This is a genomic window from Dyadobacter sp. BE31 (assembly GCF_031457695.1).
Classification (GTDB): domain Bacteria; phylum Bacteroidota; class Bacteroidia; order Cytophagales; family Spirosomataceae; genus Dyadobacter.
This window is the reverse complement of record NZ_JAVDXA010000002.1, coordinates 1-57671: the sequence shown is the minus strand read 5'-3', so window position 1 is coordinate 57671 and position 57671 is coordinate 1. Positions and strand designations below refer to the sequence as shown.

59 protein-coding genes (1 of these 59 running past the window's edge) are annotated in these 57671 nt (G+C 46.9%); 29 read left to right on the top strand and 30 right to left on the bottom strand.

Going from position 1 to position 57671, the window contains the following annotated elements:
- Window positions 1-451, top strand: partial view of a GntR family transcriptional regulator gene (locus tag J2Y43_RS09310; protein ID WP_309981914.1) — the 3' portion only. Its footprint begins 176 nt before the window's first position; only the last 451 of its 627 coding nucleotides appear in the window; its start codon lies off the left edge, out of view; the stop codon is at window positions 449-451.
- A 27-nt stretch (window positions 452-478) separates the two neighbouring features.
- Here J2Y43_RS09310 and J2Y43_RS09305 read toward each other — a convergent pair whose 3' ends face one another.
- From J2Y43_RS09305 to J2Y43_RS09260, 10 genes are all read right to left on the bottom strand, one after another.
- Window positions 479-1669 (bottom strand): glycosyl hydrolase family 28-related protein, encoded by a 1191-nt coding sequence (locus tag J2Y43_RS09305; RefSeq protein WP_309981913.1) that lies wholly within the window; start codon window positions 1667-1669, stop codon window positions 479-481.
- Between the two features lie 101 nt (window positions 1670-1770).
- Entirely contained in the window at window positions 1771-3231 is a 1461-nt protein-coding gene (locus tag J2Y43_RS09300; protein ID WP_309981912.1) for a RagB/SusD family nutrient uptake outer membrane protein, read from the bottom strand.
- Window positions 3232-3248: 17 nt separating this feature from the next.
- Window positions 3249-6332: a TonB-dependent receptor gene (locus tag J2Y43_RS09295; RefSeq protein WP_309981911.1), complete on the bottom strand. Its 3084-nt coding sequence runs from the start codon at window positions 6330-6332 to the stop codon at window positions 3249-3251.
- A gap of 63 nt (window positions 6333-6395) precedes the next feature.
- Window positions 6396-7916: a PQQ-dependent sugar dehydrogenase gene (locus J2Y43_RS09290; RefSeq protein ID WP_309981910.1), complete on the bottom strand. Its 1521-nt coding sequence runs from the start codon at window positions 7914-7916 to the stop codon at window positions 6396-6398.
- Window positions 7916-8977: a dihydrodipicolinate synthase family protein gene (locus J2Y43_RS09285; RefSeq protein WP_309981909.1), complete on the bottom strand. Its 1062-nt coding sequence runs from the start codon at window positions 8975-8977 to the stop codon at window positions 7916-7918. Before J2Y43_RS09285 ends, J2Y43_RS09290 begins: the two co-directional genes overlap by 1 nt.
- Before the next feature lie 146 nt (window positions 8978-9123).
- Entirely contained in the window at window positions 9124-10140 is a 1017-nt protein-coding gene (locus tag J2Y43_RS09280; RefSeq protein WP_309981908.1) for an NAD(P)-dependent oxidoreductase, read from the bottom strand.
- 1 nt (window position 10141) lies between these two features.
- Window positions 10142-11374: an Nramp family divalent metal transporter gene (locus J2Y43_RS09275; RefSeq protein ID WP_309981907.1), complete on the bottom strand. Its 1233-nt coding sequence runs from the start codon at window positions 11372-11374 to the stop codon at window positions 10142-10144.
- A 348-nt stretch (window positions 11375-11722) separates the two neighbouring features.
- The gene (locus J2Y43_RS09270) at window positions 11723-13138 is read right to left on the bottom strand and encodes a TolC family protein (RefSeq protein ID WP_309981906.1); all 1416 of its coding nucleotides are present in this window, start codon (window positions 13136-13138) and stop codon (window positions 11723-11725) included.
- An 11-nt stretch (window positions 13139-13149) separates the two neighbouring features.
- Window positions 13150-14478, bottom strand: a complete 1329-nt coding sequence (locus tag J2Y43_RS09265) for an HlyD family efflux transporter periplasmic adaptor subunit (protein WP_309981905.1) — start codon at window positions 14476-14478, stop codon at window positions 13150-13152.
- Complete coding sequence (locus tag J2Y43_RS09260) at window positions 14459-16144, bottom strand: ATP-binding cassette domain-containing protein (RefSeq protein WP_309981904.1); 1686 nt, start codon at window positions 16142-16144, stop codon at window positions 14459-14461. The genes J2Y43_RS09265 and J2Y43_RS09260 overlap by 20 nt, the downstream gene beginning before the upstream one ends.
- A 147-nt stretch (window positions 16145-16291) precedes the next feature.
- On the opposite strand from J2Y43_RS09260, the gene J2Y43_RS09255 reads away from it, so the two are divergent.
- Window positions 16292-16981 carry a TetR/AcrR family transcriptional regulator gene (locus J2Y43_RS09255; RefSeq protein WP_309981903.1) on the top strand — a complete coding sequence of 230 codons (690 nt, stop codon included), beginning with the start codon at window positions 16292-16294 and terminating at the stop codon, window positions 16979-16981.
- 71 nt (window positions 16982-17052) lie between these two features.
- A complete protein-coding gene (locus J2Y43_RS09250; protein ID WP_309981902.1) occupies window positions 17053-17181 on the top strand; it encodes a hypothetical protein in 129 nt (42 codons plus the stop codon).
- A gap of 1491 nt (window positions 17182-18672) precedes the next feature.
- On the opposite strand, the gene J2Y43_RS09245 is transcribed toward J2Y43_RS09250, so the two are convergent.
- On the bottom strand, window positions 18673-19119 hold the full coding sequence (locus tag J2Y43_RS09245; protein ID WP_309981901.1) for a hypothetical protein: 447 nt from the start codon (window positions 19117-19119) through the stop codon (window positions 18673-18675).
- Window positions 19120-19227: 108 nt separating this feature from the next.
- On the opposite strand from J2Y43_RS09245, the gene J2Y43_RS09240 reads away from it, so the two are divergent.
- The 3 genes from J2Y43_RS09240 (at window position 19228) to J2Y43_RS09230 (ending at window position 21216) form a co-directional block, all read left to right on the top strand.
- Window positions 19228-20097: a hypothetical protein gene (locus J2Y43_RS09240; RefSeq protein WP_309981900.1), complete on the top strand. Its 870-nt coding sequence runs from the start codon at window positions 19228-19230 to the stop codon at window positions 20095-20097.
- Window positions 20098-20198: 101 nt separating this feature from the next.
- Window positions 20199-20780 (top strand): hypothetical protein, encoded by a 582-nt coding sequence (locus J2Y43_RS09235; RefSeq protein WP_309981899.1) that lies wholly within the window; start codon window positions 20199-20201, stop codon window positions 20778-20780.
- Between the two features lie 4 nt (window positions 20781-20784).
- Window positions 20785-21216: a hypothetical protein gene (locus J2Y43_RS09230; RefSeq protein ID WP_309981898.1), complete on the top strand. Its 432-nt coding sequence runs from the start codon at window positions 20785-20787 to the stop codon at window positions 21214-21216.
- Between the two features lie 497 nt (window positions 21217-21713).
- On the opposite strand, the gene J2Y43_RS09225 is transcribed toward J2Y43_RS09230, so the two are convergent.
- The gene (locus J2Y43_RS09225) at window positions 21714-21941 is read right to left on the bottom strand and encodes a hypothetical protein (protein WP_309981897.1); all 228 of its coding nucleotides are present in this window, start codon (window positions 21939-21941) and stop codon (window positions 21714-21716) included.
- Window positions 21942-22000: 59 nt separating this feature from the next.
- Here J2Y43_RS09225 and J2Y43_RS09220 point away from each other — a divergent pair, with 59 nt between their 5' ends.
- Together J2Y43_RS09220 and J2Y43_RS09215 are read left to right on the top strand one after the other, a co-directional pair.
- On the top strand, window positions 22001-22915 hold the full coding sequence (locus tag J2Y43_RS09220; protein WP_309981896.1) for an IS1595 family transposase: 915 nt from the start codon (window positions 22001-22003) through the stop codon (window positions 22913-22915).
- The gene (locus J2Y43_RS09215) at window positions 22912-23061 is read left to right on the top strand and encodes a hypothetical protein (RefSeq protein WP_309981895.1); all 150 of its coding nucleotides are present in this window, start codon (window positions 22912-22914) and stop codon (window positions 23059-23061) included. Before J2Y43_RS09220 ends, J2Y43_RS09215 begins: the two co-directional genes overlap by 4 nt.
- Here the strand turns inward: J2Y43_RS09215 and J2Y43_RS09210 are convergent.
- Complete coding sequence (locus tag J2Y43_RS09210) at window positions 23058-23609, bottom strand: hypothetical protein (protein ID WP_309981894.1); 552 nt, start codon at window positions 23607-23609, stop codon at window positions 23058-23060. The two genes, J2Y43_RS09215 and J2Y43_RS09210, sit on opposite strands and share 4 nt — an antisense overlap.
- 115 nt (window positions 23610-23724) lie before the next feature.
- Here J2Y43_RS09210 and J2Y43_RS09205 point away from each other — a divergent pair, with 115 nt between their 5' ends.
- Together J2Y43_RS09205 and J2Y43_RS09200 are read left to right on the top strand one after the other, a co-directional pair.
- Window positions 23725-24084, top strand: a complete 360-nt coding sequence (locus tag J2Y43_RS09205; RefSeq protein WP_309981893.1) for a helix-turn-helix transcriptional regulator — start codon at window positions 23725-23727, stop codon at window positions 24082-24084.
- A gap of 1 nt (window position 24085) precedes the next feature.
- On the top strand, window positions 24086-24343 hold the full coding sequence (locus tag J2Y43_RS09200) for a hypothetical protein (RefSeq protein WP_309981892.1): 258 nt from the start codon (window positions 24086-24088) through the stop codon (window positions 24341-24343).
- Here the strand turns inward: J2Y43_RS09200 and J2Y43_RS09195 are convergent.
- From J2Y43_RS09195 to J2Y43_RS09185, 3 genes are all read right to left on the bottom strand, one after another.
- A complete protein-coding gene (locus J2Y43_RS09195; protein ID WP_309981891.1) occupies window positions 24306-24629 on the bottom strand; it encodes a hypothetical protein in 324 nt (107 codons plus the stop codon). The two genes, J2Y43_RS09200 and J2Y43_RS09195, sit on opposite strands and share 38 nt — an antisense overlap.
- Window positions 24630-24640: 11 nt before the next feature.
- Window positions 24641-24829 (bottom strand): hypothetical protein, encoded by a 189-nt coding sequence (locus tag J2Y43_RS09190; RefSeq protein WP_309981890.1) that lies wholly within the window; start codon window positions 24827-24829, stop codon window positions 24641-24643.
- A gap of 353 nt (window positions 24830-25182) precedes the next feature.
- Window positions 25183-25764: a hypothetical protein gene (locus J2Y43_RS09185; protein WP_309981889.1), complete on the bottom strand. Its 582-nt coding sequence runs from the start codon at window positions 25762-25764 to the stop codon at window positions 25183-25185.
- 737 nt (window positions 25765-26501) lie between these two features.
- On the opposite strand from J2Y43_RS09185, the gene J2Y43_RS09180 reads away from it, so the two are divergent.
- Window positions 26502-26738 (top strand): hypothetical protein, encoded by a 237-nt coding sequence (locus J2Y43_RS09180; protein WP_309981888.1) that lies wholly within the window; start codon window positions 26502-26504, stop codon window positions 26736-26738.
- 237 nt (window positions 26739-26975) lie between these two features.
- On the top strand, window positions 26976-27461 hold the full coding sequence (locus J2Y43_RS09175) for a hypothetical protein (RefSeq protein ID WP_309981887.1): 486 nt from the start codon (window positions 26976-26978) through the stop codon (window positions 27459-27461).
- A 99-nt stretch (window positions 27462-27560) separates the two neighbouring features.
- Here J2Y43_RS09175 and J2Y43_RS09170 read toward each other — a convergent pair whose 3' ends face one another.
- Window positions 27561-28019, bottom strand: a complete 459-nt coding sequence (locus J2Y43_RS09170; protein ID WP_309981886.1) for a DUF5958 family protein — start codon at window positions 28017-28019, stop codon at window positions 27561-27563.
- Window positions 28020-29031: 1012 nt separating this feature from the next.
- Between J2Y43_RS09170 and J2Y43_RS09165 the strand changes: the two genes are divergently transcribed.
- From J2Y43_RS09165 to J2Y43_RS09135, 7 genes are all read left to right on the top strand, one after another.
- Window positions 29032-29847: an oxidoreductase gene (locus J2Y43_RS09165; protein WP_309981885.1), complete on the top strand. Its 816-nt coding sequence runs from the start codon at window positions 29032-29034 to the stop codon at window positions 29845-29847.
- 59 nt (window positions 29848-29906) lie between these two features.
- Entirely contained in the window at window positions 29907-30776 is an 870-nt protein-coding gene (locus J2Y43_RS09160) for an oxidoreductase (RefSeq protein ID WP_309981884.1), read from the top strand.
- 46 nt (window positions 30777-30822) lie between these two features.
- Complete coding sequence (locus J2Y43_RS09155) at window positions 30823-31257, top strand: DUF2147 domain-containing protein (RefSeq protein ID WP_309981883.1); 435 nt, start codon at window positions 30823-30825, stop codon at window positions 31255-31257.
- Between the two features lie 96 nt (window positions 31258-31353).
- Window positions 31354-31851, top strand: coding sequence for a hypothetical protein (locus tag J2Y43_RS09150; RefSeq protein ID WP_309981882.1), 498 nt, complete (start codon window positions 31354-31356; stop codon window positions 31849-31851).
- A 189-nt stretch (window positions 31852-32040) separates the two neighbouring features.
- Window positions 32041-32883: an L-dopachrome tautomerase-related protein gene (locus J2Y43_RS09145; RefSeq protein WP_309981881.1), complete on the top strand. Its 843-nt coding sequence runs from the start codon at window positions 32041-32043 to the stop codon at window positions 32881-32883.
- Window positions 32880-33131, top strand: a complete 252-nt coding sequence (locus tag J2Y43_RS09140) for a hypothetical protein (RefSeq protein ID WP_309981880.1) — start codon at window positions 32880-32882, stop codon at window positions 33129-33131. The genes J2Y43_RS09145 and J2Y43_RS09140 overlap by 4 nt, the downstream gene beginning before the upstream one ends.
- A 5-nt stretch (window positions 33132-33136) precedes the next feature.
- Entirely contained in the window at window positions 33137-34042 is a 906-nt protein-coding gene (locus J2Y43_RS09135) for a helix-turn-helix transcriptional regulator (RefSeq protein ID WP_309981879.1), read from the top strand.
- Window positions 34043-34262: 220 nt separating this feature from the next.
- On the opposite strand, the gene J2Y43_RS09130 is transcribed toward J2Y43_RS09135, so the two are convergent.
- The gene (locus J2Y43_RS09130; RefSeq protein WP_309981878.1) at window positions 34263-34466 is read right to left on the bottom strand and encodes a PepSY-associated TM helix domain-containing protein; all 204 of its coding nucleotides are present in this window, start codon (window positions 34464-34466) and stop codon (window positions 34263-34265) included.
- 19 nt (window positions 34467-34485) lie between these two features.
- Window positions 34486-36834: a TonB-dependent receptor domain-containing protein gene (locus tag J2Y43_RS09125; RefSeq protein WP_309981877.1), complete on the bottom strand. Its 2349-nt coding sequence runs from the start codon at window positions 36832-36834 to the stop codon at window positions 34486-34488.
- Window positions 36835-37377: 543 nt separating this feature from the next.
- On the opposite strand from J2Y43_RS09125, the gene J2Y43_RS09120 reads away from it, so the two are divergent.
- The 3 genes from J2Y43_RS09120 to J2Y43_RS09115 all read left to right on the top strand — a co-directional run bounded on the left by J2Y43_RS09120 (window position 37378) and on the right by J2Y43_RS09115 (window position 38312).
- Entirely contained in the window at window positions 37378-37599 is a 222-nt protein-coding gene (locus J2Y43_RS09120) for a VOC family protein (protein ID WP_309981876.1), read from the top strand.
- A complete protein-coding gene (locus tag J2Y43_RS33555; protein WP_409014412.1) occupies window positions 37547-37774 on the top strand; it encodes a VOC family protein in 228 nt (75 codons plus the stop codon). The genes J2Y43_RS09120 and J2Y43_RS33555 overlap by 53 nt, the downstream gene beginning before the upstream one ends.
- Before the next feature lie 91 nt (window positions 37775-37865).
- Window positions 37866-38312, top strand: coding sequence for a DUF1801 domain-containing protein (locus tag J2Y43_RS09115; protein ID WP_309981875.1), 447 nt, complete (start codon window positions 37866-37868; stop codon window positions 38310-38312).
- Window positions 38313-38374: 62 nt separating this feature from the next.
- Here the strand turns inward: J2Y43_RS09115 and J2Y43_RS09110 are convergent, their stop codons facing one another.
- The gene (locus J2Y43_RS09110; protein WP_309981874.1) at window positions 38375-39448 is read right to left on the bottom strand and encodes a hypothetical protein; all 1074 of its coding nucleotides are present in this window, start codon (window positions 39446-39448) and stop codon (window positions 38375-38377) included.
- 605 nt (window positions 39449-40053) lie between these two features.
- Between J2Y43_RS09110 and J2Y43_RS09105 the strand changes: the two genes are divergently transcribed.
- The 3 genes from J2Y43_RS09105 to J2Y43_RS09095 all read left to right on the top strand — a co-directional run bounded on the left by J2Y43_RS09105 (window position 40054) and on the right by J2Y43_RS09095 (window position 43475).
- Window positions 40054-40449 carry a hypothetical protein gene (locus tag J2Y43_RS09105; RefSeq protein WP_309981873.1) on the top strand — a complete coding sequence of 132 codons (396 nt, stop codon included), beginning with the start codon at window positions 40054-40056 and terminating at the stop codon, window positions 40447-40449.
- Entirely contained in the window at window positions 40446-40649 is a 204-nt protein-coding gene (locus J2Y43_RS09100; protein WP_309981872.1) for a helix-turn-helix transcriptional regulator, read from the top strand. The genes J2Y43_RS09105 and J2Y43_RS09100 overlap by 4 nt, the downstream gene beginning before the upstream one ends.
- 360 nt (window positions 40650-41009) lie before the next feature.
- Window positions 41010-43475 (top strand): TonB-dependent receptor domain-containing protein, encoded by a 2466-nt coding sequence (locus J2Y43_RS09095; RefSeq protein ID WP_309981871.1) that lies wholly within the window; start codon window positions 41010-41012, stop codon window positions 43473-43475.
- Window positions 43476-44030: 555 nt separating this feature from the next.
- Here J2Y43_RS09095 and J2Y43_RS09090 read toward each other — a convergent pair.
- Window positions 44031-44636 carry an HD domain-containing protein gene (locus tag J2Y43_RS09090; RefSeq protein ID WP_309981870.1) on the bottom strand — a complete coding sequence of 202 codons (606 nt, stop codon included), beginning with the start codon at window positions 44634-44636 and terminating at the stop codon, window positions 44031-44033.
- Between the two features lie 360 nt (window positions 44637-44996).
- Between J2Y43_RS09090 and J2Y43_RS09085 the strand changes: the two genes are divergently transcribed.
- The gene (locus tag J2Y43_RS09085) at window positions 44997-45131 is read left to right on the top strand and encodes a hypothetical protein (protein WP_309981869.1); all 135 of its coding nucleotides are present in this window, start codon (window positions 44997-44999) and stop codon (window positions 45129-45131) included.
- Between the two features lie 331 nt (window positions 45132-45462).
- Here J2Y43_RS09085 and J2Y43_RS09080 read toward each other — a convergent pair whose 3' ends face one another.
- The 6 genes from J2Y43_RS09080 to J2Y43_RS09055 all read right to left on the bottom strand — a co-directional run bounded on the left by J2Y43_RS09080 (window position 45463) and on the right by J2Y43_RS09055 (window position 48858).
- The gene (locus tag J2Y43_RS09080) at window positions 45463-45747 is read right to left on the bottom strand and encodes a GNAT family N-acetyltransferase (protein ID WP_309984255.1); all 285 of its coding nucleotides are present in this window, start codon (window positions 45745-45747) and stop codon (window positions 45463-45465) included.
- 12 nt (window positions 45748-45759) lie between these two features.
- Window positions 45760-45912, bottom strand: a complete 153-nt coding sequence (locus J2Y43_RS09075; RefSeq protein WP_309981868.1) for a hypothetical protein — start codon at window positions 45910-45912, stop codon at window positions 45760-45762.
- A gap of 300 nt (window positions 45913-46212) precedes the next feature.
- Entirely contained in the window at window positions 46213-46419 is a 207-nt protein-coding gene (locus tag J2Y43_RS09070; RefSeq protein ID WP_309981867.1) for a hypothetical protein, read from the bottom strand.
- Between the two features lie 66 nt (window positions 46420-46485).
- On the bottom strand, window positions 46486-47076 hold the full coding sequence (locus J2Y43_RS09065) for a hypothetical protein (RefSeq protein ID WP_309981866.1): 591 nt from the start codon (window positions 47074-47076) through the stop codon (window positions 46486-46488).
- 126 nt (window positions 47077-47202) lie between these two features.
- Window positions 47203-48525 (bottom strand): hypothetical protein, encoded by a 1323-nt coding sequence (locus J2Y43_RS09060; RefSeq protein WP_309981865.1) that lies wholly within the window; start codon window positions 48523-48525, stop codon window positions 47203-47205.
- A 192-nt stretch (window positions 48526-48717) separates the two neighbouring features.
- Window positions 48718-48858 (bottom strand): hypothetical protein, encoded by a 141-nt coding sequence (locus J2Y43_RS09055; RefSeq protein WP_309981864.1) that lies wholly within the window; start codon window positions 48856-48858, stop codon window positions 48718-48720.
- An 885-nt stretch (window positions 48859-49743) separates the two neighbouring features.
- Here J2Y43_RS09055 and J2Y43_RS09050 point away from each other — a divergent pair.
- Complete coding sequence (locus tag J2Y43_RS09050; protein WP_309981863.1) at window positions 49744-50181, top strand: hypothetical protein; 438 nt, start codon at window positions 49744-49746, stop codon at window positions 50179-50181.
- Window positions 50182-51199: 1018 nt separating this feature from the next.
- Here J2Y43_RS09050 and J2Y43_RS09045 read toward each other — a convergent pair.
- The 3 genes from J2Y43_RS09045 to J2Y43_RS09035 all read right to left on the bottom strand — a co-directional run bounded on the left by J2Y43_RS09045 (window position 51200) and on the right by J2Y43_RS09035 (window position 54778).
- Window positions 51200-51634, bottom strand: coding sequence for a hypothetical protein (locus J2Y43_RS09045; protein WP_309981862.1), 435 nt, complete (start codon window positions 51632-51634; stop codon window positions 51200-51202).
- A gap of 243 nt (window positions 51635-51877) precedes the next feature.
- Window positions 51878-54382 (bottom strand): M4 family metallopeptidase, encoded by a 2505-nt coding sequence (locus J2Y43_RS09040; protein WP_309981861.1) that lies wholly within the window; start codon window positions 54380-54382, stop codon window positions 51878-51880.
- 15 nt (window positions 54383-54397) lie between these two features.
- Window positions 54398-54778 (bottom strand): hypothetical protein, encoded by a 381-nt coding sequence (locus J2Y43_RS09035; RefSeq protein ID WP_309981860.1) that lies wholly within the window; start codon window positions 54776-54778, stop codon window positions 54398-54400.
- A gap of 840 nt (window positions 54779-55618) precedes the next feature.
- On the opposite strand from J2Y43_RS09035, the gene J2Y43_RS09030 reads away from it, so the two are divergent.
- Together J2Y43_RS09030 and J2Y43_RS09025 are read left to right on the top strand one after the other, a co-directional pair.
- Window positions 55619-56056 carry a hypothetical protein gene (locus J2Y43_RS09030; protein WP_309981859.1) on the top strand — a complete coding sequence of 146 codons (438 nt, stop codon included), beginning with the start codon at window positions 55619-55621 and terminating at the stop codon, window positions 56054-56056.
- A 36-nt stretch (window positions 56057-56092) separates the two neighbouring features.
- Window positions 56093-57157 (top strand): zinc metalloprotease, encoded by a 1065-nt coding sequence (locus tag J2Y43_RS09025; protein WP_309981858.1) that lies wholly within the window; start codon window positions 56093-56095, stop codon window positions 57155-57157.
- The last annotated feature ends 514 nt before the right edge of the window (window positions 57158-57671 follow it).

Here is a 57671-nt window from a genome sequence, read left to right as displayed (position 1 = left end):
ACCCGGCGAAAAAGGCGGCTACTTCGTCAAATCGTTTACCGAGGAGAATGTGACCGAGATACGCGAACTGCGTAAAGTACTGGAAATGGGCGCATTGGAAATCGCGATTAGCAAGATCAACCAGGAACAATTGGACGAGCTTTCAAAGATTTGTGACGAGTTTACGGCGATGGTCAGCAGAGGGTATTACGGAGGAGCGCTTGAAGCCGATATGAAATTTCATGAAACGCTGATCGCCGCGTCCGGCAATCAAAAGATTGAAAATATCTACCATTCAAGTAATATTCCCCTATTCCATCAAAAACTCGGAAAAATCAAGAGCCACCTGGATGACTACCTGCTTACCGATCAGGAGCACAGGGAAATTCTGGCGGCCATCAGAAACGCAGACCTGGAAAGAGCACGGGAAGCACTTACAAGGCATTTGATGCGCGGAGAAGTGTATTTGTAATGGATAGTTTGGTCATTTAAAACAGAATTACTTACTGTTCAGCACCTCAACATCCGACATCCTGAATTTGGGAATATTCGCTTTTCCGAAATCGATCAGCAGGTTGCCCGTCAATCCTTTATGCACAATAGACACATTCGTTAAAAGCAACTCTTTCACATCCATGTGATCGTCAAAACGGAACGTTGGTTCAGCATACCGGCCCTCTTCCCTCCTGACGCCTTCAATGACCAGTCGGTCGATTTCCGAATTTTTAAATGTGACAGGCGCATAGGAAGCGTGCAGATCGGGATGCTCCGATCGGGAATAAACGTTGGTGCCTTCGATACGGGAAACCTTGACGTTTGAGAAATATCCCTTCTTATCGAACAAACTATAAAACAACACCGAGGCGGCAGCAGTATTGCCTTTGACATTGTCGATCGTGATGTTCGAAACGCGGGTGTGTTCAAACGTGTAGAATGCTACACCTTTCAATGCCGGGATAGAGTCGTAGATACTTTCCGGGAAGATGTTGCGTACCGTCACGTTTTCGTAGTTCCTGGCAGGGAACGGCGACATTTTCCCCTGAAAACTGGCACCGCCCGACGCAAATGCAATGAGATCGTCGTTGGTAAAGCCCGAAATATTCTCGATCAGTACATTGTTCCCCCCACCGGTAACACCGTCCCCGTTGTGGTTCAATGCGCTGGTAAACCGGGCATCGCGGAACGGGTTTTGCTGAAAGCGAATGTCGTGTATGTACACACTGTCGCATTCCATGTAGGCAATCCCCCAACTGCGGGTGCTGTCGATCTGCAACTTGCCTACTTCCAGGTTTTTGACCTTGTAAAAGAAGAACCCGAAACAAAAGTCCGAGTTTTCGACCTTGTCGCGAATGGTACGTGTTTGCGTCCAGGCGTTGCCGTTCCATTTCCCCCCAAAGACCCTGATGTTTTCGTTTCCTTTCCGGATATCCTTATTGCGGAGCAGGTACTGGTTGGACGATTTCTTCAATTCCAGATACGCCCCCGGATCGGCAACGAGCGTGAAGTTGGAAGGGAGCAGCAGAGGAGCCGACAGTATATAGCGACCGGCCGGGATGTCCAGGCGGTTGGTCCCTTTTTGGGCGGCGCGGTCGATGGCTTTTTGCAGAGCTTTGGTGTCGTCCTGTTGACCAATTGCACAAAATGCGGTGGCACAAACCAAAAGAATCGTTAACAGGTACTGGAATTTCACGGGTTCGGGAGGTTAAGGATTATGGATGCTGTAAAAATAAGGGTTTAGGTAGAGACTGCCCATAGCCGGCCGCGGCCGGCTATGGGCATCGAAATGGCGGATTAATAGCCGTTGTTCTGTTTCAAACCGTTCGACAGGTCGATCTGCGCCTGCGGGATCGGATAGACCTTCATGAAATCCTTTGGCGCAAGATTCACCACGACAGGTGTTTTGGCCGCATAATTGTAAAGGCGCTCCTCCTGCGTCATCACGGTCAGGTACTTGCCGGTGCGTACCAGGTCAAACCAGCGCTCGTGCTCGTAGGCAAATTCCAGTTGCCGCTCGTTGAGGATCAGGTCCATAAAATCGGCGGCTTCCGTGCCTTTATAGTTGTGCGTTGCATTTCCGAAAGCGCGTTCTCTGATTTTGTTAAGCTGAATCAATGCATTGGCTTTGTCACCCAGTTTGAAAAGCGTTTCGGAATACAGCAGCAGAATATCCGCATAACGCAGCACCGGAATGTCAATGCCCGATGCGCCATAGGAATGCTTGACGGCATATTTGCTCACATACGGGTAGTATATTGGCTCGGCGTTGGGCTGTGCCGGTGAAGTCCACCATTCCTGAACCGTAGCTGCCTTACGCTTATCCCCCGTCTCGTATTTCTTCATCAGGCTCCATGACGGCAGCGAAGTTTCGGCGCCGCGATCGGCGATCCCTACCAGGCCGCCATTAGGGGTGTAGGATGTTGACAGGCTTTGCCCGTTGGTTCCGTCTACATACTTGACCGTGAACAGTATTTCGTCGTTGTCTTCCGATTCGAGCTTCCAGAGCGAGGCGAAATCGCTGACCAGCTTATAATCCTGCTCATTGACGAGCTTTTCCAACTGTGTTTTCGCGTTTGCCCAGTCCTGACGGTAAACATACACTTTACCCAAAAGGCCCATTGCCGCCCCTTTGCTGGCACGCCCGGTGGCAATGGATTTGCGCGCAGGCAGCTTGGCAATTGCGTCGGTAAGGTCTTCGACGATCAGCGCATATATTTCGTCCTCGGTCGATTTAGGCAATGCCGCCGCTTCGGTAATGGAAATTTTATCGACGACTTTGGGAACACCGCCAAAAACCCGCACGAGATCGAAATAGAACAGCGCCCGCATGAATTTGGCCTCTCCGATATATTGGTCCTTCAACCCTGCGCCATAGTTGGTAGGCGTGTCGATATTGAGCAATACAGCGTTGGCCCGAAAAATGCCGTTGTAAGTCGTGTTCCAGAATGCGGCTGTCAAAGCATTGTCGGCGTTCACAGTCAGGAAATCGACATCGTTAGAGCCGGCGATGGTCGTGTTGGCCGACATATACAGGTTGTCAGCCGGCACTTCCATCAGCAGGTAGTCGGTCGGGCGGCGGGTTTGTAGTGAATTATACACGCCAAGTACAGCCTGGTTGATATCATTGGCTGTCTTATAGAAATTCGTCGGCGTGAGTACCGATTCCGGTGTGAGGTTCAGCAGCTTGTCTTCGCAGCTGGTCAGGCCCAAGGTGATCAACATCAGGCCGGTTTTCATATGTTTTGTAATTCTCATATCCTGATTTTCAAGCATTAAAAGTTGAAATTAAGACCCAGCGTGTATACCCGGTTGATTGGCGCCGCCCCATTGTTATAGCCTGGTTTGCTGCCCGTTCCGGCAATCTCGCCGCCCGTGTAACCCTCGGGGTTGTAGCCATGAAAACCTTTTTTGGTAAACATGAACGGATTCGCAAGCGAAGCATACACGCGCAGGCCGGACAAATGCAGCTTCTGCGATACCTTGGCAGGTACTGTGTAGCCGAAATTAATGTTCCTGACCGCCAGGAACGAGGCGTCCTCGATGTAAGCGTCCGACGAGGACTGGTAAGTGAGCTTGCTCAACGAGCTGGCAGGCACCATGCCATTGCCCGGCTCCGCTTCCGACCACCACTGCGTATCCACCAGCGAGCGGCGCATTGCACCGAGCAGCGCACCCTGATAGTACTCGTTTTCAAAATTGTACATTTTGGCGCCCACCGAAGCCTGCATGGCGATGCTCAGATCAAATGCCTTGTAGGCAAAGTTGTTGATCAAACCCAAATAGGCCTTCGGCTGAAAGTTGCCCAGAATCACCTTATCCGCCGAAGTGATCTGACCGTCCCCATTTACGTCCTGGAATTTGGGGTTACCCGGAACCGATCCGGCCAGCACCGGTGAATTCTTCACATCCTCCGCATTTTGCAGCACTCCCACGATTTTATAGCCATAATAGGAGAACATCGGCTGGCCCAAACGCAGGATCCAGCCCATTCCGTAGGTGTCGGTGGTGATACGCTCCTGTACGCCGCCGAGGTCTTCCACCTTGTTGACGTTCTTAGCCATATTGAATGAAGTCTCCCATTTGAACTCCCCTACGAGGTTTTTCGTGGTCAGTTCAATTTCAAAACCTTTATTGCTTACACTGCCGACATTTGACAGTGAACTCGTAAAACCTGTAATAGACGGGATAGACACATTGTAAAGCAGCCCGCTCGTGCGTTTGTCATAGTAGTCGACCACCAGGTTCACGCGGTTGCGGAACAGGCCCAACTCCAGTCCGAAGTCGTAGCTTTTGGTTTTCTCCCAGCTCAGGCTCTTGTTTCCGTAGGATGTCTGGGTCTGGCCTTTGGTGAGCGTATTGTTGGGCGAGTAGTATACATCGCCGATCTGTCCGAGGTATTCAAAATCACCAATGTTAAAGTTACCGGTGGCCCCATAGCTCGCGCGCAGTTTCAACTCGCTCACAGGACGGACATTTTTCATAAAATCTTCCTGCGAAATGCGCCACGCTACGGAAGCCGACGGGAAGTAACCCCATTTATTTTCGGGGCCAAACCGCGAGCTACCATCGGTACGGATCGATGCCGAAAGCAGGTATTTGTCTTTGAATCCGTAATTAACCCGGCTGAAATAGGAGATCAGCCCCCATTGCGACCTGGACGAGGACGAAGCCGATGGGTTGATGATCGCGTTGTTGAGTGTATGGATAATATCGTTGTTGAAAGAACCATTCACCGCAGCCAGCGACGAGCTGCTCGAATTGTACTTCTGGTAGGAGGCGCCGGCGATCGCACTCACATTGTGCACCCCTTTGAAAGTATTGGTATAGCTCAAAACGTTCTCATTGGCTATGCTGGTAGTCGAGCTCAGCGCTTGCGAACCGGAGTTCAAGCTGGTGCTGGTGGCCCAGGATGCCTGGAAGCGATCGGTAGTATTCGATGCCAGGTTGGTGCTCAATGACGAGCGGAACGAAAGACCTTTGGCCAGGTTGAGGTTAATAAAGGCTTCGCCGAGGTTATTCACGGTCGTTCCGTAGTAAAAGCTGCCGTCGAGCGTCGCCATCGGGTTCGCCTGCCCGCTCACCACCGCGCCCCAGTACGAACGCGCGCTGGGATACGTACCATCGGGATTCTGCACGGCCACGAAGCTCGGGAACTTCACATAGTTGTTGATGTCCGAGGATGCAAAACGACGTTTCGAGTACGACGGGTTCAGCATAAAACCCAGGCTCACCACGGAATTGACCGTCACATCCACGTTCGCGCGCAGGCCGTAGTTTTTGTACCAGGTGTTTTTCAAGGTACCCTTCTCATCTTTTAAGGTACCGGATACATAATACCGCACGTGGTCGTTACCGCCGCCTACCGAAAGATTGTAGTTCTGGATGGCCGCGCTTTGCATCACCGCGTCTTCCCATATTACATTGTTGCCGTTTTTCAATACGTCGCTCACCTGATAGGCGTTCGGGCGGCGGGAGTCGTTCCAAACCGGGATACTCGTATCTCCTCCGATCCATTTGTACTCGCGATTCTGGTAGCGCACGGCGTAGTCATAATATTCCTGACCCGTGATCCAATCCTTATGACCTTTGGCCTTTGCCACACCGGCATATGCATTGAAATTGAACCTGGCTTTGCCCGATTTACCTTTTTTGGTGGTAACGATAATTACACCGCCCGCACCCCGCGAACCATAGATTGCCGCTGCGGATGCGTCCTTCAAAACCTCGATCGATTCGATGTCGTTGGTGCTCACGCTGCCCAGACTCCCACCCGGAAAACCGTCGATTACCACCAGCGGGTCGTTACCGGCGTCGATGGAGCTTGCGCCGCGGATGCGGATCAGCGGAGCGCTGCCGGGCGACGTGTTGTTTTGTGTTACGTTCACCCCGGCAAGCCGTCCTGCCAGTACCGACTCCGGCCTTCCGACGGGAATCTGGTCGAGCACAGTGTTTTCGACCTTGGCTACCGAAGCCGTAACCGAGCTTTTCTTGACGGTTCCATAACCGACCACGACCAGCTCGTCGAGCACGGTATTATCCTGCCGCATCACCACCCTGATCACCGATTGATTACCGACCGGCACCTCTACCTTTTTGTAGCCGATAAAAGAGAATGTCAGCACGTCGCCCGCTGAAACCTGGATCTGGAATTTGCCATCCACATCCGTGGTAACACCTTTGCTGGTGCCTTTAATAACGACACTTACACCGGGCAAAGTGGCGTTGCCGGCGCTGTCCACCACCGATCCCGACACATTGCCGGCATCCTGGGCCCATAACCGGCCCGACATACACAAAGCCAGCGCCAGCATCACCGCCAGCAGAGGCTTTTTCAGGTAAAACTTCATTTGGATCATAGTATTGGGTTTAACTAGATATACAATTGGTGACGTGCACGTGCACGAATACAAGTAAAATGATTACTTGGCTCGCATTTTAGCAACATCCTGTACGCTGACGGCATCGAGGTCCTGGTTAAAGAACTGCCGCACATAGGTTCCGATCTCCGCGATCGACTCATCGGGCAGAAAGCCCATCGCCGGCATATGCTGATCGAACTCCTCGCCTTTGATGGTAATCTTCCCCGAAAGGCCATTCAGGATGATCTGTACAAACTGGTCCTTATCTTTCACCTGCTGGGTGCCATGCAGAGTCGGGAAAGTGCCGGCTATGCCTTTGCCGTCGGGTTTGTGACAGGAGGCGCAATACTGACGGTAGAGCTTTGCCCCGTTCGACGGATGGTCGGTTACGGTCTGGCTTTGTGCATTGCGGGCTAGCAGGTCCGCCTGCGTCCCACGCGTAATGCGCAGTATGCGATCATCCTCCGGTTTGGGAAAACCGCTGCCAGGGTTCCAGTCCCGGTTACTGGTTGAAACGTAGATGCTTCCGTCCGGAGCCACGCATACCGCGCGCAGGCGGCCGTAGGTAGCATCTATGGGAATGGTTTCGGATGTAATGCTATGGCCTTTCATGTCCGTTTTCAGGACACGCAAATCGGCTTCCTTTAAAGTCGTGAGCAGGATCGCGCCTTTCCATTCGGGGAACAGCCTGCCCTCATAGACAGCTATACCCGCAGGGGCGATCGTGGGCGTCCAGGCTTTGACGGGCTCTGTTACCTTCACCGAGTCACAGAACGCTTTTTCATTCGGCTGGTCGCAATAGCCTTCGACTTTAGGCCAACCATAGTTATGGCCTTTTCGGATGATATTCAGCTCGTCTTCGACCGCGTCGCCGTGCTCCGAGCTGTAAAGGATACCGTTCCGTCCATAGGCCAACCCCTGGATATTCCGGTGGCCCCACGACCAAACGAAACTGCCTTTGATCGGGTTGCCGCTCGGTACAGTTCCGTCCAGGTTCATTCTGAGCACTTTGCCGTTCAATGAGCTTGTATTTTGCGCATTGGTAATGGTGACCGCGTCTCCCGTCGCGAACATCAGCTTGCGATCAGGTGAAATCACAATCCGCGAACCGTTATGGCCGGTATGCGCAGGGATTTCCAGCATGGTCATCGGATTGGTCAGGCGGTTCTGGCGATAGGTGAAACGCACCAGTTTTGTCGTAATGGCAGAATCCTTTTTACAGGTATAGTCCACATATACATATGGCTTCTTGGGAAAATCCGGATGCAAAGCCATCCCCAGGAGCCCCAGCGAGCGGTGGCGGTACACCTCGTCGATTTTCACGAGCAGCTTTTTCTCTCCGGTCTTGGGATTAAGCCTGCTGATGCTGCCGCTCTGCTCGGTATACCAGATCCAGTTGTCAGGACCCCAGGCCATTTCCCATGGTACATTCAGCCCGGAAGCCACTACGTGCACGTGCACGGAAAGCGGCAAAGAATCAGGTTCGACGGGGCGCTGCCGTGCTGGGTCATTGCGACGTCCCGCCACAAATACCGCCGCAAGGGCAGCTAACCAAACCGGTATGGAACGCAACAAATCCATTAGATCATATTCATTTCATTTTCCAGAAAACGGGCAACAAACGCATCATCTACCAGCTGCGGATAGGCGGCGATCACGCGCGTGATCTCCTCGTGCTGGCCCGGCGATAAGGTCTCGCTGGGGTTCAACGTCCAGATACCTTCCAGCAGGCCTTGGCGGCGCAGTACCTCGTGCACGCCGGTAATGCAGCCGTGGAATGCGTTGGCAGGATCGAAAATCGCCGCATTCATGTCCGTCACCGCGACGTTGGTAGCGAGCATCGAAGCGGCGTCGGCATACCCGCTGGCGAGCGTGTGTTTCACGGATGCAAGAAGCTCCACAGCCTTTTCCGTCCAAACGGCCCAATGCCCCAGCAAACCGCCCACAAAACGTTTTTCGACTATTTCCCCGTCAATTTCAAAGCGATAGGGCGTCAGCAGATCCGCCACAATATTATCATCATTGCCCGTGTACAGCGCAATCTCCTCCCGACGGCCCGAATGCGCCACCGCACGAACGACATCCAGGGTTTGGTAGCGGTTGAATGCCGCCACTTTAATGGCGTACACATTTGGAATTTCGGCAAATTTCTGCCAGAAATCGTAGCTGTAAACGCGCCCTCCGATGGCTGCCTGCAAATAAAATCCAAACACGGGAATTACTTCCGCCACTTTCCTCACATGCGCAATAATCTCGGATTCAGGCTGCGTTTTGAATGCTGCCATACTCACGAGCCCAAGATCATAGCCGTGCTTCACAGCGATTTCAGCTTCTTTCAAAGCCTGGCCCGTCAGGCCGCAAATACCGGCTACCTTGATAAACGGGCGTTCCAATGCGGCCCTGTCGACTTCCTCGGCCGCTATCGCCAGCACTTTTTCAAACAAATTCACCTCCGGATCGCGGATCTCGAACTGCGTCGTGTGCACGCCAACCGCCACTCCACCGGCCCCACTGGCCATATAGTAGCGCGTCAACCCGCGCTGTTTCTGCTCGTCAAGCTGCAAATCACGGGTCAGCGCCAGCGGATGCGCCGGAATCACCGTCCCGTCAAACAGCAGCTTTTTAATATCCTCTTTCAACATACCTAAATAAGCACTTAAATATCAAACAATTAACCAAACAAACAACCCCTCACGCATTCATGACGTCCCGTGAACCCATGACAAAACCCGACCATTCATGACCACTCCCATCCTCCCCTTCCTCCTTCCTCCCTTTCTTCCCTGAATTAAAACTGCCCCTTCCGCTCCTGAAAATGCGTGGGCTTATTAATGGTCTTACCGCCTTCGAGCAGCCATTGCGCAGTAATACCGATCATTTGCTTCAATGTCGTGCGCGGATAGCCGAACAAACGGAACGATTCCGCTGCATTGCTCAAAAGCGCCGTCGGTTGCTCTTCGCCGATAAACTGCGGTTCGATGTTGAATATACGTCCAAACTCTCCTGCCAGCCAGCGTAGTGAAACTGTCTCCGGGCCGGTAATGTTGAGGATTTTCGCGGGCGCGTCGCAATGCAGCAGCGAGCGGATCGCCATTTCGTTGGCGTCGCCCTGCCAGATCACGTTCACATGTCCCATTGTTACATCCAGCGGCTTGCCGTTCAGCACCGACTTGGCCACTTCCAGCAGCACACCGTATTTGAAATCGATCGCGTAGTTCAGGCGGTAAAGGAGGATCGGCGTGCCGTAAACCGATGAAAAGTACTGGAACATCCGCTCACGCCCGAGGCACGACTGCCCGTATTCGCCTACCGGGTCTGTCCGCATTTCCTCTGTTGCCCCGCCCGCGCCCACCGGCGTGAATGGATACACATTACCCGTAGAATACACCACAATGCGCGATTTGCGAAACTTCTCGGCCACGCGTCCCGGCAAGTAGGTGTTCATCGCCCAGGTGTAGGGTTCATTGCTGGAAGTACCAAACTTCTGGCCTGCCAGGTAAAGTACATTTTCGACCTCCGGCAGGTCCTGCAACTGCGAATCGTCCAGAATGTTAGCGACGATCGTCTCGATCCCCTCGGCATTCAGTTCCTGTACCAGCCCCTCTTCGCTGAAACGCGACACAGCGATTACGCGCTTGTCGAGCCCGGCACGTTCGATGGCCTGCATGGTCAGCCGGGCAATGCTCGGGCCGATTTTCCCTCCTGCCCCCAGGATCATAATGTCGCCTTCGATACGCTTCATGTCGTCAATCAGCGCGTCGGACGGACTAAGCCATTGTTCCTCAAAAGATTGTATTCCGTTCATTTTATTTAAAAAGCGGATTGTTAAAAAATAATTCTTTGCTATTGATGACGGCCAGACTGAACACGATGAGCAGCCCAATGCCCGCCACCACTTTAACCAGCGGGCTATTCACCTTGTCTCCCATGATCTTGCGGTCGTTGCCCACCATATACAATGCTGTTCCGATGAATGGAACCACGAAAATCGTCACGCTCTGTGCGAACACGATCAATTCGAGCGGCAACTTACCAAAGCGGATCGCGATCGTTGCGCCGATCATCATTACCAATGCCACCAGGTAACGAACTGGTTTTGAGCTAAAATTACTGCCAAGGCCCAGCGCATCACCCAGCAAGGTCCCTCCGACCGACGCATTGCCGATCAGCGACGAAAACGCCGCGCCAAACAGCCCGATCAGGAACAATGTAGATGCATTACTTCCGAAAATCGGTTCGAGCGCCCTGGCCATATCGGTGGCCGAGTTCACTGCAATGCCTTTGGGGTTGAGAACCGCCGCCGCGCAGATAATCACAATGCTGCACATACCTCCGAGCAGGATAATGCCCGTGGTACTATCGTTCTTAGCCCCGCGCAGCTCCGGTTTGATACGGATTCGCTCCTGAATGAGGTACGACTGATACGATGCACCTACGATTGAAAAGCACGAAGCAATGAACGCGATGATGAGGCCCGTGGAACCTTCGGGGATCGTCGGCGTGGTAAAGCCTTTCGCTATTTGTACCGGATCGGGGTTGGCCCAGAAGAACGTGGTCGCGAAGGAAAACAGCTTTACGAAAATCAGCAATACCATCACGCTTTCCAGCACTTTATAAAAACTCCTGAAAAACAGCAGGCTGATACCGAATGCATTCAGCGCGATAATCCACGGCACGGGCGAGGTATGAAACAGCTCCCCCACCGCAATGCCCACGCCGACGGAATTGCCTGCCTGAAAAGAAGTGGTAACCAGGAATACCCCGATGCCCATAGCAACCGACGCCGGCTTTCCCCATTTCTGCTTCACCGAAGCGAGCAACGATTGATTGGTGGCTACGCCGATGCGCGTCGACATCGCCGTAAATACTCCCATGAAGAAAATCGCGACAACCACAATCCAAAGCAACGAGTAGCCGTAGACCGCGCCGAGTTTTGAAGTAATAGTGAGTTTGCTCGGCCCGAAAACGAGGGCGGCGGTGATCATACCAGGTCCCAGCGACCTAAGCCAACGAAGAAATTGCTCTTTAAAGTTTTCCAAAGTAAAAGGGTTTGGTTTGTAAGTGAAAGAAGGATGATTGATGAATTACGGGCACGTGCCCGTAAAGGTAGAAAAGAATTTTTAAATTCCACTTTTTGAAAAATTATATCCATAAAATTTCGTGATTATCCCACTTACAGGCCCTTTCGCAGGCTCATCGGTCTTTTTACAGTATATCCGAATGCACAACAGGTACTTTGGCGCGATCCGTGGCTTAAAGTCGCGGTATGGAGCTTGTAATGCTGAGGAAAAAGGGGCGCGGAAGGTGACGCATTGAGCCGAAAATGCGTTGAGTACCTGCCTATCAAATGTGTAAATGTATACGCCTTGCAAATACCAATACGCTATTTAATTGAGCAGGCCCGCCGTCCATTGCACGGAATAGGCCGTTTTGAAAAACTTGGCTTTCAGTTCTATCAGTTTTTGCTGCGCTTCGAGCACTTTGTTTTCGCGACTGTTGACAAGGAACAGCGAGCTTTCGCCGTTGTTTAACCGCGTTTGCTCGGCTTCCAGCAGCTTTTGATAATTGGCGTAATTCAGTGTTTGCAGACTGATCTGCTCTTTCAGTACCACATATTCATTGTAGTACTGCCTTATTTTTAATTGCAAATCGAGCTGCTTTTGCGCCTGGCTCAGGCGCGTTTCCATGATTTTCAGGCCGGCTTTCCGGTACTCGCCCCGCCCCGCAGAAAGCCGTAGCGGTATTTCAAACTTGAAACCATACTGGTAATTATTTCCCAGGAACGACGATTCAGAAATGCTGGAAAACGCATTGTAGCCCTTACTGAGGTGGTTATAGCGGAAATCGGCCTTCGGCAGCAATTCCTGGAATTTCAGTTTCTTTTCTACATCCAGTGCACGCAGCTTGTAGTCGTACACGCGCAATGCAGGGTGTGAATTTTCGACAATCGTCAGCAACGCATTCAAATCAAGCTCCATGTCTTTCAACGCCTGCTGGTCGTCCCAAGCGGCAGGTGGGGAAATCGTTTCAGGGAGATTATAGGGAGCCCCGGAATCGGTCCACAGGAAGCTGGAAAGCGCCAGACCAGCATTGCGGAACTGCATACGGTACTGCATTTCCTGGTATTGGAAACTTTGCAGCTGCGAAAGCGCCTCCACGGTGTCGATAGCCGCGCGCTCACCGTTTTCAAATGCCTTCCGCACAAAACCCATCCTTTCCGCATTGACAGCCACGGCGGTGCGCATTACCTGATAGAGGTTATAGCTGCTTACCCAGCCCCAGTAGGCCTCCATGGCATCCATCAGCAAATCGTTGATGTATAGCCGCTGCTCCGTTTCGGCCATGGAAGTGAAAATTCTGGCCTGCTTTAAATATGCACGCCGCTTGTCCATCAGCAGGTCTTTGCCCAGCGGAATGCTCGCGCCGATAAACGACGATTGCCCTTTGGACATGGTTGGGTCAAGGCGCTCACCGGTATAGTTGTCTATGCCGCTGTGTACTTCGATCCCGTACCAGGTGGGGATCACGATTTCGGGCGACGTACGGTTGTAATATTCCACTCCGCCAAACCGCTTCCGGGCTACATACGCGCCCAACACGGGGTCGAAGCCGCCGCGGGCTACCAGCAGGTCGGCTTGGGCCTTATCCACATGAATGCGCGCCTGCCGGGCCACGGGATGGTATTTGCGCACCAGCTCGAGCACCTGCGTGCCGCTTAGCGTACGGGTCGAATCCTGGGCCGATACCCGACCGAAAAGCCCCGTTGCCACCAGCAAGGCCAGCTGAATTACGATTGTTCTCATAGGCTGCCGCTTCATTTTTCTTTACTTTTTGCAGCCGGCTCTTTCAGCATGTAATAGTCGGGAGGGAAGCCGTTGATATTACGCCAGAGCTCGTACCATACCTGCACATCTTTCAGCAAAGCAATGGCCTGGGCCCCGGTGCCGAGTTTCAGCTGCTGCGGCCATGGACGGTCGGTCGTATCTTCGGCCACCAGTACCCTGAAAAGCCCGTTGGTGCTGATCGTATGCTCATAGGCAACGACCTTACCACCAAATGTACCGTAGCTATTTTCGGGCCAGCCGCTGAAAATGATTGCCGGGAAGCCATCGAACATGAATCGCACTTTTTGCCCGACGCTGATCAGCGGCAGGTCCACCGGGCGGACGAACATCTCCACCGCGTATTGCGTACGCGTGGGCACGATCACCGTAATGCGCTCGCCGTCTTTGAGGATTTCTCCGATACCGGCCTTATTGGCCTGTACGATCTGCCCGTCCTGCGGGGCGGTTATAATGTACATCCCATTACGGATCGTATAGTTGGTCACCTGGTTTTCCAGCTTCGCCATTTCGCCTTCGCCTGAGGCGATGTTACTCAGGCTTTGTAGCCGGTCGCCCTCGGCCTTACTGATCTTTTCGGCATACTCCTGCTCCACCCCATTTTGCTCGATCTGCGTGATCAGGATTTCCTGTTTGGTCTGCGCTACCTTGTTTTCGGCCGTCACGCGCTTGGCCATAGCATTCCGGAATGCAGTATTGCGCTGTTGCAGCTGGGTTTTGGACACGAGCCCTTCCTGCTGCATTTTTTCCTGGCGCTCGTATTGATCTTTGGCCAGGTTGTACTCATTATTCACCGCCTCCAGCTCCGCCTGTTCGCCGGCCAGTTTGCTGTCGAGTTGGCCGAGTTTATTTTTGAGCTGCTGAATTTTCAGTTTTTTGGATGTTTCCAATGCCTGTATCTGCGAGACGGCTGTCGCTGCTTTGCCTTTGTAGTACCGCACGGAGCCCTTTTTCGCATCGAGCTGCTGCCGCGTGCGGTCCACGAGGTTAGGGTCGAGATAATCTTCCTTGATCTCCGAAATCTGCGCGATCGTATCGCCTTTCTGCACAAAGTCTCCTTCCTTCACATACCATTTGGCGATACGGCCTGGGATCGGAGAGACGATATCCTGGGGACGCTGCTCCTGGTAAAGTGTCGTGATCGACCCGCGCGCCTTGATATTCTGCGTCCAGGGCAGGAAAAGCCCCAGCACGAGGATTAACATGATTCCGTAGAACCAGTAGCGGACCTTGCTTTCGTGTCCGCGCATGTAAATCGTGTCGAACGATTTAAGGGGTATTTTATAGTTCGCCTGATCCATTTTCGATGTTCTCGGTTAGCGTTGCTGTGCCGTTACTAAGCAAAATCTGATAATCGCATGCTTTCAGGAAAGCTGGGTCGCTGCCAGCCACGATGATCGTCGCATTGTTGGGCCTGCTCGTCAGGTATTGCGTAAGCTTCTGCTTCTCATGCCCTGCCAGCCCTTCCCACGGGTCTTCGAGCAGGAGCAGCCGGGGCTTGTTAAGCAATGCCCTCAGCAGCGAAATGCGTTTGATATAATGTCCCGGAAGATTTTTGCCATGCGGCGCTACCTGCGTCTGGAATCCCTGCGGAAGCTGGTCGAGAAAGCCCGAAAGCCCGGCTTGCTCGGCAAGGTCGATGATTTCCTCGGAGGTAATGTGGCTTCTGCCGTCGATAATGTTGTCCCAAACCGTGCCTGTGAACACTTCCCGCTGGTTCAGGTACAAGCCCATCTTCATCCGAAGCGCGGCGAGCCGGTAATTGCAGAGCGGCACTTTGTTGTACAGCAGAGAACCGGAGAAATCCTGGTAATGCCCTGCCAGGATTTTCAGAAAAGTTGATTTACCAAGGCGCCCCATCGTGGAAACGCCTACCAGGCTACCGGCTGGAATCTGCAAATTGATACCGGAAAACACATTCCGGTTATCCGGAAACGAGAACGAGAAGTTCTGCAACTCAATGGCCACGCCCTTGCCTGCCAGGTCGATGGGAAGTGTACCGTCTTTCTCCGAAAGATTTTCCGTCACGGACGCGAGCTTTTCGAGGCCGGTCACCACATCGTAAACGGTATCGAGGTTCACGATCAGCTTCTCCACTGCATTGATCACCGCAAGCACCACGATTTCGGCCGCAATGAACTCACCGATATTCAATTGCTGGCGCAGCAACAGGAATGCCCCTCCGGCAAGCATGGCGGTGGTAATGGCCACCTTCGTGAATACGAGTGTCTTATATTGCAGCAGCAGCACCGAAAAGTGTTCCGTGCGGCTGTGGAGGTATTTATTTACGTGGACGTCGGTGCGGGTGAGGTTGAAATTGGTGTCGTAGCTGAGCTTGAACGGGTTGATAACCCGCGCCATTTCTTGCAGCCACGCCACGGTTTTATATTTATGGACGCTCTCTTCGAGGCTGGTATTGAGGCCTTTCGCGCCGGTAAGGCGGAAAATAATGGTGAGGACGACGACTAACGTAAGACCGAATACAATGAAGAAGGAGTGGTAAAGCGCCAGCAGCATAAGGCCGAAGACGATCTGTATACTTGCCGCAGGGACGTCGAGCAGTAGCTTGGATAGCCCCTTTTGGACATTGGGAACGTCGAAAAAACGGTTGACTTTCTCGGGCAGATAAAACTTGTCGGTTTTGATGAGGTCGAAGCGCGGTATTTTATCGGCAAATTCGAACGCGTAGCGGGTGAAAATTTTCTGCTGAATCTTCTCAATGATCCTCATCTGGTTGATCTGCATGAGCCCTACCACCACTACCCCGGCTACTACAAGGGTTATCAGTACGTAAATCGAGGTGACCATGGAGGCCCCTAACACGAACCCGATGATTGCCTGAATGCCCAGCGGAAGGCTTAAATTGACCAAACCGCTCAGCATTGCGTAGAAATACACCGCTATGATGTCCGACCGGTCAAGCAATATCAAATCCCATAATCGCTTGAAGGGGTTTACCTTTTTCATAGTTCTTAATTGGGTTTCACTGCAAATATAACTATGCTTACACCAATAATAGTATTACTACTTTTCAATAAAGCAAAATTTTTCTTTTGGTGTATTTACTACTCATGATCTACATTTCACTATTTTAGTGCAATAATCGACGGTTGTATGGAATTTCATGTTAGTTTTCATTTGAACGAGAAGGTCTACCTAAAAGACCCTGAGAGTAGCGAGGTGGGAAAACAGCTCATCAAAACGGCCATTGAGCTCATTTACGATCTTGGTTTTGAGCACTTTACATTTAAGAAGCTGGCATTACAGGTCAATACTACTGAGGCAACCGTTTACCGCTATTTCGAAAACAAACACCGGCTATTGCTCTACATCCTGAACTGGTATTGGAGCTATATGGAATTCCTTGTAATGTTCAAATTACAGAACGTCGCGGATCCTGGGCAAAAACTGCATGTAATTATCGAGCTACTTACGCAAGAATTGCCGCAGAGCGCGGGAGCATTGAATTATAATGTAAAATTCCTGAACCAAATCATTATCAGTGAAAGCAGCAAGGTATACCTGGTCAAGGAGGTAGGGGAAATCAACAAGTCTGAGGTTTTTAAACCCTACAAGGATCTTTGTGCCACCATCGCCCAGGTCATTACTGAATACAACCCCGCCTACCCTTATCCCAGATCATTGAGCAGCACACTGATCGAAACCTCGCATTACCAACAGTTTTTTTGCAGCTATCTGCCAAGACTCACCGACAATAAGACCGGTGATGATCGCGCATTTGTTGTCGGGTTTTTAAAAGACCTGCTTTTCAGGAGCATTAGCAAGAGCGACTCCCACGAGTAGTCTTCAACTGATCGGTTTCCGGCAAGGCTCGGTTTCCGGACTTCGGCATCTACCTGGATGAAATATCAGAAATGCATTACGTGAAAACTGTCGTCCCTGAATGCGGCCCTCAGCAAGAAGAGAACCTGGCAACAGTGGCTCGGGAAATCGCCGACGCGCTCGACGAATTCTCTACCGAGCGCCGCGTGATTAGCTCCTGAAAACGCAAAAGCACCAGCTATAAACCGGTGCTTTTGTGTGCAAAAAAGAGCGTAAGTTCCTCAACTTGCTGATTATCAGCTATTTAGTACTCCCGAAGGGTGCGACATTAAATTTATAACATTCAATATATCAACACATTACCTGCTTCTCAATCCAACTGCTCTCGATTTGCTCACCATTATTTTTGGCAGCTTAAACCAGATTCAAAAGTACTTAAATTTTCAGAATTTTTCAAGATCATGAGTACCGCTACGACAGTAACTACGTACAGGCTGGATCCGGAGATGGAAGAATGTCAATCGAACACCTAACGAGGCTTCTAACCCTAATTCAGACAATAAAGACGGAAACCTAGTAGCGATGGAGAGAGTAAATATGCTTGACCGAATGGATCCTGAGTTGGAGTACCAGCGGGATAACCCAGAGCGTCTCAAAGGGCGTTTTTTTCATTTAAAAAAGTCGTTATTGTGAATCTTTTAAAGATAAGTCCGTCATTGTGCTTCAATTCACGTCAAAACATCTGGTAACCTTTTCGGTAACCTTTCTTGTGGGTACAGGCGCGGTCGACCTGGCTTATTAAGTCATCTCCCTTTATCTGGCCGCGTCTTTAATTGGGAGAACTATTCTTCTTTACTCCAACTGATTAGCAGCTCGAAGTCCTCCCACAATCGGTTTGAGAACGCACATAGGATTCCGGCTTCCGGTCAAGAAGTTAGCGAAAATTCTACATTAAGACAGTACTATTGGTACGTTGGTTTGCGCTGTAGCGAATAACTTAGCCAAATCAATCCACCTCCTTCACGAAGAAAATTCTCCTGCTTTTATGATCCAAACTGGTCATGATTGCTGGTCAATCATTTAAACTATTCAAATTGCATCATTATAGCCAAAAAGGGCCGCCCTTATAGCGCAAAAATGTCGCGTGCTTAAATAACCGTCGGATTTCAGCCAGTTGAGTTGACATTAGGCAGGTTATGATGATATCCTCTCCCTCGTCCGTTGTGAGCTTTATGTAGTGGTAGCTTTCCCTAGGAAGAAACATTGCAGCTCCCGAGTTATCCAGCGTCGCTGACATGAACAAGGCCACCTGACATATCTCGTTGGTTTTTAACACCTTGGTGCTATTTTCCGAACTGATATATAGGTGTCCATCGTAGATTTCGATCGTCTGGTTCCAATTTTTGAAAGTATATTGTATGTGAAGGAGAATGGCAGAAATATTCATCACCAACAAAAAAATCCCGACAACCCGCAAGTAGTCCCTATCAAACCCGGTGTAGTACCAAATGAATGTAAAAAAAATCAGCGGTAGCCAAGTGAGACGTGAGACACGAAAATGATTCTTAACGGATTGTTTTAAAAGCATTTGATCAATTGGTCATGTCTAACACTAAGCATGCCCGCAGCAATGATAACAACAAAACGAAACAGAACGGCTTATTCAATTTAGATATAACAATACATTGACAATGAGCACAATAATACATCTATCAATTAGCAAGATTCGATGGATCATTCAAAAAAACTGTCATATCGTGCTGAAAACTAGCGACATCAAATTGCTTCACCTTTTTGGGCATTTTCGTAAGAATGGATAACGAATCCACCAGCGACTTGGCCAGTAAAGCGATTCTCTCACTTTCATTTCCTGCCAGAAACGCCGAATAGTCAATCTTAACATCATAGGACAAGCTTTTGTGCGCTATGACCGATATTCCGTCATGCGTGATGGTCTTGTGTGCAATGTATTTTAAGCCACGAACTTTAAAAAAGAAATCTAATTCCGGCCGTGTACATATTATGCCGACGATGAACTCCTCCACGTCATCACCATAGTGCCGGTCCCGAAAATGACGAGTCAAATACCCAGCCAGCGTGTGAATCGGATTACTACTTCTAATATCTGCACTAATTTCGGCTGAAAGAGCTACATTCATTGTTATCAAAGAATAAATCTTAAAACTAACTGACCCTTTATGGCCGTGTACTCGGTACTACCTATGCGAAGGTAGCATTCTGAAAACTGCTGACAAAACCATGCACGTATGATGCGGATAAGATTTGACATATTACCAAGACTGGGCTTTCTAATTTGTCTTGGTCTGCTGCTGGTCAACGATTTTTACTTAAAACAGGCATATACCAATTTCTGGACCGGCAAAATGTCGGACTTTGCCGGCTTGTTCATATTCCCCTATTTTCTTGCCGCATTCAGAATAAAATCGGCAAAAGAAATTTACCTCATTTCAGCTTTGCTGTTTGTCTTTTGGAAGTCTGAATTTTCACAATTTCTGATTGAATTTGTGCGATCAGAAGGAATCGGGGTCAACAGGGTTGTTGATTATACAGACTTAATGGCATTGCTGATACTACCAGTATCCTACAAAGAGCTGCAAAGGCAGGCACAAAAACAAGTAGAGCCGCGGATGGGTATATTCATTGCGGCCATCAGCCTTTTTGCGATTTTGGCCACCACGCTCCCGCATGAAGAGATCGCACTGAATTCCCCGATTGGTAAAGTATACAAATTACCAATGAGCAAATCCGAATTCTTCCAATCGCTGCAACCCGGAAACAGATACACAGACACACTATCTAAAAATCTGACGGATAGCTTGTTTTACTTATATTTTAATATCCCGGACTATCGTGCAGACATGGAAGTTCTGGCTACAATTGTGGCTGGTAGTGATAAGACAACACTTGTTCGGTTGGATACTGTTCTGACAGCCACCATCACTGGCGGGCTGTTCGGAGGAATAGATGAAGATCGCAAAGTGAATATCAAACAGTTTACACCTGAGCGATTCGAAGAATACTTTGAAGAGAATTTTATAGAAAAAGTGAGAGACGAAGACTCAGATCAGCTGTACTATTACAACAAAGAGACCTACGAGTTTTACAATAACCCCTAAAATACTTGCGTCGCATTCAATATAGTATAATACTTTGTCCTAGTTCAAAACCCATTTCTGAAAATAGCATGCAGGCAGTTTACATAATTCTCGGAGTTATCTTGCTGATAGTAACCTTCATAGTTTACCGGTTGATTACCGTCAAAAGACAAAATAACGAACTTAACGACGAGCGATTCGAGCGAATAAAACCATTGTATGACAAGCTTGAAAGCGGCCAGCTTGTATCTGAAATAGAGGTGCTTCCGTTTGCCCAAAACATAATGACCAGGGAGATGGCTTTTCAGCTGCTATCCGACCAGGAGAAAACGCATCTCTTTCCGACGGAATTCAATACCTTAATTGCCGCCGCTGAAAGTAACCTTGCGAACTGGCTGGAATTCCCGACAGAGCTTGACGCGTGCCCGGACGAGATCGAGCATATAGAGCGGGTAACTTTCGACTTCGACGGGGAAAACAATTACGTTCACTACGAGGTTTTTAAATGCCGGGTCAATGAACCGCACTGGGCTGCCAAAGACGGCTGGTTTTTGGGTGTAGTTGGTCCGTACTTTGACGATAGCAAGCCGTATGACCCTCCGCAGGCAACATTTTCCCGGATTAGCAGCACATTGGATAAAGTGACACCCTACGATGAAGCGAAATGGGTTCACGATAATGTATCGATGAGAGGACTTAAATAGCGGCATGGAGCAGTTCGTAGATAGATTAGCAGACAATCTCTTACGTTATTTTCTAAGTCTTAATTGTCATATTGATTTTACTTCAAACATGTCATTTGCGATTACCAGAGAGCATTTTGCTAAACACTCTTCCTTTCCTGAACGCGATATTCATCAGATGGTGAGTCTGGCTCCGCTACTCAACGAATCTTTGAGCGTACTTTTGCACAACGAGCTTAGATGCGGCAACAAGATTGCAGAAGTCGCACTCGGCTGGCCAAACACCGGCTCTGTTTTTGTCTTGTTGGAAAGACGATTTGTGGGACTTTACGAGCACGACACCTTTCAATATTTAGAGGTCAACGATCCGCACTACTGGTTTGCTGAATATAACAGTAAGCATGAACCGCTCCATTCCGTTTGCTGCCGGTGGGAACAGCCATTGACATATCGCTAAGTGGCCAGAATGCGCCGTTCAGCCCACCTGTTAGAAACTAAGATTTTGGGCAAATTTTATTCAATCCGCAAAACTTTTATTCTGATCTCGATGGTTTTGATTTCGTGCAACGGATCAACTGGACCTGAGAAAGTACACTATGAAAGCAAGAAGAATTACCGTGACTTCACCTCAGATCAGTACCACCTTGTTTACTCTTCCGGCATAGGCGACGTAGTCTATGATTCCAAATCCGATTCTCTAAAAGGTACTTTTTACCAATCAATGGTTTACAAGGATACGATGAAATTAAGCCAAAGAGATATGGACAGGATTGCCAACAACTTTTACCGCTACCGGATCGATCGTATCAAAGGCGTGAAATACATTGATAAAGTGGAGGTTAGCCATTCCATGTTTAGAACGATAGCTGTTTTCAAAAAGGCAATGATATATCAATTTACACCAAATAGCCAACGAGCAACCGTTAGCTATTTTCTATGTTTGCTGTGTATATTTTACTTTTCTGGTATTAGTTCCAATTCATAAATAGAAAACACCTTCCTTTCCCAATTCCCTGAAACTTTATTGAAATACGTGCAAATAGGAAATTCATAGTTTGGCACTCGGTCAACAGTTTTCTTAAGATCGTTCGGCCATTCAACATCAAAACCTACTACGACCATCTCAATTTCTGGGGTGGTTAAGTGTCTTACCTTGTCGGATAATTTGAATTTTTGTTCCATATTATATTTGATTTAGTGTAAATTTCTTCTTATCTTTATATCTGTAACTCTCTGATATTATGATAGGTGAATTCAAAAGTATACTTGATTTAGTCAAAGCATTTCCGACCGAACAGGATTGCATCGAACACTTGGAAAAGCTCCGGTGGAATGGGAACGTCGTCTCTCCGTTTGACGAAACTTCCAAGGTCTACAAGTGTTCAGGCAACCGGTATAAATGCAAGAATACCGGGAAATATTTCAATGTCAAAGTAGGTACTATTTTTGAGGATACCAAGATTCCACTTATCAAGTGGTTTATGGCGTTGTACATCTTTTCATCCCACAAAAAGGGCATTTCGTCCCATCAACTTGCAAAGGATATAGACGTTACTCAGAAGACCGCTTGGTTCTTGTTGCACCGGTTGAGATATGCCTTTGATCATCCAGCGTTTAAACAGGCACTCGAGAACACGGTTGAGATTGATGAAACCTATATTGGTGGAGAGGAAAAGAACAAACACGAATCTAAGAAGACTCAGGGCACACAGGGACGTAGCGTTAAAACCAAAAAGCCGGTTTTAGGTATGCGTCAGAGAGGTGGTGTTTTGATCGCTAAAGTCGTATCTGATACCAAACAGGCCACAATCGAGCCTGTCATTGAAGCGAGTATCAAGTGTAACACTACTGTCATGACCGATGAATGGCAAGCTTACAATAGGCTAAACCAGAAGTTCAATCACGAACGGGTTAATCATGGAGCTAAGCAGTTTGTAAACGGTATGGCTCATACGAACGGAGTTGAGAACTTCTGGAGTCATTTGAAGCGAGGCATTGACGGAATCTACCATTGGGTAAGCGTCGGCCACCTTCAATCCTATGTAGATGAATTCTCCTACCGATTTAATACAAGAAATTATACCACTTCACAGCGTTTTAACGTAGCTTTGGAAAATATGACTGGTCGATTGACCTATAAGGAGCTTACAGCATGAAAACGATTGAGAAACAGAAGGTTGTGAAGAAAAAAGGTAAGTATATCAAAGCAAATGAGCCTGAAAATGAGATTGTTATGAGGGCTGAATTTGATGGCAAACTCATAGCCCTCATGAAAGTCAAGCCTCCAAAGAAAGAGGACTAATCACGTATTTTAGTCAGATAAAATCCGGGCTGGTTTTCCCCGGTACACGTTGCACTGTGCCCCCTTTTTTCTAGTTGAATGTGATAACTGATGTCCGAAGCTCTATTGGTTCCTTTTTCTGAAAGACGACACTCTAGTTCGATAAAGTCTTCACTTTCAGATACTTTTTCGAAAATACCGCCATAATAATACGCTTGCCCCCCAGAGGTTTCTGTCTGCACAAGAGTAATCGATCCATCAGTATTCAATTTTAGCGTATGGTCAACAGAAGGAACAATTATCCTGTTTCCGTTTACGACTAAATCATCTCCATACTTATTCTTCATTGTGTAGGAGGCTTGCATCCCTTTGTAAGTTCCTGAATAATACTCACTTAATATGGGCTTAGGCAATCCCTGCTCCAGTACGTGGTTACTTTCAAATTTTGAATTGTCTTGTAGTCGCAGTTCAAATGCAATCAACACGATACATAATGCCAGTAAGCTATATCCCAAGAGGTGAGACGGCTTCTTTTCTTCCTGTAGCTGTTCAGGGTCATTTTCTTCCATAAGATTAGTTTGGAGGTTACATTGCTCGCAAATCTATCTCGTGCAGCACTAAATGGCCGTTACGTGTCAAAACTGTCAGGATTTATTTAGAACTTGGAACAAAAAAATTCTTTCAATGGAGATAGGAGAAAAAATCAAGAAGATTCGGGAGCTTAAGAACTATACGCAGGAGTACATGGCTCAAAAGCTGGAAATGACTCAGGCCGGATACGGCAAGATCGAGAGGAACGAATCAGAGCTATCCTATCCCAAACTGATAAAGATTGCTGAAGTGCTGAAAGTCAGCGTCGAAGACATTATCAACTTCAATGAGAAGATGATTTTCAACGTCATGCATAATCACACCGGGAACGGCTATGTGGTCAATAATGGACTGCCTGATCAGGAAAGAAAACTTTATGAGCAAATAATTCAACAACAAAAGGAAGAAATCCTATTTTTGAAGAAAATTATTGAATCTCAAAAAATGTCGTAAAATGGATGAAAGAGAATTAACGGACTTAGAAAAAGAAGCCGAAAAATACTTTGAAAGTGGATATAGCATACCCAGAGCAGACGGCTTCGGCCACGATCACTACAAGTTCATTGGAACATCTAAGCTTAGTGTGGACACCGCAGTCTTACGAAAATTGAAATCGGAAGAGCTACGCACATATCCATTGCAGAAACTTGTGGATTTTTACAAAGACCAAGAAGTTAAGGTTCAAGCTCAACGCAATAAGGCAAAATCGTAATCCAGTAACTTCCACAATACATAGCAAGAGTGTGAAGTATATCGACTTTGTTTTTAAAGGAGACCTCAGACTCGTCTTCTGAAATTAGTGATTTCAGTTCTTCCAAAAACTGATCACGTTCGGCGGTCGATTCCGGCACCCTTGTTTTAATTTGCTCAATCAGAGCACTATAGTATAACTCTTTTTCTGACGTCATGCTGATTTTTTCCATATCTATCGTTTTCCTATAAATATGGAGGAATTCGAAAAGTAAAAGACCACCGTTGATAGCAGTGGTCTTTTTCATGAAAGTAGGGGCTAGTCGATGAATTCCCAAAATTTGGGATTGGTGCACATCAAAATAGAACGACCTTGTTCATCCACAAGATTGGTTAGCACATGCCATGCCTTTTCCCCGCCAATAAAGTCAATTGTACCACTAGTAGCTGAACCGGTAGTGACTCCCTCGATACCGGTTACCACATTTCTTACCTTTTTTCGTACCATATGCTGTCTCTGGTTAAATGAGACTCTAAAATACTTGTAGAGTTCAAGCAGACCTAGAACTTGCTATATGCCTCGAAACCTTTAATTTGCGTCTTTTTGACCGCTTGTACTAGACATAATTCTCATGGCTTGTGCTGGTAATCGATACTAGTGTAAATTAGTATATCATTGCCTTCAAAAATAGCATCCGCGTAGCCGAATTGAAAGTTGCGTCAGACGGCGAAGGTCCAGTCAGAGCCTTCCACGACAGTATTTCCAAAATTTTGTTGGAGCAACCTGAGTACAAATTTGTCAAGGACACCATTGCAAAATTGTATCGAGCTCGACCACGGATGTTGCTCTGAAAACCTCCCTTATGGCGAACCTGGAAGAGAATCTACCAGCGATCTGCGAGGCAAATACTTCTCCGTATGCTCTTTATCTATCTCTGTCGGCTTGTGCCGCAGCAAATACATTTCTGATATGAACACGTGGCCGTGGGAAGAAGGTACCCATTTTGATTTTTGACTGGCATTAATTAACCATTCTGAAACAGGATCAGGGCCATCAGAATTAACACTATTGTGGATATAAGTTGGCGAAGTGCCCGTAGGTTTAATAGCGAGGATATAATGACTTCCATCGACAACCGTCGACTCTGCCCAACTCGAGTCCGTCGTGTCAGGATTGATTGTCATCAAAATACTATCGAGATAGCTGATCTGCCGCTCCGTTAAGATAAAATAATATTCGCCCTCGGGCACCTTGCCGACCTTTTCGTCAGAATAATAGTTTTTAACCCATACAGTATCACCCCACATATGCTGGATGGAGAATGCCTTAGTCACGTCGATATAGGTCAAATCGACCATTGCTCCTGGGCCGCCCTCAGACGCGCCACAGCGAACCATAAAAAGACAAAGCACGCCGATGGCCGCTTTTTTAAGTAAGTTCATAATGAATGTTCTATGGAGCCGGCTAATTCTTGAAGAGACAGCCGTCTATTAATACAGTGCCTTAGACCCTGTTTTGTTGGATTTCATGCTGAGCTATCGGATATTGCAATTCGCTGAAACGATCACCTTCAAATCGGATTTGGCTTTAATCTATTCGTTGTATTCTTTCTTCTTCCTTTTACAGTCGCTGGGCTGGTGGTCTGGCTATTTACGAAAAGAAAACTTTTGATAATAGCGATTGCAGTAACTTGGTGGGTGTAACAGTACTTGTGCTGCTTGCCATGCTTATTCAGCTATTGACGTCGAACATGGTTCTAGCGAAGGATGACTACTATGGAAACTATATGGTTAACAGGGATTATTTTCCCGGAAAACAGGCTGATTGGCAATACAACACGTTCCGGTTTGAGATAAAAACCAATGACTCGATTTACTTTCATGTAACTGATGAGGGAAAGATTGTGAAGAGATACCGCGGATCTGTTAATATGATGGCGCCATATCAATCTAAGAGACTAAGAATCATAATGGATACATCACCCCATCATGTAGTAGCTGACAATCCTACCACGTATCGCAGCATTTGGAGCTTCTATCTGGTCTTTAACTCACAAAAATTCGGCAATATATTTTTCAAGAAAGGAGATTGGAAGCCACTGGGAAAGAGATAGTTGAATATTACATCAAGATAGCAATTCACTCAAAAACACTAGTCGGTCGTTTCAAACTGTAATGTAATGATTCAAAAAATCAATTTCCCGGTAATCACTTTCGACCGCTTTGCATTCAATATCGCTCATGATTCAGATCAATTAACCAGGACTACATCCGCAGGTCTGGCAAACGGGCTTTTCAAAGACCCGCAGATTGTAGATTCTTCTGGAAATCTATACTTGGTTAAATCAGCAGCCAAGCTGAAAGGTATTGGCCCATTCTGGGGATACAACATCTTCTTAAACCAAATATCCGTCTAAAATTGGTTTTATCAACTGAAACACAAGAGTTAACGCTGCCGGATGTAAAAAACAAGGTGATTACTGCTATTAACAAAGAGCGTGATTTTTGGAGCTCCGGTGGTAATATCAACCAGGTTCGAAAATTGGTGATAGGCTCTCCGTCCATCGCTGATTTAATTCGAAATTAAGGCACGGTAATTAATTGAAATGCAACGTTTTCTGGCAAAATATAAGCGTTCTAAAAAGTTATAACGAATGACAAAAGCTAAACTGGATAAAAAAGAAAAACAGTCAGAACTCGAAAAATACCGCGATCTAGTCACTGTAACACTTGACTATTATATCAATGGTAAGGGCTTGTATGGCAACTCCGACTATTTTACAAAGCTTAAAGTGGATGTCGAAGAGCATTACCAAAGGGGGCGGCTGACAAGGCTAAAACAATGGTTTCATGACTTGACAGAAATGTTCGTAGAATGCCGTGACCTGAAGTTCAACAAATATCTTTCAGACAACACAAAGTATGATGTGAATATTTTTCAATCACACTTCCATAGAATCGAGAAAATTATAAACAAAGGAAAAATTATGACTGACAATCAGTTTTATGATACAAACATCATGGTAGATCGACTTTGTCAAATTGAGCCGATCGACAGTGAGAAAATCGAGATTTTAAACAAGCTCATTAGGGACTATGAGGAGCGAAAATCGAAGCGGACGAAGAGTCCAAGCACTTAACTTAGAATGCCAAGTGGTCTATCTGCCAATGAAGTAATATTGTAGCTAATCATCGTTGGAGTTTTCTTCAACATCCCGTTTTGCAAAACAAATTTTCTCTTAATCATCCTTTGGGTCATCGCTGGATCTAGTGGCCAATAACGAATTTACAAACGCCACGTCTGATAGGTCGGCATACCACCACTTATCAGGTGTGCCTGTTTCAACCAGATAACGACGCAGATAAGCTCTTTTAAAAATGTACATCAGCAGCACATAGGCTTTATTCAATTCATCGCTAGGCAGGGCGAGAACTTTGGGAATGCCAATTTTCAAACGGTGAGTCCGCAAAAGCACACACGGGGTAAACGTAGGCTTCAACCGGCTTTCTTCGATAGCAAACTCGATATCCTCATCAATCGGTTTAGACTGCTGGAGCATGCCCGAGAATTGCAATAAAAAAGCTCTTTTACCTTCCAAAGTAAGGCCTGAAAATCGGCCCAATAAGCTATCCGCAGTTTGTAAGGATTGGGCAAATTGATTCAGAGCTATTTGGTCTTCCAGCGATATCAGAAACATTTTACACGTATCATTCTTTTCATGCAAGTAAGTGATAAAAGAACTGTTTTCTGAGCCACAAATACAACTCTATTTTTTCGTTACAGTAAAGAACGATCGCAACCCCGATAATACCGCATGTTGTTCACTATTTATAAGATGTATTCGATATCACTCTACCCCATAACTGGCAATCGATTTTTATCGTAAAGAAGGGGTGGTAAAATCCTGGAATAAAGCTTTATCTTTGATACTGATGCTAGATAACTAAAATGCATCAAAACAAGCTAAAAGAATCGCTTACCGTTTCGGTTACCTATTTCGAAAGGAATTACAAGTAATTGATATACAAGCGCTTTCAAAGTTTAAATTGTTCCCAGCGGGATAACTGTAAGCGCCTCAAAGGGCGCTTTCTTATTCAAAAACGTTGCTTTCCACAGAGTTTGCTGAGTTGAGTATGTTATTCTGACTCAATCCAGTTCGAAACATTCAGTAACCTATTCGGTAACCAGGCTTTTCTCCGGATGTTAGCTATCCTGAGCCTTTCAAAAAAACGGAGCTGAACGATGTTGGGGCTCCGTTCCTCGGAGATTCTGTTTCTGTTGAATTTCCTGATTTCCCGCAGCGCAAACATTGCAACAACCTGCTTTTCACTGATTCGAGTTTTTCTCCATTTTATAGTTAGTGCTATACAGAAAATTCGATGGCTTTGTTCAATGGATTCCCTTGCAAGGTGAGCTCAGCAATTCTTGCGTGATACGTCGCGATTTCCAATCAATGATTTTTCGTTGTCTCCCGGTAAGCACTCCATTTGACGGCCACAACCTGGCCGCTGTGCGTGCATTTTGTCAGCGGGAGAAACTCGGAAACATGAATGGCTCGCCACCGAAGCATTTCCGAAGCGTATGCCCTTCTGAGTTTATTGCTGCTTTTTACCAAATCAGTAAAAAGCATACAACAAACGGGGATTTGTGTTAACTGACAGCCCTGCTTATACGCCAATTTTGCTTCATCAAGTTAAATGTTAGAACTAATGAAAAAAGTAATCTTAATAACCGGCGCAAGCTCCGGTATGGGTAAAGAAACCGCCCAGAAGCTCATCAAAGAAGGGCATATAGTGTATACCGTCGCCCGCAGGATTGACCTGATGCAAGACCTGAAAAAAATTGGCGGTCACCCCCTGCAAATGGACGTAACAGACGAAACCGACATACAGCGTGTGGTAGAAACTATCATTGAGGAGCAAGGTAGGATCGATGTCCTATGGAACAATGCAGGGTTTGGCCTCTACGGGTCGGTCGAAGACGTATCACTGGACGAAGCCAGAAGGCAATTTGAAGTAAACGTGTTCGGAATGGCGGCTTTAACTCAAAAGGTTGTTCCCTATATGCGCAGCGCCCAATCCGGCACCATTATCAACACTTCATCGATGGGAGGCAAAATGTATTTTCCCATGGGAGCGTGGTACCATGCCTCAAAACATGCCGTTGAGGGGTTAAGTGACTGCCTGAGACTAGAACTTAAACCTTTTAACATTAATGTAGTCGTGCTCGAGCCAGGATTTATTGCTACCGAGTTCGGTTCGGTGCTGCTTGATGGGTTTGCAAAAATTCGAAAGGACAGCGCTTATAGGGATGTGATGGAAAAGATCATAGCAGGAACCAAGAAAGCCGCTGAAGGCTCCGGATCTTCAAAACCAACCGTCATCTCGGACGCGGTCAGTAAAATTGTCAATACCAAAAAGCCCAAGACACGCTACCGTGTCGGGAAATTCGCCAAACCGATGGTCTGGATGCGTACCTATCTGGGCGATGAGCTCTTTGATAAAATTGTCATGAGTCAGATGTAGCATCTGAAATTACAACCCGGATGTAAGTAAATAACACTCATTGACTTAAACTAAAATTCATGAGAATTGTAAAGATCTTAATGGCCGCATTGGCCCTATTGACCACATTCAATACACGGGCTTCGGATAAAAAAGTAGTTATCGTAACCGGTTCCGCCTCAGGCATCGGAAAAGCAACTTGTGAACGGCTTTTGAAAGAAGGATACATCGTATATGGTGGCGATATTGAATTAGAAAAAAACCAGTATCTGGACAAGACCGGCGGACACTCGCTTATATTGGACGTAACCAAAGATGACCAGGTAAAAGCAGCAGTAGACCGGGTAATAAAAGAGCAAGGTAAAATAGACATCCTGTTCAATAACGCCGGTTTTGGTGTCATGGGCACCAACGAAGAGACCACGATGGAAGACGCCCAAAAAGTAATGGACGTCAATTTCTATGGTTATGTAAGGATGATAAAGGCCGTGTTACCACAAATGAGGGCACAAAAGTCAGGACGTATCATCAACACCACATCAATGGGTGGAAAAATCTATTTCCCTCTCGCGGGTATCTATCATGCCTCTAAACACGCTTTGGAAGGATGGTTGGATGTATTACGGTTGGAAGTGAAGGAATTTGGTATCAAGGTGGTTATCATCGAACCGGGATTTATCAATACCAATTTCTACAACGTTTCCGGAGATTACGGGAAAAAATATGGAGCGAACACGGCATACGGACACATCTTTGAACCCATAGCCAAAGCCCCCCTGCCTAAAATGTCGGAGCCTGATGTTATTGCCAAAGTGGTAGCCAAGGCGATTACGAAGAGAAACCCTAAAACAAGGTATGTGAAGGGGAAAAGTGCGAAAATGCTCATATGGATGAGAAACACCTTAGGCGATAAAATGTATGACCGCATTGTAATGAGCCAGTTGAAGTAAATATGGGTCGCCACATCAATCACAATCATTCTAAAAACCAAATAATATGAGAATTATCAATCTGACAATTGCGCTGTTATTAGCAGTGTTCTGTCAAACCTTCGCACAGACCGGGGAAAATGCCATTCTGGGCAAGTGGGAATCCGATAAAAAAGACGTTCGTCTGGAATTTTACAAGGCAGGTAATGAATACCAGGCAAGACTGCTCTGGGGCAATAAAGTCGTTGAAAGCGATGGGGTGACTTCCAGGAAGGATACCAAAAACCCAGACGAAAAGCTACGTTCCAGGAATATTCTCGGCATCACCAGCGTAACGGGATTAACATGGGATGGCAACGAGTTTACCGGAGGCAAAATTTATAACCCACCATCGGGCGATACTTACAAATGTAAGGTTTGGCTCGAAAAAGGGAAGCTCAATTTGCGGGGATATATGGGCGTTTCTATGTTCGGACAGACCGCAACTTTCCATCGGCTGTAACTAACAACCATTTTAATGCCGTCACTTGACCGGCCAGCGGCTATTGTGATTTCAACCCGAAATTTTTTGAGCGCTTTTAACCATAATATATTTGCTATGGATTTTTTTCAGAACACCATCAACTGGATTAAGGGCGAGCTCTTCGAGGCCTCATTAATCCTTTCCTTTGGCCTGGTTACAGTGCTCGCTGCATTCCTATTCTGGAAATTCGGCACCACACCCAATGCAAAGGCCTTGTTTTTTCCCTTGCTGATATGCGGCCTTGTCTACACCACCATTGGTAGCGGAATGCGGATCAGCAACCCGAAACGAATGACCAAATATCAGCACGAGTACAAAGTGAACAGGGCCGCTTTCATCCAGGCTGAAAAAAAACGTGTAGAAGACTTCCAGTATGGCTACACTATTTCGAAAATAGTTGCCTCCCTTTTCTTCCCGATGACCGTACTAATCTTCTGGCTCACCAAGAACCCGACATGGCAAGGGATCGGCATTGGCCTGGCCTATTTTGCTCTTTCAGGGCTAGTCATTGACTATTTCTCACAAGAGCGCGCCGATATCTACTACAAAGCGATTCGACAGGCTTTGTCTTGAACTGCGGGGTTGACTCAGGTCAATATTAACCGAGCCATCAATCTCACACCAGAAGGTATTATCATCCAAAGGATCAATGTACATGCTTAATAAACACATCCAACCGGATCAACCTGGGTTGTACCACCTTAAAATAAAGTTATGAGAAAGTCAATAAGTATATTCGCAGGCTGCGCGATAGCGCTATTGTTGGCAGGATTGATATTCGTTAAGATAAGATATGGTACCGGAAAATACTATCCTGATTTCAGTGGCAGTGGTGCTGCCGATATCCTGAACCTTGAAAAGATTATACAGCTTGACTATCCGCCAGGTAACATTGCCATTGCCGAAAACGGTCACGTTTACTTTAATTACCATCCGCTTTGCCGGCCTGGTAGCTTTACAGCTGCAACGGTGTTTGAATGGCACAACGGAAAAATCTCCCCCTTTCCATCCCTTGAAGCGCAGAAAGGGTTCCGCGGTACGTTCGGCATGACCATAGACAGGCAAAACAGGTTATGGTTAATTGAACCGGCTGCGCTCGATTTTGAAAAGACCCGGGTATGTGCCTTTGATCTTGCGACCAGGCAAAAAGTCCACTACTACGAATTTCCAAAAGGCCAGGCGCAATATTCCCAGGATCTGCGCATCACCGCTGATGGAAAGCATGCACTGTTGGCTAACCCGGGCGTACTCCAGTTCACGAATTCAACACTTCTGGCATATTCCTTAAACGACCATACGCTCAGGACCGTGCTGGCGGGAGGCAGAATGAACCCCGAAAACTGGCTAATGAAGACAAACGACGGTAAGCCATACAGGTTGCTTTATGGCTTGCTTAATTTCGGTGGCGGTCTTGACGGAATCGAAATCAGTAAAGACGGCCAGTGGATTTACCTGGCGCCCATGTCGGGATCTCGTTTGTACAGGTTGCCGATGTCAGTGGCCCTGGATGAAAAACTAAACCCTAAAGAAGCCAAAACACAGTTGCAGGACCTGGGGCAAAAGCCGATGAGTGACGGTATAACCATTGACAAGCCGGAAACGTGATCATAACAGATGTTGAACATGGCGGGCTGGTTTCCCTGCCTCCGCAGGGCGGCAGGGCGTATACACTTGCGCGTTCGAAAGATATTCTTTGGGCGGACGGCGTAGCAACAGGGCCGGATAGCGCCTTCTATTTCACCGACAGCCATATTCCTGCCTACCTCGGCCAGATTGCAGCCGCGCCGGAAATGTCAGTCTTGGCAGCTCATAGGCCTTATTTTGCATATCGCTTGAAACAAAGTAAATTGTAGTTAAGATGAAACCGATCGTTCAAATAAAGAGTATTTCTGAAATCAACAGATTTGTAAAAGGGGTCACTAAGCACCCGTTGGTCGCCGTAGTGGATTTTAGTAAGCTCGACGAGCATATCGATGAGGATATCCGTGTAAGCTGCGACTTCTATTCTATCATGTTTAAGAACTACTGTGCCAACAAAATACGTTACGGTAGGCAAACCTATGATTTTCAAGAGGGTAGCCTTGTTTGCATCGCTCCAAGATTGGTACTGACGATGGACTCCGAAATTGAAAAGAAAGACGACATGATCGGATGGGGGCTGTTCTTCCACCCGGATCTGGTAAGGGGAACTTCTCTTGGGGATAAAATGAAGGACTACACTTTCTTCTCCTACGAAACTGCGGAAGCGCTGCACCTCTCCGAGAAAGAAAAGCAAACACTTTTCGACTGCATTTTAAAGATTCAGACTGAACTTGAAGAAAATATTGATAATCACAGCCAGACGCTGATCGTATCAAACATAGAGCTATTGCTGAATTACTGTTCGCGGTACTACGGCAGACAGTTTATCACCAGGAAGAATTCAAACAAAGACGTAGTTTCTCAGGTCAAGACATTGTTGAAGGAATATTTTACGACCGACGGTCTTAGCGACAAGGGACTACCAACAGTAAAATACCTGGCCGAAATGGTCCATTTATCGCCAAACTATCTGAGTGATCTTCTCAAGAAGGAAACAGGGATGAATACGCAGGACCACATCCATTACTTCCTGATTGAAGAGGCAAAAAACATACTATTGAATTCAGATGCGTCGGTGAGCGAAATCGCGTACGCGTTGGGCTTCGAGTATCCTCAGTATTTCAGTAAACTCTTCAAACAAAAGACAGGAACTACTCCGCAGGAATTTAGGAACCTCAACTAGCACTCCCCTCAACCGCACCAATTCGGTTTGGACTTCAATGAGTCCAATAGTACTGTTATATGCGAGTTATATTGGACAATCCGGTGCCGTTGACCATCGGATTCCGTGCCAGATTGACCATCGATAGATTATTACCTACGCAGGTTAAGCATCTATTCAACCACTTATCCTGGTCACTTTCTCCCGTAATAGACTGTCCTTGAATTCCGAATTGAGGTGGTCAGTGACTCCGAATTATCCAGGCAATGCTCAGCAGTTGGGTCAAAGGGAGCTTTTCCTTATTTTCCGGGGTAACAAAAAGACGCTCACGGTAAACGATGGGTTTGAGCTCGTCGACAAAAACATAGAGGCAGCCGCTGACAGCAATCAAAAACACAAAAAGCCCGGACACAAGTCCGAGCCAGAGGTGTAAAAAGCTGACCACCTTTTTGAATTCATATTCGCTAAAACCGATATCCTACGGTAAGGTTAAATCTGCGCCCGTTTCCTCTCCGGTAATCAATGGCTGTGCCATAAAACTGGGCGATAGCCGGGTAATAAACTGTGTTAAGTAAGTTTTCGATACCCAAATCAGCTTTCAGGTTTTCCGTAATCTTGTAGCCCAAAGACAAATTAAATGTATTGTAAGATTCGATCGGCCCTTCCCCGATTGGATAAACGCCTTTTTCGTTAGGTGCAAACCGGTCCCTTTTACCCACATACAGCCAGTTCAGGTCAGCATTAAAACGGGCTTTGCTGTACCTGGCATAAGCTGCGATTTTCACCGGCGTGATGCGGTTTGAGTTCAGATATTTATCGGTTGGGCCGTTGAAATTGCCGTCACCGTCCTTGTCCCCTTTACCTTCCACAAAAGCATAGTTACCTCCCAAGACGAAGTTGTTCGTTACCTGATAATCCACCTGGAATTCGTAACCCCAAACCCGCTCGGGCAACCGTTCTGCCACGTATTTGCCATCCACCAGCAGTAAATTGGAACCTAATTTCGACGTGCTGTAATAATAAGCAGCCGACACATTCAATGGCCCCAGGGCACTGCTGAAACCAACTTCATAGTTGTTTACAATGATCGGCTCGGTTTGTAAACTGGCCACCGTATTCTCGTTCGCAGCCCGTAATATTCTTCCCAGATCGAAAATCGAGAACGATTGCGAATAGCTGACAAATGGATTGAACCGCTTAAATTTTGAATACCGAAGCCCTGCATTGAACACAAACGCATTGTAATCCAGCTTTCCGCCCGTTACATTAATGCTTCCTGCGCCGTTGGGACCTGTGGCCAGCGTGGCGTAATCGGCGATGTCCATTTTGATGTTTTCAGCACGCAAGCCTGTTTTCAGGTTCAGGTATTCAAACCATTGCGTCGTAAGCTGGGCGTAAGGTGCCAGGTTGTTCATATTAATGCGCGGTACCCAGGAGCGGCCGTCCACCAGATTTTGCTCTGTTTTATCGTTCAATATATCCACGCCATAAGTGACGTCTCCCGACAGTTTGGACGAAACGGTGAAGGGTGTGTTCAGGTTAAGCCTGAAACCTTTCTTGGTGGAAATGATGGCGGATTGTCCGCTGCCAAAAAATGATTCTGAATTGGAATAAACCGTCCAGAAATCCTGCAAATACACATTGGCAGTCAGAGAAGTCCGACCCACAATATTTTTATTGGTATACTGAATATTGGCATTGTGGTTGTAGCGGGTTCCCTCGTCAATTCCTTTCCGGGTTCCCCACACGCCGATCGCGGGAGATTGCCTGTAAACACCGGCTTTGGCCACGTAAGCCGAATGCTGGTTGGAGCTGTAATAATTATACATGGCCTCAATTCGCTGCGAACCATTGAAATTGTAACCCACCTTCGCGAATGCATTGTATATTTTGGTTTCTCCCAGTCCGTAATCGGGAGATATCACCAAGCCTTTTGGGTCCCGGTAAACGCCGGTTTTTTCATACATTCCGCTTACTACATAGTCGAACTTGGCTACCCGTCCGTACAGTTGCTGTGAGGCACGGAAACCCAGCGTGCTATCTCCCCGGGTATTTCCAGTCAGGCTCAATTGGCTGTATCCGCCGATTTTCCGGTCCGTTTTTGGCGTTTTTGTGATGTAGTTCATTAGCCCGCCGTCGGCACCGTTTCCGTAAATCGCCGTGGCACCTTTAATCACCTCCACCCGCTCGATCACCGAAGGGTCGATCGATCTGATATCCCGTCCTCCGGCTCTGAGCGGAGTGGATTGTGGTATCCCATCAATCAGCACAAGCAGGTTTCGGCCACGCAATGTTTGTCCTGAGTTACCTGTTTGATTGGTAGAAGCTCCCAAGCCCGGAACTGAAAAAGCCAGAATGTTGGCAATGTTGGGGCTTATGGTTGAGAGTGCACCAATTTCCTTCGAATTGACGACCGTTACAGATGACGGCGTTTCTGCCAGCGACTCCACCCTGCGTCCCGCGGATACAATAACTTCATCGAGCTGCGAAGAACTTTCTTTTAGCTCAAAATCGAGGCTTTGTTCCGCGCCCGCATCAAGTGTAATGTCTTTATCCTGAATCGTATATCCGATAAAAGAAGCTCTGATTGAGACATTTCCTTTGGGCAAATTACCAAGCCGGTAACTCCCGTCGCCGTTTGCGGTGGTGCCTATATTGGTCCCTTTTACAATGACAGAAGCAAACGGGATGGGCTGATTATTATTATCTAAAACGATCCCCCGGATCACTCCAGAATCAGATTGGGCGTAAGCGAGGTGGAAGGAACAAATGGAAGCGATAAAGAATAGTAGGGAGTGTAATCTTACTTTCATCAAGCAAACGTTTAGTTTTCGCAAAAGTAAAATTATTTATACTAATTAAAAATAATATTGCTGTTTATCTCTGGCGATCTGGATGCGCTGCCTTATCTCTGAGACGTGAAGATGCTTCGATTTATACAACTTTTTCTTTTTCAACAGAAGCGGCCGCTTCTGCTTTCAGGATGGCATTGTATCATTGATAAAATTGTCAGCTGGGATATATTTGTCGCAGTGGGCAGCGTCGCAATTTTCCTGGCGTTTGCGACCGTGAGTTTTCAGAGCGTCAAAGCTGTCTTGCCCAATCCGGTAAACTCTTTGCAGAGCGAATAATTTGTCTTTCGAACTGGGATAACTCAGACCGAAAATAATGCACGGACCAAGATCTGTCGTGAAAAGAAATAACTAATTTTATACCACTACATCCAGGAAACCCTGCTTTCAATCGTCGGAATACCTGTAAGGACACCATTACTTTCTTGTTAAAAGTCTCGATTTTTTAATTGCCGTTATCCCAAGGGGGACCGATTACCTTAATTACTTATATGCAATTCGATCATGACTAACACAAAGAGAATTCGCGGCCCGTTGGGTATACACATTGAGGGAATACAGGTTATTCTCAACGTCAGGGACATGGAAGCCAGCAGGGCATTTTATAAGGGAATACTCGGTTTCGAAGAAGTTGACTGGGGAACCGATGATTTCACCAGCGTGAACCGGGAAAATGTGCAAAGGTGGGCAGGGCAATCCGGGAACCTGGATCTGGATCGGCTTTGATGGAGATATTTATCAATTATATGAAGAGCTAAAAGCGAAAGGCGTTGCAATAAGGCAGCCTCCGGTAAGATATGACTGGGCGGTAGAATTGCACGTAGAAGATCCTGACGGGCATGTGCTCAGGTTCGGCACTGACCCGGAAGCAGGCGCTGAAACTGAAAGCGCATCGATTTGAGATCTTTTACCCTGAGATTTGCCACGGAATTAGGTCGTCAACTTCTCTGAAACACTTATTGTGAACGCCATATTGTCCATCATGATACGAGATGAAAATATCAAGGCCCATCCATCCGGACTTCCTATCCCTGTTGGCCTTTAAGGACCCCGATCTGGTTTACCTTTTCAAAGATTTAAGAGAATACATTTTGGACCTGTGTCCGGACAGCAATGAACTACTCTATCACACGCATGCGCTAACCGCCGTTTTTTCAATTTCCGACAAACTATCAGATGCATTTTGCATGTTGCCCATCTACACAAATCATTTGAATTTGGGTTTTAACAAAGGAACGCTTTTAAAAGATCCGGAAAAGCTATTGACCGGAACAGGGAATCTAATCAGGCACATAAACGTAAATGAACCTGGCGATTATCGAAACCCCAAAGTAGAGGATCTCATTAAAGAAGCGGTTGACTTTGCCAAAAAAGATATGGACAGGCCAACAAAATCGACAGGCAAGACGATATCTAAAATTAAGAAAAAACAATATTAACCGCCCGGCACAATGTCCATTGGTTAAGGGCAGCTCCCCAAGAAAGCAGTTGGGAGAAATCATCATTTCTCCCCCTGCTTTTTCGGATAATACTCCACAAGATCAATGTAATGGGATGCCTGGTGACGATCGTATAGGACAGAAGCTGAATTACCTAGCGTTTTATCAAAGAATTCGCGCGTATACCTGCACGTGGTCTGCAATACTTGCACAGCCAGCGCTGCCTTTGCGGCGCTTTCTGCCTGCAACAACGGTAAATCACTGAAACTCATATGGCTGGTGCTGTCGAAACGGAGCAACACATGAAAACTACCTCCCGTAGCAGCCAGCGCCCGCTTTTTGCTATCGCGCAAACTGTCCACCAGCATGTTCAGCGCTACGAGCGTCATGCCCAAAGAGGCTGCATCGTTCTCATCGGGTGGTACATTACGGACCCTTTCAAAGAGCAAGAAGGTCTGCGCCATTCCTCTACCATCTGCTGTCAGATAAAATGGTTGCATCATAGCTACGCCATCCTGATCTGCGCAGCTTTTAATGCGCGGGTCGAGCTGACAGGCCCGGGCCGCCGCTCGGCCACCCGAAGAGTGCCCCATAGCGCCCACCCGAGCCAGGTCCATATGCCCGGCAATAGGCGTTGTAGCCGACGGTTTTGCTCCATTAATCGCAAATAGCCGGTCCAATGCAAAACGAATATCTGCGGCCCACCATTCAATCCGTTGATTTTCATAGGCGATATGCTCCAACTCCGTGCTGCCAGCAGCTTTCCGTTGTTTGGTTTCAAAAATTATCTGCCTGCCATCCGAAAACGATACGAGCCAGGCATCGTAAGGGTGCGAAAGTGCTACTACAATGTACCCGTGGCTTGCCAGGTCCTCGATTTGTGCTGTATACAACTGGGTGATCATCCCCATCCCGTGTGAAAAGAAGATTACCGGGGCCCGTTTCAGGTGGCGATTAAAATGGGCATTTTCCCTCGCATGCGTGCGAATGGAGCCCGACCGGATCAGCGCCACGCCACGATCAACCAAAAAAGACGACAGCCCCCTCTCACCAAGGGCGCGCTTAATTGCAGTAGTATCCAGATAAGGCACTAATGCCTGACTGGTTTGTTCAGCAGGATACCATATATCTGCCACAATGCGCCGACTGCTGGGTTCCCCACCCAGGATTTCTTGCCTGGATGTATCAGTCCATTCAACCCTGTAATGCCCTATATCGGACTTCCCAGACGGTAAGGGAAGACTTTGCGCTCGCGTAGACACGGGCCGCCAGAAAAATATGACCAGCAAAGTAAGAAGGACGTATACTCGTACTGGCTTTTTCATAATAGGACCTACTGAACACCTTCGTTAGTTCGCTTTCGCTTTAACAATAAAGATACGGGGTCTGATTTAAACAACGAAAAGAACCGCGGGGATTCGCCGGACATGACCCCTGCTAACCGCACTTGAATACCTCGACGCGACCTTCCCTACCGGCGCTAGGCAATGTCGGACGTGGTATCTCCGCTGCTAATATTTTGCCGGTGTCGTCAATGGACGCAGTCTCAACTGTTCCGCCTGTCTGTCTGTGCGGGAGTGATTTCAAGTGTAACGTGTTCATATCTGTAAGAGAGACGCTTTTCCTGCAAGTGAATAGAGAGGCAATCATGTCCACTATTAGTGATATTTTGTCATATATACTTGACAAAAAGAAATGTTTACCTATCTTTACAATAGCTAAACATTCAACATCTAAACTTATGGAACGATCTGAAAAAAACGTAAGCCGAAATTCTGTAATCTTCGCGCTCGTTTACGGAGCCACCTACCTGCCCGCGGCGTTGTTATTAAAACATCAGATGGTAAGCAAGCCGCTATCGCTAGTTATAGCGATAGTGCCGATTGCCACATTCGCCTTTTATATTCTGAAATTAATCAGGGCCTTTTCGGTGATGGACGAGGTAAAGCAGCGGGTGCAGTTGGAGGCAGTAGTGATCGGGTTCTCGTTGACAGCCATGTTGGTCATGCTCCTGTTTTTGCTGGAACTTTGTGGCGTTTCAAATCCAGGCTGGTTCGGTTATGGCCATTTGGTAGGATACTGCTGGATCTTTTATTTTATTGGCTGGTTCATCTCGAAGAAAAAATACGGTGTATGAAGAACACGATAAAGGTGGAACGTGCAAAGAAAAACTGGACCCAAGCCGATCTGGCAAAGGAGATAGGGATCTCGCGGCAAGGCTTAAATTCAATCGAAACCGGCAAGTTCATTCCATCGACTGTGCTGGCCCTGCGAATGGCAAAGGCTTTTAATACTACAGTCGAAGTATTGTTCCAATTAGATGACAAAGAGCAATAACCCCAAAATATGCGTTAAGAACTTCGGTCGGGAAGGAAATAAAACCAATATGCCACCTGTTGAGAGAACACGCAACGTCTATGCCTTATTGAAACTTAGATAAAAAAGAAAAAAGTCATCCTGGTGATATGGGATTATCTATTTGCGATCGAAATAAGAAGAAGCGAGTATCTTTTGTCGCAATTACCCATTTATCGCCTATCCTCAGCAGATTAATATAGTCGGCGTGGTTCTGCCAATAGCAGCACCGGTTTAGGTTAAATTGGGATTAAATTTTCCGGTGACGGTTTCTGGCCAGGAGTCTCCTCTAAAATTCTTCAAAATTGACTTCTACGTTTGCTTCAACATCAAACGTACCTCATGAAGCCCCTTATTGCTACCGCACTCCTCTTACTTTTTGTCCGGATAAATGCTTCCGGCCAAAGCAAGTCCAATGCGAAAATCATCGGCAACATCACCGATGCTGCTACAAGTAAACCTGTGGAATACGCCTCCGTAGGCATCAGTGACCAACTGACCAATCGGGTCGTTAACGGAGCGGTCACAGATTCGTCGGGTTATTTTGAAATCAACGACCTGGCCGCCGGTACATTTATGGTCAACATTGATTTTATTGGCTATGAAAAAAAGTCAGTCCAAATTGTGGTAGTGTCTGGTAAAGTGGTTAACCTACATACGATTACCTTGGCTCCTTCCGTGAAAACACTGGCGGAAGTGACGGTTACCGGGCAGGCAGCCATCGTCGAAAATCAGATTGATAAAATCGTTTACAATACCGCCAACGACATTACCTCGCAAGCCGGCGTTGCGCTGGATGTGCTCAAAAAAGTGCCGCAGGTGTCAGTCGATATCGACGGCAATGTAGAGCTGCAAGGTAATCCCAATGTCCGCTTCCTGATCAATGGCAAGCCATCGAGCGTTTTTGGCAACAGCCTCACCGACGCGTTAGCCTCTATTCCCGCCAGCCAGATCAAAAGCATTGAGGCTATTACCAGTCCGGGTGCGAAATACGATGCTCAAGGCACAGGCGGCATTATCAACATCATACTGAAAGACAACCGCTTGCTAGGCGTCAACGGCAGCGCAAACCTGACCGCCGGTACGAGGCTGGAGAACGGCTCGGTAAACCTGAATTTCCGGAAAAACAATTTTGGACTGAACGCATTTTTCAGCGGCAACAAACAGCTCAACTCGCGCACGCCGAGCACACAGGACCGCATTTCCACGGAACCGTCCGGCAACCAGACCCACCTGCTTCAAAACGGCTACCAGGATTTTCAAAGAAGTGGTTACCGGTCGGGTATCGGCTTCGATTGGAGCCCGTCGAAAAAAGACAACCTGATCGGGGCGATCGGTTATAATAGTTTCAGCAATGCGAGCCGCGGCATAACAAATATCACCCAGTCGGCATTAAACGAAAATGGTATGCCAGTGTCAACCTCGGATATCTTGCGCAATTCCAGCAGCCAAGGCGGTATCAATGCAGTAGATTGGAGTTTGAATTATATTAAAAAACTCAAAAAGGACGGTCAGGAGCTGAATGTGATGTACAGTTCCAGCTTTGGTAAGCCACGCAACAGCTACAACCAGGTACAAAGTCTCGCACCCGAACGGGTCTCTTATGCAGGAACAACCGGCAGCACGCCGGGTAACGACAAGCAAACGAACATTTCCATCGATTACTCCCACCCTATTAAAAAAGGTTTCGTGATTGAAACCGGTGTTAAAACGGTATTGCAGGAGATTTCCAGCGTGGCCGATATTCAGGTTTTCCGCCCATCGCAAAATGCCTATATCCCCGATCCCGCCCAATCTTATCGGCTGGGTTACAATATGAAGATCTACGCCGGCTACCTGTCAGCGACATTTCCTCTTTTTCATTTCCTGAATGTGAAAGCAGGCGCGCGCTTCGAGCATACCGATGTTAAAATCACTTACCCGAATACTTCCATTCCATCGTACAACAACCTGGTACCGTCTTTGATTTTCTCGCACAATTTCAAGGATGAGCAGTCACTCAAGCTGGCATTCACGCGCCGAATCGAAAGGGCCGAGTACCGGGATATTAACCCGTTCATGAACCTGAGCGATCCTTACAATATTACGACGGGCAACCCGCTGCTCAAACCAGAGATCGGCAATAACTTTGAATTGGGATATAATAAAACATTCAAAAATGGCGGCAATATCTACCTAGCATTGATCGAACGCATCAATACCGACGACGTCAAACCCTACACGGTCCTATATCCTACCTACCTGATCGGCGATTCGACTTATGTGAATGTTTCGGTTACCAATCGGCAAAATATCGGGGTAGAATACAACTCCGGCGTGAGCGTTTCGGGTTCCATACCCATTATCAGCCAGCTCAACGTGCGCGGGAACGTGATGGTTACCCAGAAACGCGTGGTCAACAACCTGCTCGACGGCAATGTGAGCAACGGCATTAACTGGCGTTTCAATCTGAATGCCAGTTATCAGCTTCCCAAGGACATGATCCTGGAAGGTTTTGGAAATTATTCGTCGGCGATCAACACCATTCAGGGTAAGCGGCCACAGCAACTGACTTACAACTTCGCTTTCCGCAAGCAGTTTCATCACAAAAATGCCAGCATCGGGCTGACTGCCACCAATCCATTTACCAAATACATCAGCCAGGTCACTACCATCCGGACCGCCAACTACGTTTCAACCAACACCGTGTTGATCCCTTACCGGTCCTTCGGCGTCAGCCTCGCCTACAAATTTGGCAAGCTCGAATTCAAGAAAGGCAAAGAGCAGGGCAACGACTTTCTGCACAGCGCCCCAAGCAGCGATAATTAAGTCTGCGGCAACTCTATTCGCTCGTCCCGCTGGTCCTGGGCCGACTGATCTCTAACGGAAGTTCCGAAGAATCCATCAGAAATGAACTCGATGAAGAGCGGAATGAAATAATTCCTCATTTTAAAACACGCCTGGACGACTACCTGCAATTTTCACCGCTCGCCGTCGCTTGTGGCCTAGATGCATTTGGTATTAAATCCAAAACCGATTTGCGAACCGGACCGCTATTCTGGAAAAGGGAGAAATCGTTGCGCTTGGCACGGCCACTGTATTGAAGAAGGCCATGCACACACTCAGGCCTGACTCAGGTTCGTGTACCTCATTCCCGTCCGGGACACGACGCAGGCATTTGCAGCCGACACCTTTCTGGGCGAAGAGTACAAAGACCGCTATCCCTGAATGCCATATTCGGTCGCTTCGTCGGTCGGGCTGCTACGTATCGCCAACAACCGGCATTACATCAGCGACGCACTGGTGGGCGGTATAGGTTACCTTGCGATAAAAACCGCTTACTAGACGCATCGATACGAATGGGGAAAAAGCGGCGAGGTACCGCTACGAATACGTTTTAAGATGATTTTTAAGAATATCCAGGTTAATTTGCTTCTGTTCGTTAAGCGTACTATGGCAATAGGTTGTGTGGTAGCTGTGCGATTCGAGCAACCGGATTGTGCCCGCCACCCACTTTGTTTCACTGATCATGCAGCCATTGACCGTTTCTACTTCCCGCCGCATCAACTTGTCACGGGTGAATAATTCCCGTGTGCCAAAATGATACAGATCAGCATCGCAAACGATTTGCTCTAACAGGCCAGCCGGACACTGAGGTAGTCGCGTAGCCAATATACAGCCTCCGATGGGGTCGATAAGCCCGCCTGGCAGGTGATGCTCCATCAAAAATCCCCGAACCATGTCAGCCCCCAGGAGCTCGTGACCTTGCTGTCCTGAAAACAAATACCCGATATCATGAAACCAGGCCGCGGTGGTCGCAATGAACAGCTCGCGCTCCGAAAGTTGGTAATGAGCCGAGATCTCCCGAGTACGTGAGACAACCGTACGCGTATGGGTCAGGTTATGAAATGCCAGGGCCGGGTTGGGATGATGCTCAAAAAGACGGATAATATGGCTTTCCACGATCCCGGCTAACATTCCGTAATTCATTGCGATGTTATTGTTTAAATATCGAATCGCTATACCGATAGCTGATAGACATAAAACTCCGAACCAAAACTGAATTTTTTTGGAAGAATACTAAAATAGGTGTTAGAAATTCCCGGGATTTCGGGTGTTTTCACGGCGTGTCGACCGGGCATGCTGGCCACCGAGGTGATCAAGGTAGTCAATAGGCCCACTCAGCAGTGAATGCTCAAATAGATCCCCGGCCAAATTAAGAAAGGGACATTGTTGCTACTTATCGAGAAAGCACAGGCGGAAACAGTTTATTGAATTGTGTTTCTATCAAATATTATTACAACTTCAAGCGGCGCAACCATTAAATGAGCAGGCCTTGACCAAATTGATATGTGGAAGTATTATACGCTTCTCTCGGCGCTCTTTGCAGCATTTGCGTCTATTCTCGCTAAAATCGGGTTTAAAGGGATAAGCGGGGATGTAGCTACGGCAGTAAGGACGGTCGTCACCCTGGTTATTGCGTAGGGAATTGTGCTCTTCGGCGGACAATTGAACCAGATAAGAGAAATCAATGGAAGCACCCTGCTGTTTCTGACGCTTTCAGGAGCTGCAACCGCACTATCCTGGATTTTTATTTCAAAGCGTTGCAAATCGGAGACGTTTCCAAGATCGCACCATCGACAAACTGAGTGTCGCAGTAGCGACCGGCCTTCCTATTCTCATTTTGAAAGGGCCGGTTGAGCCTAAAAACTTTTAGGTGCGTTGATGATTGTCGGTGGCACTTTAGTTATCATATGGTAGTGGTAAACCGGCACTCGCTTTAACAGCTATTCAAGATGGATGCGAAACATGCAAGTCAGTTAGTGTAAGCAGATAATTCCAAATGAAGAATCGGAAAATCATTCCCGCTCGGATCTTTTTCAGAACGCCCCAATAAATCAAATCCTAACTTCTTGTAAAATGCCCAAGCGTCCGGATTCGCTTCATTGACATCTACTTTCCTCGCATTCAGCTTCTGAATGGCAAAAAGGCACAGCCGTTGCCCGAGACCTTGACGGAAATAATCCGGATGAATAAAAAGCATTTCAATCTTATCCTCAGCCACGCCAATAAAGCCTGCCAATATTCCCGATCGATGGATACCATATATCTTTCATGCTTGCAAATACTCATTCAGAATCAAAGGCTTGTAGAATGCAATGTCCTGCTCTGAAAGAAAATGGTGCGTGGCTAGTACCGACGCTTCCCAAACGTTAAGAATGTCTGGATAATTTTGCTTGAACAATGGTTGTATTTCGTCTTTCATGGCAGTAGCTGCGCGATTTGATAACATTTCAATAATTTGCATTTGCCTCGTGTTCGGTCTTCATTTCAACTTGCATTTAACGCGCAAGCATTTTTACTCCTTCGGATCAAACTCCATAATCCGCAAAATTCCGTACCGGTCGCGGGACATGCCTGCCTAGGTTCCCCGCAGACTTTCGCCAAATGGCCCACGACACTTCCGCCGGGGCAGAGCCCTTCGAATAGACGCCCGCCTTCTTTGTAGCTGACAGCGATTTTCGATCGGTTCTCGTTTTCGTCGACGCGCCCCATAAAGGGTGAACTACCGTTGCATATCAAGTCGTTGTGTTTGCCGCTCGGCAAACACGATGGTCATAATTTCGTCGCTTTCGGGGAATGGAATCCGTCGCTGGCCAAGTCCCAAAAACCGACGATCTTTGTATACTCTCGGCCGAAAATTGATTTGCAAAAAAATGAATGCTTCTTCGGCATTACCGTTGAAATTAATCCAGGGATTGATGAGCCTCATGATTTCCGATATTAGATCTGTGTTAAGTCCCCGGCCGGATAGCCGGGGACTTTTGCACGTTTAAGCTCATTTCTCCTTTTTAGGCAATTGTAAAATCTGGATAGACCCACCTGCACTGTATCCCGAAAACTGCACAAAGACATGATCACCTTCTTTTCTACGGATTGCGTAAACTTTCACCACCGTATCGGTGTAGTCGATCGAACCCTCTTCACCGAAATATGTGGCCTCATCCTTAATGCGTTCCAGCTCTGTCGCCGCCACTTTTCCCTGATAAATCAACGCGCCGCCCGCCGCTATGATCAGGTCACGATAACTCTTTTCAAAGAACGGCAACGACCATTCTTTACCTGTCACACGCGTCATAAATGCTTTGTAAACTTTCCCTTCCAAAGGAATCATTCCCTGTTTGGTGGGGAAAAACAGCCTGTCAAAATCGCGGATAAGGGGCTTATTCAGAGGGACGATGTCGGCCGGCGGGTCAAAAATGGGAAATGCGGTCAGTTCCTTTTCGCTGTAAGGGATTTTAGTCAAGTCAATCGAATCCGGGACTGCCTTTGCCAAGGTGTGCCGGGGAAATGACGGATTACCAGCCTGCACCTGGGCACAAAACGAACTGGCCAGCAATGCGGCCATCACAATGGTTTTATTGAGCATTTGAATGCACTGTTTTTGTTGTGGGCAAGAGATGAATTTTCTCTTACAAATCAAAACGTATACCTGCTTTCACCCTTTTCTGGACCACTCTTCACTTCGCTAGTATACTGCTATGGCTTTACGATGCTAGAAACTCCTGCCAACCTTTAACCGGAAGTAGCCCTCCACTTCGGCAATGCCATCAAAGACCTGGTCAGTACCACCCGAGTATTCCAGTATACCTGCTCTTTTCAATGTAAACGAACCAATGTAGTAGTCGTCAGTCGTGAGCCCGATCTTGGCAATCTGCAAGTTTCCCGGGCTCGGGTACGTCGCTTTGTTCTGCTCGTAGAAAAACGCATACAGTGGCGTTCCTTTCGGGTTGGTTGTAAGGTAGATGATGGGGATCCGCATCTCATTATCATTGGTTTTCAGCTGCCATGGCATTATATAACTATTCACTTTTTCGCTCATCTCGGGCCAACTGAGCGTAACACTTGCAAACAGACCGGGGGCCGATAGCCCGCTGGTCACAAGCAGGCGCTTGATGTTCCCATGAACGACCTTGGACAAACCCAGAGGTGAGGTGGTAGGTATCCACTGCCCCCCGTTGATCCGGAAAACCAGTCCCTCGCCGAGCACATATATTTTGGCATGTAACTTTATTTGCCGTTTTACATTGTTAATGGTCTGGCTCAGCACCACAGTTACAACTTGCGGATTCGTAGCGGGTATCCGCTCCGGTGCGGTGTAGGTGGCGGTTGCATTGTCGTTGTCTTCTATATGTCCTGCTCCCTGCACGGTCCATTTGTCTACAAATTTCGAATCGATTTTTGTAAAAACAGGAATATCTTTTCCATCCGGCTCATGGACTTCAATGTGGGCCCGCACACTGAGATTTGCGGAAGCTCCTGGATCAATGGCCTGAACACTTGGATCAATGACTGCGCTTTTAAGTATTGTCCAGTCACTGAAATGCGTGGTACTGGCAATAACCAGCCTTGCCGTCGTATCTACGCGTGAGGTGGATGGCGAATACCAGCCTCGAGCGTCAGACTGAAAGGCCACGCGCAACAGTTCAGGGTCGGTGTCGGTCATATCCTCCTGCTCGTAGCGGAAAGTAATGGTAGCGGGTTTGGCAAATGTAAGCCCGTGAGGCATCAGACGAAATGCCGCTCCGGATCCGCCGGGGCAATGATTTTCGTCCAGCGGCTGCACCGAAATAGTCTGACTGCTGGCCAGCGCGCCAGCCGGGATGTCGATCCGGACGCGCTGATCGCCGGACTCAATATGCCCACCTGCCGGACCGATGGTGACGGAGACGGCGGTGCCCACAGGATTGCCTACCGGTGTCACGTCAGGCTGCTCTGTGGGTTGCGGATCGGGACCAGGGGTGTTTGCGTCTTTTTCGCAGCTGATCGATAACGTTAAGAGCACCAGGCTCAGAAGAAAAACATAAAATTTTTTCATGGCTTGTTTTGGATTGTTCTATTATGATGCCAAAGTTCAGCCAATGTTCATTAGTTAGAAATAATGAAGTTGCTGAAACGGAAAAAACTGCCGATGAAGCGGTATTTGGAAATAGACGGGCAGACGGCATCAAAAAAAACGGCTACCGTGTTGCGGTAGCCAATTTGCCCGTATTATGCCAGTGGAGACAGTTTAGATAGCACGGGCTAACCGCTGATGCGGTTCGTTTAACAGGCCGTTCACATATTGCTCCACCAGCTGAACTGGTTGGTATTGCGCGAACTCCTCGCTGAGTGTTTGCACCCGCTGGCGGTAGGATTTATCGTTTAGCACGCGGGCGACGGCCTGTCGGATCTGTCCTGGCTTCGGGGTCCCTTGAAACCGGTCCGGCTTCTAAGGTTGCCCTTATCGACAAGCTCAGTGTCGCAATCGCTATCGCTCTATCGGTTTTATACTCGGCGAGCCGTTGGATTGGAAGACGACAATCGGTGGTGCGCTGATACAGGCAGGCACCCCGGTGCTAGTCTTTTAAAAGCTATTCTAAGGCCGGCTCCAAAAATAATCCAGATTCATCGGCAAAAGCACCTAGTTCGACATTTTCCGGTTGCAGCTTAGATAAGACAGCATTTATTGGGGAAGAAACTTAAGCTTCGGTATATCACTACATGAGCCGGGTTGTGATGGCAACCGGCAAGATACTTATAGGAAAAGGGAGCATCCCTTTAATCCGACACAGACAAGCTGTTCCAGGAGGAAAGCACCTCTTTTACCTACACTGTGTCCTGCGGTTGGGGAGGAAAAGTGATTCACTCCGCGCCTGCTTCGGGAACGGTGGACCCGCACAAATATCTTTGGCAACAAGACGACATTGAAACTGGATGGAAGTACCTGAACATCAATATATCGGTAGCCTCAACTGCCACAGCTGCGGAAGCCACATTACTTTTGGATTTGAATAATCCATGTTTCGAAGCCTCCTCCCAGGACTGTATGAATGACGATGCGCTATACATGCTAGTCAACTGATGTAGCACCTGCGCAACCAAAACGCCGGTGATTCTGTAAGGAACGGCGGCGTTCGGGATAGGCTCTTGATTTATCATAGGGGACGAGCGTAATGTCACTTAGTGCGTTGGCAAGAATTTAAACTATTATTAATTTGAAGCAGAACATGATGCTGGCCTCAATGGCTAGGTTTTCAGCTAATACAACAACTCAATGAAACCCAAATCTCTTTCAGGAATTTCTTATATTTTCGGCTCGACCACGGCAATTCGCCTCGCTGTTGCTTTCATTTTTCTCATATGGATTGGGTTGATTTATTCAACTGTGAGTTCTCCCGACTTCATCTGGTCAAGTGCCCCCGGAATTCTTTTCGACAATGTGCCATTCGCGGGTTTCATTTATATTGTCACGAAGTTTTCAAATGTCTTTCACACTCAGCATCACATCATAATTCATAACTTTTATGGCAAAGTGACCTATTCAAAATCTGATTTTCTCGACATCCGTATCGTCACGCGGGCTTTCCCATTGTATCAAATCGTCTTTCACGACGGCAAGAAATATTTGTTTAGTACATCTAGTGGCTACCTCTCACTTGATAGTGACAGGGACGCAGAGGTGGTAGAAATGAAGAAAGCGCTTATGATATAGACTTAGAGGCTGCTATGGCGTCGATTGTTCATGTTGTTAGTGAAGTTCTGAAAGGACGAAATCACCAGTCGGGAAACGCCAGATCAAGCCGCTATGTGGGGCTACTAACAAGCATTACCCGGACTCTCTTGTAAGTACCCCGTTTCTCAGACAGTCATTTGTTGGTTAATTTCCTTTTTTACCAGCGATTCCTTCAATCCAAGTCCAAGCCGGTAATGCCCGTGCAGGATCATCCCGTGTTAGCTGTGCAGCAACCGGCAAATGTCAGTTTCGGCGGAAAGTATACGTGTTAATTGATGGGCGGACGTTTCCTACTGCTGCCGATTTTGCGCCACCGCCCGAAGTAATGCAAGAGGTAATTTTGTCGGTAAAGAAACCGGCAGAGGTTATGAGGGCAACAATTCGGGTGGGTCAATCTTCCGCATTCGGGTATCCGGCTGGCGGCTCCCAACGTCAGGTATTCTAATGCAGTGACACCCGGCACTTAGCCAGGGCGGGGCATTGTTCCCGACTATCCTGTCCATTGGGGAGGTGCTGGCAAAACCGGAATGGTGTCCGGACGCCCCCAATAACAGTTCTCAGTGCAAAAACTGTGTGGCGGGTGTCAAAGTAAAAATCGCGCGCCACCAAACTCTCATATGGGTGGATATCGCCTCCGGCGGAGCTTTCCTTCGAAGTCCTCGACTTCGCGGCCGGGTTTTCCATTTCAATTACTGACACTTTATGCAGCTGTCGCAATGCGGATATTTTGGGTGCTCCACAGACGATGACCGTTTTTCTGCCGCCGGAAGGATGTCCATTTTGTTCTCGATAGTAACACCTGTTTCGGCGACCGGGAGAAGCGATCAATATCCATAACGCCGTGCACTATACCTTCTGCGGTAATCAAGGGGTGTCAGTTCTGTGTACTCATCCCCGATCAAGCTATTAAGAAGCAATTAAAAAGTCTCCTACCTGGATAGATCTAGACAAAAAAGGCGGCTCAGTTCCTCGGGCCGCCATGATTACAGGTTATTTTCTATCGATGAAACATTAGAGTAATGGAACTTTTGGATCCATCAATGCTACTTGTCTCTTGTATTTTGCCAATTAATTTACCGTCAATAATACTTGCTGTTCCCGAGTACATAAAAATAACGCCAGAGCCAGCATGTGTATAATCCAGTATCAATTTGTCCGACTCGTCAACTCTTTGATTGTATGCAAATGTTTCAACAGCAAAAGAGGGTAGAAAGTCGTCCATTATCACGACACTATCGCTGGTTGCTATATTTACCGTATTAGGACCACCTCGTTCGATTTTCCAAAATGTCTGAAATTTAAAGATACCCGAGTCTGCTCCTTCCGTTCTCCAATCTCCAATAAATGGTGTCGCTCGGTCTGGCTTTGGGTCTTTTGAACAAGCGACCAACAATGCCAGGCACGCCGCAAAGAGATAAATTAGCTTTTTCAAAAAGTTGTGCATTTAAGGTTGCGTGGCCAAAATATAGTAAAGTGTTGAATAATCCACTATTCCGGCCCCGCCTTTGAAAGGTGGTCATAATTTTCAGGAGCGGCCGCTATCAGGCCTTCCCTCCCATTAAACACTTCGTTCCTGTCATTTCAAACATTCTCAAAACCAGACAGAATGAGTTGTAGCAAAAAAAACCGGGCTACTCGCCCGGTTATCAACATAACTAGAATTGAGCGTCTTTATTTATTGTAAAAGAACTCTTGTTCTATCTGTCGTTTTTTCACCATTTTTACTATAAGTCACATGCAAATAATAGGTACCACGCGGCAGTGAGCTTACATCAATTTTGAAAACTCCGTCTGAGCCAACTTTCGAATGAATCCCGTCAGATTTTATACTATAAACAGCCTCTTGTGTTTTTTCGCTAAATAAGGAAATTTGATCCGGCATGGAAGCGGTAGTTTCGTAGTGTTCGAACTGAATAGATAATTGATCTTTTGCTGGATTTGGAAATACTGTGTATCGGGCCGAGCAATTATCAATACATATAGTTGTGCCAGCACTGGCAGAACCGCAAGAATTGGACATGTTCAGCGTCAATCCATAACAATCTGGCACATTTGTATAAAAGGAGGCACTACCGTTTCCGAAATCGCTTAAAGAGGCATTCGAAGCATTTCCGCTGGTGATCGACCAAACCGAACTTGTTGGGTTGCCAGTCATAGTAGCAACTACAAGCTGACTGGTACCCGCGCAGTTGTTTGGTGCACTAATAGATATATTGGTCGCGATAGGCTTACCTACGCTGATTGTTTTTGTTAATACGAGTGTCCCACAACCACCGGACACGGTAGCCGTAAGTGTAACGCTTCCGTGGAAGCTGCCCACTCTTGTTGCAACACCGCTGCTATTTATCGTTACTGCGCTAGTATTACTACTTGACCACGCCACCGTAGAACCTTGCGGAAGATTCGCAACAGAAAAAGTTGAGCTCGGGCAAATATGGTCAACCCCGGAGATACTTGACTGGGTTGCTGTTCCAACATTAACAGCTTTCCATGCATTTTCAACTTGCTGAACCAAAACACCGTTTTGATTACCACATAACGCCCTGGCAGCATTTACCATCCCGGTTCTGACTTGCGCATAAGTTGTAGTATTGTCAAGGAAATTTCCAAAGACTGCCCGGACGATTAAATTCTCTAACAGATCCATCCCTACACCATATACGTTGTAAAAGCCACCTACATCGTTGGTCCCAGATCCTCCGTTAGCTAACAAGAAGGCCCAGTGAGATAACACACCACTTCTAACATATTTGTCGATATCAGGATTTCCGGAGTTGGTATTATACTGTGCGCCTGCATACGTATTAGCAATTGGTTGTCTAACATTGGCAGAGTTGGTGTTACCCAGATCTCTCAAACAGGAGTTGACAGTTGTAATCTGCTCAGCGATTTGCCAGATATTCCCTCCGGTGATCCTGTGTTGCATCATAGCCCCCCAAATATCACTAAGACCTTCATTAAAGGAGCCTTGATCCCCTGTATTGCCCCATCCAATCTGAAAATTGGTAATCCCATGCCCATATTCATGGGCAACAACATCCACGCTGGCCACGGGATTGAAAATGATTGCACCATCTCCGAAAAGAAGAACTTGATTTAAGCCATCCCAGAATGCATTGTCCCTATCATTGGCTACAGTTCCAAACCGGATATGTGCATCGATAGGAAACCCGGCCCCGGAAACAGGATCATCAAAGCTGTTGACAGCGTGCGCGGTATTGAGCCTGTCGTAGATCCTTTGAAGCCCCCAATGTACATCCAATCCCATATCGTTTTCGTTACCGCCATGCTCTGCCGTAGTCCAATTATTATCATTGTCCCTCAATTCTATACGGGTCGTAAAATTGGTACTCCCCTGCAAGTTCCAGGTGTGGATTGTGGCGCCCCTGGTGTTGTCAAATAAGCGGAAGCGCGGGGTTATGGAGACGTCATCGAACGCACTCGCAGTTCGGGACCCGCTATACCGGGTCGCAAAGGTGCCCGAGGCCGGAGGTAAAGCATGGCTGAACGTGGTCTTTGGAATAGGCCTATTCCTAGGTTTTGTCCCAGTTTCCGTAGAAGTAGACAAAGCATGGCTAAACCTAGGCTCGACTGTTAATACATGACCAGTTTTGGCATCGACAAATCCAATTTCGTCATTTGAAAGTGAATTGCTATACAGGGATATTTTATAAACCAGATAGGCTGCACTATCCGACGATGTAATCTCCTTGACCAGCAGTTCATGAATGAAATTAGAAATTTCGTTGGCAGGTATTTTTTTGTATTCCGAAAATAATTCCTTTGCCCTTGTGGGTGTTATGGCCGGAGTCACATCAAGGTTCTCCAGTTTGACAAAATGACCGTGCGCATAGAATAATTTCCCATTCTTGTAATGGAAATTATATCCGGCCCGATCCACTTTTACTCCCTTATAAAACTGGTCAAAATGGTCGTCAGTAAATTCGGTGCTTCTCTGTTTGTCTTTTGCTTTTTCAAAGCCATCGTCAGCTGTCACCTTTAAGTACTGTTTCATAAAGTCCTGATCGGACATGCTTTTACTCTCATCCGATTCTGGAAACTCCATCGCCTGGACAATGCCTTTTTTGTCTTTCAGTACAGTTGGGCCTGTTTCGCGCTGTTGTGCAATAGCTAGCATAGGCAAGGCCAGCATCATTGCAGAAAGTAATCGTTTTTTCATAGATATATATTTGGTTTAGTTAATGCGTTTCCATTTAGATACATAAAAAATGGCCGACGCATGTTCTACATGAAGCTCCATTGTATCGGCGTAAAATTTAGGACTATACTGTAACGTTAGCCAAAAGCCGTCCTCACGCTGGATACCCACGTGCAAAAGTGAGTCGATCCAGTATTTTTTTTCTAAAGTCTTTTTTGTAGAGTAATCGTATTCAAGCAGCACACTGTCGGGAAGAAAGTGCCAATAGCCCAGAGAGTCTTCGATAGGCGGTCGGTATTCCCCATTACCTACGTAGAAGTTTTCCCATTTCCCAAGAATGGCCTGGCGGGGATCAATCTCGTCTTTTTTGCAGCCAGCCAAAAGCACAGCTATAACAAACATTACAATCGCTTTCATGATTATTGAATATTAGTACTTTATGGTTCGGAATGCTTTTTGCGCTTAGAGGTGTCGATAAGACGCAACATGATTTGCTATGAAAGCATTTGCCACTTTGCTTTCATAGTGAGGTCGAAACACCGTAATAGTGTGTCGCCAACGCGATAAATTCTTATTGGGGGCGCTTTGAGCTGGGTGATTCCAAAAATGAATCCGGCGGTTACTCAAAGTTATATTATAAAACTATTTTTACAATAAATTGAACAAAAACTTTTTGTAAGGAGATTTTCAACAAAACAAAAGAAGAAATTAAGCCGCCAAAAGGCATCAATACGATATTTATCGTATTTCCATTAAAGCAAAATAATTCAATTCTTGTGACAATTTATCCGAATTTAGCATCGAATTTGCATTTCTTATCGGTTGTATAAGACTCTTATGTTAAATAGCGCTTCCAAAGATGAGAAAGCTTGGTTAAAGGATAACCAGGCTTTCTGTTTTATTACCCTCCTCTATCAGTGTTTGAGTGGATTGAAAGGTATGAAATTCTAATGTAAAAGGACCGTCATCCCCGGAGGTTAGGATTTGGGCAAAAACTGTACAAGAGGTTGATGCTAGGAGGCTTTTTAAGTAAATCGATTCCAGAACAATGGAGAAACTGGTATAAAATATCGTTATAAATCTATTATAAAGTACGATTCCAGCAAATAGAAAGAACTATTTCTATAAACATACAAATATTTTATTGCCCTTTACAACGCTTCCTACTACTTATGTGCCTGTAAGTTTACATTACACCTCAATGCTCTTGCGTGATCTAATGTCTTGCATTTTTATTAACCCCAAACATGGATTTTTATGGATTCGCAAAAAAACAACCTACGACCAATCATGATAGCACTTGCATTGCTCTGCACATTAATTCAATGCACATCTGACGATCCAGAAGTTGAAGCCGAACAGTGTGATTGCCAAACTGCGACAGTAGCCGAAGAAAAGAAAGATGTTGATGCGGTCATAGTTCTTATTGCTGGCAACAAAGCGCCTTGCGGTAATCAAGGGCCAGACCGATACGTATTAAGTACCGATTCTAAGGATTTTGAACGTGCAGAATATAGTATCGGCGAGAATGTTCTAGTACCATGCGATTCTTTACCTGCACAGTATCAGAAAGCGCGTACAAAGGTCATAGTATCGTACAAACGCAAGAAATGCTATGGCGCTATCACAGACCCTGACCTCCGTTCTAACTATGGCTACTACGTTGACTTAACCTCCATTGGAATCAAACCTTAGTAAAATTTACTCTTCACCTAAATATTTGATTGTCTTATGAAATTACCTTTGCTCTTCCTATCGGTTTTTGCCTATTTCGGAGTATTAGGACAGAATCAAACAGGTGAAAGATGTGCATCTTCCGTTAATTATGAACAGTTACAAAAGTACAATCCAGCCCTTTTGAACATTTTTAAAGAAATCGACAGGAAAGCCGCCGAGTATTCCGAACAGCAGACGCAAGGTCAAATTTCCCCTAAAAGCATTCCAAATACTGGAACGATCGTCACTATTCCAGTTGTAGTTCACGTAATTCATAATGGCGAGCCGGTTGGTGTGGGACGTAATATTAGTGACGCTCAAATTACATCTCAAATAGCTGTGCTAAACGAAGATTTTCGTCGATTAAATGCTGATCGAGTCAATACCCCTTCTGAATTTGCTGTTGTAGCAGCCGATACAAAAATTGAATTCCGTTTGGCTTGTACAGATCCAAATGGCAATCCCACGAATGGCATTCGCCGCGTGCAAGGCAACTTCCCAAGCTATACGCTTGTCCGGAACCAAGATGGAACTATCAACGAAGCTTCAACTAGCATAAAGGCAAATGATCCTGCATGGGATCGCGAGCAGTATCTTAATATTTGGACATGTGACCTAAATCAAGGCTTATTGGGCTACGCAACTTTTCCCGGTGGTGCAGCAAATGTTGACGGAGTTGTTGTACAATATAATGCCTTCGGTCGTACGGGTAATGTAAGTTCTCCGTATAACAAAGGTCGAACTGCTACTCATGAAGTAGGGCACTGGCTTTCTCTATTTCACATTTGGGGAGACGATGGTTCTGCATGTACTGGAACCGATCAGGTCGCAGATACGCCTAATCAAGGTGGAAGTTATGTTGGCCAATGCCCATCAGGTCAAAAGTCTTCATGTGGCATGCGCGGACACTTCCCCACCCCGGCGCAATTCTTTGTAAAGTATCTGTATGTCGTCACAGATTTCCGCCAACACTTGGTTATCGTCCTTAAAAGCTTTCCCGATAAACTGTTGGCTCTGTTGATCCCAACTTTCAGAGTACGGGATGTGTGTTGTGAAGTCCGTTGCGTAGTCCCCGGATAACCGAATTCTGCAATAGATAAATGATTGTTTGCCAGTTTTTCGCGGCTTGAAATACACTGAGAGGCTCATACGACTGGTGTTCATAGGTGAGTTTGAGGGTAGTTAGGTAATATAAAAGTGACAAAAGGTGCCTTACCTCAGATATTACCCAAACAAAAAAACCGCCCTGAATTTTGGGCGGTTGGGGGTGTTCTCGACTCTACGTCAAATACCAGTAAATTACTTAGTTGTGCACCCCACGGTACAAAAGTCGAACCTTTTGCTGGAGGATTTAAGGAAGCTGGCCGCGCTGTTTGAACGAAGATAATGTCTACTAAGGAGTCGAGTAGATTCCTTAGATTGGTCATTTCGTGCGTTTTGTATTCTCTGTCGGTTTAGGACACTTCCAACAACGTATTCTAGGTCTCATATGCCTTTAATGGATATTCCGTTGAAGCTGACCCCGTACCGGGCATACTGACCCCTCTAATTTAGGTTCTGATCTGAGAGATTCTGATGGGCTGACAATTTTACC

Bases quoted from the DNA above. Each gene is read 5' to 3' on its own strand.
- J2Y43_RS09180 (WP_309981888.1), top strand. From the start codon at position 26,502: ATGATTCAAAAAATCAATTTCCCGGTAATCACTTTCGACCGCTTTGCA.
- J2Y43_RS09290 (WP_309981910.1), bottom strand. From the start codon at position 7,916: ATGGATTTGTTGCGTTCCATACCGGTTTGGTTAGCTGCCCTTGCGGCG.
- J2Y43_RS09155 (WP_309981883.1), top strand. From the start codon at position 30,823: ATGAGAATTATCAATCTGACAATTGCGCTGTTATTAGCAGTGTTCTGT.
- J2Y43_RS09030 (WP_309981859.1), top strand. From the start codon at position 55,619: ATGGATTCGCAAAAAAACAACCTACGACCAATCATGATAGCACTTGCA.
- J2Y43_RS09125 (WP_309981877.1), bottom strand. From the start codon at position 36,834: ATGAAAGTAAGATTACACTCCCTACTATTCTTTATCGCTTCCATTTGT.
- J2Y43_RS09300 (WP_309981912.1), bottom strand. From the start codon at position 3,231: ATGAGAATTACAAAACATATGAAAACCGGCCTGATGTTGATCACCTTG.
- J2Y43_RS09265 (WP_309981905.1), bottom strand. From the start codon at position 14,478: ATGGATCAGGCGAACTATAAAATACCCCTTAAATCGTTCGACACGATT.
- J2Y43_RS09215 (WP_309981895.1), top strand. From the start codon at position 22,912: ATGAAAACGATTGAGAAACAGAAGGTTGTGAAGAAAAAAGGTAAGTAT.
- J2Y43_RS09150 (WP_309981882.1), top strand. From the start codon at position 31,354: ATGGATTTTTTTCAGAACACCATCAACTGGATTAAGGGCGAGCTCTTC.
- J2Y43_RS09220 (WP_309981896.1), top strand. From the start codon at position 22,001: ATGATAGGTGAATTCAAAAGTATACTTGATTTAGTCAAAGCATTTCCG.
- J2Y43_RS09245 (WP_309981901.1), bottom strand. From the start codon at position 19,119: ATGAATGTAGCTCTTTCAGCCGAAATTAGTGCAGATATTAGAAGTAGT.
- J2Y43_RS09065 (WP_309981866.1), bottom strand. From the start codon at position 47,076: ATGCTCAATAAAACCATTGTGATGGCCGCATTGCTGGCCAGTTCGTTT.
- J2Y43_RS09100 (WP_309981872.1), top strand. From the start codon at position 40,446: ATGAAGAACACGATAAAGGTGGAACGTGCAAAGAAAAACTGGACCCAA.
- J2Y43_RS09260 (WP_309981904.1), bottom strand. From the start codon at position 16,144: ATGAAAAAGGTAAACCCCTTCAAGCGATTATGGGATTTGATATTGCTT.
- J2Y43_RS09060 (WP_309981865.1), bottom strand. From the start codon at position 48,525: ATGAAAAAATTTTATGTTTTTCTTCTGAGCCTGGTGCTCTTAACGTTA.
- J2Y43_RS09250 (WP_309981902.1), top strand. From the start codon at position 17,053: ATGCATTACGTGAAAACTGTCGTCCCTGAATGCGGCCCTCAGCAAGAA.
- J2Y43_RS09070 (WP_309981867.1), bottom strand. From the start codon at position 46,419: ATGAGGCTCATCAATCCCTGGATTAATTTCAACGGTAATGCCGAAGAA.
- J2Y43_RS09105 (WP_309981873.1), top strand. From the start codon at position 40,054: ATGGAACGATCTGAAAAAAACGTAAGCCGAAATTCTGTAATCTTCGCG.
- J2Y43_RS33555 (WP_409014412.1), top strand. From the start codon at position 37,547: ATGTGCAAAGGTGGGCAGGGCAATCCGGGAACCTGGATCTGGATCGGC.
- J2Y43_RS09280 (WP_309981908.1), bottom strand. From the start codon at position 10,140: ATGAACGGAATACAATCTTTTGAGGAACAATGGCTTAGTCCGTCCGAC.
- J2Y43_RS09090 (WP_309981870.1), bottom strand. From the start codon at position 44,636: ATGAATTACGGAATGTTAGCCGGGATCGTGGAAAGCCATATTATCCGT.
- J2Y43_RS09085 (WP_309981869.1), top strand. From the start codon at position 44,997: ATGTGGAAGTATTATACGCTTCTCTCGGCGCTCTTTGCAGCATTTGCG.
- J2Y43_RS09195 (WP_309981891.1), bottom strand. From the start codon at position 24,629: ATGAAAAAGACCACTGCTATCAACGGTGGTCTTTTACTTTTCGAATTC.
- J2Y43_RS09095 (WP_309981871.1), top strand. From the start codon at position 41,010: ATGAAGCCCCTTATTGCTACCGCACTCCTCTTACTTTTTGTCCGGATA.
- J2Y43_RS09255 (WP_309981903.1), top strand. From the start codon at position 16,292: ATGGAATTTCATGTTAGTTTTCATTTGAACGAGAAGGTCTACCTAAAA.
- J2Y43_RS09210 (WP_309981894.1), bottom strand. From the start codon at position 23,609: ATGGAAGAAAATGACCCTGAACAGCTACAGGAAGAAAAGAAGCCGTCT.
- J2Y43_RS09175 (WP_309981887.1), top strand. From the start codon at position 26,976: ATGACAAAAGCTAAACTGGATAAAAAAGAAAAACAGTCAGAACTCGAA.
- J2Y43_RS09270 (WP_309981906.1), bottom strand. From the start codon at position 13,138: ATGAGAACAATCGTAATTCAGCTGGCCTTGCTGGTGGCAACGGGGCTT.
- J2Y43_RS09190 (WP_309981890.1), bottom strand. From the start codon at position 24,829: ATGGTACGAAAAAAGGTAAGAAATGTGGTAACCGGTATCGAGGGAGTC.
- J2Y43_RS09230 (WP_309981898.1), top strand. From the start codon at position 20,785: ATGGAGCAGTTCGTAGATAGATTAGCAGACAATCTCTTACGTTATTTT.
- J2Y43_RS09240 (WP_309981900.1), top strand. From the start codon at position 19,228: ATGATGCGGATAAGATTTGACATATTACCAAGACTGGGCTTTCTAATT.
- J2Y43_RS09285 (WP_309981909.1), bottom strand. From the start codon at position 8,977: ATGTTGAAAGAGGATATTAAAAAGCTGCTGTTTGACGGGACGGTGATT.
- J2Y43_RS09170 (WP_309981886.1), bottom strand. From the start codon at position 28,019: ATGTTTCTGATATCGCTGGAAGACCAAATAGCTCTGAATCAATTTGCC.
- J2Y43_RS09135 (WP_309981879.1), top strand. From the start codon at position 33,137: ATGAAACCGATCGTTCAAATAAAGAGTATTTCTGAAATCAACAGATTT.
- J2Y43_RS09160 (WP_309981884.1), top strand. From the start codon at position 29,907: ATGAGAATTGTAAAGATCTTAATGGCCGCATTGGCCCTATTGACCACA.
- J2Y43_RS09035 (WP_309981860.1), bottom strand. From the start codon at position 54,778: ATGAAAGCGATTGTAATGTTTGTTATAGCTGTGCTTTTGGCTGGCTGC.
- J2Y43_RS09075 (WP_309981868.1), bottom strand. From the start codon at position 45,912: ATGAAAGACGAAATACAACCATTGTTCAAGCAAAATTATCCAGACATT.
- J2Y43_RS09165 (WP_309981885.1), top strand. From the start codon at position 29,032: ATGAAAAAAGTAATCTTAATAACCGGCGCAAGCTCCGGTATGGGTAAA.
- J2Y43_RS09040 (WP_309981861.1), bottom strand. From the start codon at position 54,382: ATGAAAAAACGATTACTTTCTGCAATGATGCTGGCCTTGCCTATGCTA.
- J2Y43_RS09200 (WP_309981892.1), top strand. From the start codon at position 24,086: ATGGATGAAAGAGAATTAACGGACTTAGAAAAAGAAGCCGAAAAATAC.
- J2Y43_RS09295 (WP_309981911.1), bottom strand. From the start codon at position 6,332: ATGATCCAAATGAAGTTTTACCTGAAAAAGCCTCTGCTGGCGGTGATG.
- J2Y43_RS09115 (WP_309981875.1), top strand. From the start codon at position 37,866: ATGAAAATATCAAGGCCCATCCATCCGGACTTCCTATCCCTGTTGGCC.
- J2Y43_RS09185 (WP_309981889.1), bottom strand. From the start codon at position 25,764: ATGAACTTACTTAAAAAAGCGGCCATCGGCGTGCTTTGTCTTTTTATG.
- J2Y43_RS09120 (WP_309981876.1), top strand. From the start codon at position 37,378: ATGACTAACACAAAGAGAATTCGCGGCCCGTTGGGTATACACATTGAG.
- J2Y43_RS09205 (WP_309981893.1), top strand. From the start codon at position 23,725: ATGGAGATAGGAGAAAAAATCAAGAAGATTCGGGAGCTTAAGAACTAT.
- J2Y43_RS09025 (WP_309981858.1), top strand. From the start codon at position 56,093: ATGAAATTACCTTTGCTCTTCCTATCGGTTTTTGCCTATTTCGGAGTA.
- J2Y43_RS09050 (WP_309981863.1), top strand. From the start codon at position 49,744: ATGAAACCCAAATCTCTTTCAGGAATTTCTTATATTTTCGGCTCGACC.
- J2Y43_RS09225 (WP_309981897.1), bottom strand. From the start codon at position 21,941: ATGGAACAAAAATTCAAATTATCCGACAAGGTAAGACACTTAACCACC.